Annotated in this window: 57 protein-coding genes, 1 pseudogene and 1 riboswitch (2 of these 59 running past the window's edge); of the genes and pseudogenes, 22 read left to right on the top strand and 36 right to left on the bottom strand. The window is 52.8% G+C overall.

The window, feature by feature from the left end; all coding sequences use genetic code 11:
- The 4 genes in view from NR195_RS02815 to NR195_RS02800 are tightly spaced (at most 3 nt apart) and all read right to left on the bottom strand, a layout consistent with a single transcriptional unit that may run on beyond the window.
- On the bottom strand, positions 1-2,106 hold the 5' portion of the coding sequence (locus tag NR195_RS02815; RefSeq protein WP_033773839.1) for a molybdopterin-dependent oxidoreductase. The gene continues 210 nt to the left of window position 1, outside the view; the window shows 2,106 of its 2,316 coding nt (coding positions 1-2,106); the start codon lies at positions 2,104-2,106; the stop codon falls past the left edge of the window.
- 3 nt (positions 2,107-2,109) lie between these two features.
- A complete protein-coding gene (locus tag NR195_RS02810) occupies positions 2,110-2,778 on the bottom strand; it encodes a methionine ABC transporter permease (RefSeq protein ID WP_010670743.1) in 669 nt (222 codons plus the stop codon).
- The gene (locus NR195_RS02805; RefSeq protein ID WP_010670742.1) at positions 2,762-3,796 is read right to left on the bottom strand and encodes a methionine ABC transporter ATP-binding protein; all 1,035 of its coding nucleotides are present in this window, start codon (positions 3,794-3,796) and stop codon (positions 2,762-2,764) included. The genes NR195_RS02810 and NR195_RS02805 overlap by 17 nt, the downstream gene beginning before the upstream one ends.
- Entirely contained in the window at positions 3,793-4,605 is an 813-nt protein-coding gene (locus NR195_RS02800) for a MetQ/NlpA family ABC transporter substrate-binding protein (protein WP_163763378.1), read from the bottom strand. The genes NR195_RS02805 and NR195_RS02800 overlap by 4 nt, the downstream gene beginning before the upstream one ends.
- Before the next feature lie 219 nt (positions 4,606-4,824).
- Between NR195_RS02800 and NR195_RS02795 the strand changes: the two genes are divergently transcribed.
- Entirely contained in the window at positions 4,825-6,003 is a 1,179-nt protein-coding gene (locus tag NR195_RS02795) for an aminotransferase class I/II-fold pyridoxal phosphate-dependent enzyme (protein ID WP_256844068.1), read from the top strand.
- Between the two features lie 309 nt (positions 6,004-6,312).
- A complete protein-coding gene (gene proP, locus NR195_RS02790; protein ID WP_010670739.1) occupies positions 6,313-7,779 on the top strand; it encodes a glycine betaine/L-proline transporter ProP in 1,467 nt (488 codons plus the stop codon).
- A 53-nt stretch (positions 7,780-7,832) separates the two neighbouring features.
- Here proP and NR195_RS02785 read toward each other — a convergent pair whose 3' ends face one another.
- Entirely contained in the window at positions 7,833-8,420 is a 588-nt protein-coding gene (locus NR195_RS02785; RefSeq protein WP_010247406.1) for an ABATE domain-containing protein, read from the bottom strand.
- A 176-nt stretch (positions 8,421-8,596) separates the two neighbouring features.
- Here NR195_RS02785 and NR195_RS02780 point away from each other — a divergent pair, with 176 nt between their 5' ends.
- Positions 8,597-9,463: an alpha/beta fold hydrolase gene (locus NR195_RS02780; protein ID WP_010247407.1), complete on the top strand. Its 867-nt coding sequence runs from the start codon at positions 8,597-8,599 to the stop codon at positions 9,461-9,463.
- Positions 9,464-9,515: 52 nt separating this feature from the next.
- Here NR195_RS02780 and NR195_RS02775 read toward each other — a convergent pair whose 3' ends face one another.
- A complete protein-coding gene (locus tag NR195_RS02775; protein WP_062759169.1) occupies positions 9,516-10,064 on the bottom strand; it encodes a YbhB/YbcL family Raf kinase inhibitor-like protein in 549 nt (182 codons plus the stop codon).
- A 257-nt stretch (positions 10,065-10,321) separates the two neighbouring features.
- Between NR195_RS02775 and NR195_RS02770 the strand changes: the two genes are divergently transcribed.
- Complete coding sequence (locus tag NR195_RS02770) at positions 10,322-11,200, top strand: LysR family transcriptional regulator (protein WP_256844067.1); 879 nt, start codon at positions 10,322-10,324, stop codon at positions 11,198-11,200.
- Between the two features lie 5 nt (positions 11,201-11,205).
- Here the strand turns inward: NR195_RS02770 and NR195_RS02765 are convergent, their stop codons facing one another.
- Positions 11,206-12,843, bottom strand: a complete 1,638-nt coding sequence (locus tag NR195_RS02765; RefSeq protein WP_207254485.1) for a dihydroxyacetone kinase subunit DhaK — start codon at positions 12,841-12,843, stop codon at positions 11,206-11,208.
- 258 nt (positions 12,844-13,101) lie between these two features.
- Between NR195_RS02765 and fucO the strand changes: the two genes are divergently transcribed.
- The 5 genes from fucO (at position 13,102) to glsB (ending at position 17,402) form a co-directional block, all read left to right on the top strand.
- Positions 13,102-14,250 carry a lactaldehyde reductase gene (gene fucO, locus NR195_RS02760; RefSeq protein ID WP_256844066.1) on the top strand — a complete coding sequence of 383 codons (1,149 nt, stop codon included), beginning with the start codon at positions 13,102-13,104 and terminating at the stop codon, positions 14,248-14,250.
- A gap of 319 nt (positions 14,251-14,569) precedes the next feature.
- Positions 14,570-14,743, top strand: coding sequence for a GhoT/OrtT family toxin (locus tag NR195_RS02755; RefSeq protein ID WP_010247416.1), 174 nt, complete (start codon positions 14,570-14,572; stop codon positions 14,741-14,743).
- Between the two features lie 104 nt (positions 14,744-14,847).
- On the top strand, positions 14,848-15,018 hold the full coding sequence (locus tag NR195_RS02750; protein WP_010247418.1) for a hypothetical protein: 171 nt from the start codon (positions 14,848-14,850) through the stop codon (positions 15,016-15,018).
- Between the two features lie 175 nt (positions 15,019-15,193).
- A complete protein-coding gene (locus tag NR195_RS02745; protein WP_256844065.1) occupies positions 15,194-16,393 on the top strand; it encodes an MFS transporter in 1,200 nt (399 codons plus the stop codon).
- Positions 16,394-16,475: 82 nt separating this feature from the next.
- Entirely contained in the window at positions 16,476-17,402 is a 927-nt protein-coding gene (glsB, locus tag NR195_RS02740; protein WP_306278131.1) for a glutaminase B, read from the top strand.
- Between the two features lie 138 nt (positions 17,403-17,540).
- On the opposite strand, the gene NR195_RS02735 is transcribed toward glsB, so the two are convergent.
- Both NR195_RS02735 and NR195_RS02730 read right to left on the bottom strand, forming a co-directional pair.
- A complete protein-coding gene (locus NR195_RS02735; protein WP_256844063.1) occupies positions 17,541-18,470 on the bottom strand; it encodes an Rpn family recombination-promoting nuclease/putative transposase in 930 nt (309 codons plus the stop codon).
- Between the two features lie 214 nt (positions 18,471-18,684).
- A complete protein-coding gene (locus NR195_RS02730) occupies positions 18,685-19,623 on the bottom strand; it encodes a D-2-hydroxyacid dehydrogenase (RefSeq protein ID WP_256844062.1) in 939 nt (312 codons plus the stop codon).
- A gap of 221 nt (positions 19,624-19,844) precedes the next feature.
- Between NR195_RS02730 and NR195_RS02725 the strand changes: the two genes are divergently transcribed.
- The 3 genes from NR195_RS02725 to NR195_RS02715 all read left to right on the top strand — a co-directional run bounded on the left by NR195_RS02725 (position 19,845) and on the right by NR195_RS02715 (position 22,844).
- Positions 19,845-20,264 carry a DUF2946 domain-containing protein gene (locus NR195_RS02725; RefSeq protein WP_022624714.1) on the top strand — a complete coding sequence of 140 codons (420 nt, stop codon included), beginning with the start codon at positions 19,845-19,847 and terminating at the stop codon, positions 20,262-20,264.
- A 45-nt stretch (positions 20,265-20,309) separates the two neighbouring features.
- Entirely contained in the window at positions 20,310-22,040 is a 1,731-nt protein-coding gene (locus NR195_RS02720) for a DUF2534 family protein (protein WP_256844061.1), read from the top strand.
- Between the two features lie 126 nt (positions 22,041-22,166).
- Positions 22,167-22,844 (top strand): pirin family protein, encoded by a 678-nt coding sequence (locus tag NR195_RS02715; RefSeq protein ID WP_033773813.1) that lies wholly within the window; start codon positions 22,167-22,169, stop codon positions 22,842-22,844.
- A 44-nt stretch (positions 22,845-22,888) separates the two neighbouring features.
- Here NR195_RS02715 and NR195_RS02710 read toward each other — a convergent pair whose 3' ends face one another.
- A complete protein-coding gene (locus NR195_RS02710; protein ID WP_010247439.1) occupies positions 22,889-23,116 on the bottom strand; it encodes a hypothetical protein in 228 nt (75 codons plus the stop codon).
- A 172-nt stretch (positions 23,117-23,288) separates the two neighbouring features.
- Between NR195_RS02710 and NR195_RS02705 the strand changes: the two genes are divergently transcribed.
- The 6 genes from NR195_RS02705 (at position 23,289) to crtB (ending at position 29,799) form a co-directional block, all read left to right on the top strand.
- Positions 23,289-23,819: a YtfJ family protein gene (locus tag NR195_RS02705; protein ID WP_010247442.1), complete on the top strand. Its 531-nt coding sequence runs from the start codon at positions 23,289-23,291 to the stop codon at positions 23,817-23,819.
- Between the two features lie 218 nt (positions 23,820-24,037).
- On the top strand, positions 24,038-24,946 hold the full coding sequence (locus NR195_RS02700) for a polyprenyl synthetase family protein (RefSeq protein ID WP_010670731.1): 909 nt from the start codon (positions 24,038-24,040) through the stop codon (positions 24,944-24,946).
- 9 nt (positions 24,947-24,955) lie between these two features.
- A complete protein-coding gene (locus NR195_RS02695; protein ID WP_245115186.1) occupies positions 24,956-26,251 on the top strand; it encodes a glycosyltransferase in 1,296 nt (431 codons plus the stop codon).
- Positions 26,238-27,398, top strand: a complete 1,161-nt coding sequence (gene crtY, locus NR195_RS02690) for a lycopene beta-cyclase CrtY (protein ID WP_256844060.1) — start codon at positions 26,238-26,240, stop codon at positions 27,396-27,398. Before NR195_RS02695 ends, crtY begins: the two co-directional genes overlap by 14 nt.
- Positions 27,395-28,873: a phytoene desaturase gene (locus NR195_RS02685; protein WP_256844059.1), complete on the top strand. Its 1,479-nt coding sequence runs from the start codon at positions 27,395-27,397 to the stop codon at positions 28,871-28,873. The genes crtY and NR195_RS02685 overlap by 4 nt, the downstream gene beginning before the upstream one ends.
- On the top strand, positions 28,870-29,799 hold the full coding sequence (crtB, locus tag NR195_RS02680; RefSeq protein ID WP_256844058.1) for a 15-cis-phytoene synthase CrtB: 930 nt from the start codon (positions 28,870-28,872) through the stop codon (positions 29,797-29,799). Before NR195_RS02685 ends, crtB begins: the two co-directional genes overlap by 4 nt.
- On the opposite strand, the gene NR195_RS02675 is transcribed toward crtB, so the two are convergent.
- From NR195_RS02675 to NR195_RS02650, 6 genes are all read right to left on the bottom strand, one after another.
- Positions 29,738-30,265: a sterol desaturase family protein gene (locus tag NR195_RS02675; protein WP_010247467.1), complete on the bottom strand. Its 528-nt coding sequence runs from the start codon at positions 30,263-30,265 to the stop codon at positions 29,738-29,740. The genes crtB and NR195_RS02675 overlap by 62 nt on opposite strands.
- Before the next feature lie 209 nt (positions 30,266-30,474).
- Entirely contained in the window at positions 30,475-31,584 is a 1,110-nt protein-coding gene (locus NR195_RS02670; RefSeq protein WP_256844057.1) for a fimbrial protein, read from the bottom strand.
- 16 nt (positions 31,585-31,600) lie between these two features.
- A complete protein-coding gene (locus NR195_RS02665; protein WP_256844056.1) occupies positions 31,601-34,051 on the bottom strand; it encodes a fimbria/pilus outer membrane usher protein in 2,451 nt (816 codons plus the stop codon).
- A gap of 117 nt (positions 34,052-34,168) precedes the next feature.
- The gene (locus tag NR195_RS02660; protein WP_372340248.1) at positions 34,169-34,837 is read right to left on the bottom strand and encodes a molecular chaperone; all 669 of its coding nucleotides are present in this window, start codon (positions 34,835-34,837) and stop codon (positions 34,169-34,171) included.
- A 55-nt stretch (positions 34,838-34,892) separates the two neighbouring features.
- Complete coding sequence (locus tag NR195_RS02655; protein ID WP_256844055.1) at positions 34,893-35,483, bottom strand: fimbrial protein; 591 nt, start codon at positions 35,481-35,483, stop codon at positions 34,893-34,895.
- 446 nt (positions 35,484-35,929) lie between these two features.
- Positions 35,930-36,199: a hypothetical protein gene (locus NR195_RS02650; RefSeq protein ID WP_031593389.1), complete on the bottom strand. Its 270-nt coding sequence runs from the start codon at positions 36,197-36,199 to the stop codon at positions 35,930-35,932.
- Positions 36,200-36,516: 317 nt separating this feature from the next.
- Here NR195_RS02650 and NR195_RS02645 point away from each other — a divergent pair, with 317 nt between their 5' ends.
- Entirely contained in the window at positions 36,517-37,059 is a 543-nt protein-coding gene (locus tag NR195_RS02645; protein ID WP_167423214.1) for a thioredoxin domain-containing protein, read from the top strand.
- A 252-nt stretch (positions 37,060-37,311) separates the two neighbouring features.
- The gene (locus NR195_RS02640; protein WP_010670725.1) at positions 37,312-37,725 is read left to right on the top strand and encodes an ASCH domain-containing protein; all 414 of its coding nucleotides are present in this window, start codon (positions 37,312-37,314) and stop codon (positions 37,723-37,725) included.
- Between the two features lie 9 nt (positions 37,726-37,734).
- Here the strand turns inward: NR195_RS02640 and NR195_RS02635 are convergent, their stop codons facing one another.
- The 8 genes from NR195_RS02635 to NR195_RS02600 all read right to left on the bottom strand — a co-directional run bounded on the left by NR195_RS02635 (position 37,735) and on the right by NR195_RS02600 (position 44,313).
- A complete protein-coding gene (locus NR195_RS02635; protein WP_033780146.1) occupies positions 37,735-38,703 on the bottom strand; it encodes a HesA/MoeB/ThiF family protein in 969 nt (322 codons plus the stop codon).
- A 9-nt stretch (positions 38,704-38,712) separates the two neighbouring features.
- Complete coding sequence (locus NR195_RS02630) at positions 38,713-39,471, bottom strand: thiazole synthase (RefSeq protein ID WP_010247482.1); 759 nt, start codon at positions 39,469-39,471, stop codon at positions 38,713-38,715.
- A gap of 2 nt (positions 39,472-39,473) precedes the next feature.
- Positions 39,474-39,671 (bottom strand): sulfur carrier protein ThiS, encoded by a 198-nt coding sequence (thiS, locus tag NR195_RS02625; protein WP_010247485.1) that lies wholly within the window; start codon positions 39,669-39,671, stop codon positions 39,474-39,476.
- Positions 39,661-40,599: an FAD-dependent oxidoreductase gene (locus tag NR195_RS02620; RefSeq protein WP_256844054.1), complete on the bottom strand. Its 939-nt coding sequence runs from the start codon at positions 40,597-40,599 to the stop codon at positions 39,661-39,663. The genes thiS and NR195_RS02620 overlap by 11 nt, the downstream gene beginning before the upstream one ends.
- Before the next feature lie 131 nt (positions 40,600-40,730).
- A riboswitch (TPP riboswitch) is annotated at positions 40,731-40,850 on the bottom strand.
- Between the two features lie 63 nt (positions 40,851-40,913).
- Entirely contained in the window at positions 40,914-41,459 is a 546-nt protein-coding gene (locus tag NR195_RS02615) for a cysteine hydrolase family protein (RefSeq protein WP_256844053.1), read from the bottom strand.
- 248 nt (positions 41,460-41,707) lie between these two features.
- The gene (locus tag NR195_RS02610; RefSeq protein ID WP_010247494.1) at positions 41,708-42,022 is read right to left on the bottom strand and encodes a helix-turn-helix transcriptional regulator; all 315 of its coding nucleotides are present in this window, start codon (positions 42,020-42,022) and stop codon (positions 41,708-41,710) included.
- A 16-nt stretch (positions 42,023-42,038) separates the two neighbouring features.
- On the bottom strand, positions 42,039-43,157 hold the full coding sequence (locus NR195_RS02605; RefSeq protein WP_256844052.1) for an alkene reductase: 1,119 nt from the start codon (positions 43,155-43,157) through the stop codon (positions 42,039-42,041).
- A gap of 268 nt (positions 43,158-43,425) precedes the next feature.
- Positions 43,426-44,313 carry a hypothetical protein gene (locus NR195_RS02600; protein WP_256844051.1) on the bottom strand — a complete coding sequence of 296 codons (888 nt, stop codon included), beginning with the start codon at positions 44,311-44,313 and terminating at the stop codon, positions 43,426-43,428.
- 274 nt (positions 44,314-44,587) lie between these two features.
- Here NR195_RS02600 and NR195_RS02595 point away from each other — a divergent pair, with 274 nt between their 5' ends.
- Positions 44,588-45,142, top strand: coding sequence for an AAA family ATPase (locus NR195_RS02595; protein ID WP_256844050.1), 555 nt, complete (start codon positions 44,588-44,590; stop codon positions 45,140-45,142).
- A 91-nt stretch (positions 45,143-45,233) separates the two neighbouring features.
- On the opposite strand, the gene NR195_RS02590 is transcribed toward NR195_RS02595, so the two are convergent.
- From NR195_RS02590 to NR195_RS02580, 3 genes are all read right to left on the bottom strand, one after another.
- Entirely contained in the window at positions 45,234-45,662 is a 429-nt protein-coding gene (locus tag NR195_RS02590; protein WP_245115174.1) for a GFA family protein, read from the bottom strand.
- 185 nt (positions 45,663-45,847) lie between these two features.
- Entirely contained in the window at positions 45,848-46,477 is a 630-nt protein-coding gene (locus NR195_RS02585; protein WP_010247507.1) for a LysE family translocator, read from the bottom strand.
- Between the two features lie 196 nt (positions 46,478-46,673).
- Entirely contained in the window at positions 46,674-47,183 is a 510-nt protein-coding gene (locus tag NR195_RS02580) for a GNAT family N-acetyltransferase (RefSeq protein WP_052271221.1), read from the bottom strand.
- 63 nt (positions 47,184-47,246) lie between these two features.
- Here NR195_RS02580 and NR195_RS02575 point away from each other — a divergent pair, with 63 nt between their 5' ends.
- Positions 47,247-47,825 carry an XRE family transcriptional regulator gene (locus NR195_RS02575; protein ID WP_052271222.1) on the top strand — a complete coding sequence of 193 codons (579 nt, stop codon included), beginning with the start codon at positions 47,247-47,249 and terminating at the stop codon, positions 47,823-47,825.
- A gap of 399 nt (positions 47,826-48,224) precedes the next feature.
- Here NR195_RS02575 and NR195_RS02570 read toward each other — a convergent pair whose 3' ends face one another.
- From NR195_RS02570 to NR195_RS02530, 9 genes and pseudogenes are all read right to left on the bottom strand, one after another.
- Positions 48,225-49,268 carry a DAPG hydrolase family protein gene (locus NR195_RS02570; RefSeq protein ID WP_256844049.1) on the bottom strand — a complete coding sequence of 348 codons (1,044 nt, stop codon included), beginning with the start codon at positions 49,266-49,268 and terminating at the stop codon, positions 48,225-48,227.
- 71 nt (positions 49,269-49,339) lie between these two features.
- Positions 49,340-50,188: an alpha/beta hydrolase gene (locus NR195_RS02565; RefSeq protein ID WP_010670712.1), complete on the bottom strand. Its 849-nt coding sequence runs from the start codon at positions 50,186-50,188 to the stop codon at positions 49,340-49,342.
- 34 nt (positions 50,189-50,222) lie between these two features.
- Positions 50,223-50,957: a fimbria/pilus periplasmic chaperone gene (locus NR195_RS02560; protein WP_256844048.1), complete on the bottom strand. Its 735-nt coding sequence runs from the start codon at positions 50,955-50,957 to the stop codon at positions 50,223-50,225.
- Positions 50,923-52,236, bottom strand: a complete 1,314-nt coding sequence (stbD, locus tag NR195_RS02555) for a fimbrial usher protein StbD (protein WP_228312792.1) — start codon at positions 52,234-52,236, stop codon at positions 50,923-50,925. The genes NR195_RS02560 and stbD overlap by 35 nt, the downstream gene beginning before the upstream one ends.
- Before the next feature lie 18 nt (positions 52,237-52,254).
- A complete protein-coding gene (locus NR195_RS02550; protein ID WP_372340744.1) occupies positions 52,255-54,822 on the bottom strand; it encodes a fimbrial outer membrane usher protein in 2,568 nt (855 codons plus the stop codon).
- Positions 54,794-55,552, bottom strand: a complete 759-nt coding sequence (locus NR195_RS02545) for a fimbria/pilus periplasmic chaperone (protein WP_256844047.1) — start codon at positions 55,550-55,552, stop codon at positions 54,794-54,796. Before NR195_RS02545 ends, NR195_RS02550 begins: the two co-directional genes overlap by 29 nt.
- A gap of 54 nt (positions 55,553-55,606) precedes the next feature.
- Entirely contained in the window at positions 55,607-56,152 is a 546-nt protein-coding gene (locus tag NR195_RS02540) for a fimbrial protein (RefSeq protein WP_073970676.1), read from the bottom strand.
- A gap of 24 nt (positions 56,153-56,176) precedes the next feature.
- Positions 56,177-56,791, bottom strand: a complete 615-nt coding sequence (locus tag NR195_RS02535) for a hypothetical protein (RefSeq protein WP_163799999.1) — start codon at positions 56,789-56,791, stop codon at positions 56,177-56,179.
- Positions 56,792-57,272: 481 nt separating this feature from the next.
- Positions 57,273-57,401 (bottom strand): annotated as a pseudogene (locus NR195_RS02530) (autotransporter outer membrane beta-barrel domain-containing protein); its annotated part runs 2,484 nt beyond the window's last position; the annotation flags it as partial.

The following is a 57,401-nucleotide window of genomic DNA, read 5'->3' as shown; positions in this document are numbered from 1 at the left end:
GCCGGTCGACATCTGTACGACACCCGGCAGGATATCCTGCGTCAGATGCACACCCGCCAGCAGCGCGCCGCGTCCGTTAAAGACTTTTACGATGCTGTTCTCCTCAATGCCGCGCGCAGCAGCATCTTCAGGATGCATCCAGAGTGGCTCACGCCCGGCAATTTTGGTGGCCCGGCTGACCCGTCCATGATCGTACTGACTATGCAACCGGGTCCGTGGCTGGCTGGAGAGCAGATGCAACGGCCACTGCTGCTTTTCCTGCTGTTGCGCCTGGTATTCCGGCGCATACCAGCAGGCAAATCCGGGCGCTTCGTCATACCCGAAATCGGCCACCTGCTGAGAAAAAAGCTCGATTTTCCCCGACGGCGTGCTGAGCGGGGCTGACTCCGGGTTATCGCGAAACGCTTTTAGCAGGATCTGCGGCGTCTCTGGCGCGGGATACTCCACCACTCCCTGTGACCAGAACGCCTCAAAGGGCGGCAGTTCGATGCCCTGCGCTGCCGCGCGTGGCCGGGAATCTTCATAGAGTGACTGAAGCCACTGGCGCTCATCACGCCCCTGCGTAAAGGCGTCAGCAAAACCGAGCCGCTGCGACAGAGCGGCAAAAATTGCGTAATCCGATTTTGCAGCTGCAAACGGCGGCAGATGCTGCGGCATGGCGATGATAAAACCGTCGTTGCTGGCGCTGCCAATATCTTCACGCTCCAGCGACGTGGTCGCAGGCAGCACGATGTCGGCAAATTTTGCCTGCGCCGTCCAGAACTGCTCATGCACAATTACAGTGTCCGGCCGCTGCCAGGCGCGTATCAGCTTGTTGATATCCTGATGATGATGAAAGACATTGCCGCCCGCCCAGTAGACCAGCCGGATGTCGGGATAGACCCGCTGTTGCCCATCAAACTCATAGTGCCCTCCGGGATTGAGCAACATGTCGGCGATGCGTGCCACCGGAATCGTCTCCTGAACCGGATTATGACCGGCGGGCAGACGAGGCCCGGAAAACTGTCGCCGGGCGGCACCGGCCAGATTGGTTGAGGCGTAACCAAAGCCCAGCCCGCCGCCGGGCGTGCCGATCTGACCCAGCAGAGCGCTAGTCGCAACGGTGGCCCAGAAAGCCTGCTCGCCCTGCCGCGCCCGCTGCACTGACCACGCAATATTCACCATCGTTTTATGCGCCGCCATCTGCCGTGCCAACGCACGGATTTCCGCGGCCGCCAGCCCGGTCAGCGGAGCGGCCCATTCTGGCGTTTTAGCTATACCGTCGCGTTCACCCAGCAGGTAGGCGGCATAGTGGTCAAAGCCCACCGTGTAACGTTCTGTGAATGGCGCGTCATAGAGAGATTCAGTAATTAACACCTGCCCGATTGCCAGTAACAGCGCCGTATCGGAGCCGGGCTGTATCGCCAGCCACTCCGCATCCGCCACCCCAGCGAGATCGTTTCTGACCGGACTGATGTTGATAAACCGGGTGCCATTCTGCCGTAGCGTGGTTAACCAATGAGAAAGCGCATGGTCATTAGCCCCGCCGCCATTGACCTGCGCATTGCGCAGCGGCAAACCCCCGATAGCCACAAACAGTTCGCAATGCTCCGCCAGAACCGGCCAATGGGTATGGTGACGTTGTAACTCATCCAGGTTACCAATGATGTGCGGCAGCGTGCGTTCACCGGCCGCAATGCTGTAGGTGTTGGTGCTGGCGGTGTAGCCGCCATAGTGGTTAAAGAAACGATGAAGCTGGCTCTGGGCATGATGGAAACGTCCGGCACTCGACCAGCCGTAAGAGCCGGCGTAGATCGCCTGATTGCCGTGCTCTGTTTTGACACGCTCCAGCTCCTCCGCCACCAGCTGCAACGCAACATCCCAACTCACTTCCACAAACGGCTCTTTGCCGCGCCCGTTGCGGGATGCGCTTCTGCTCTGGAGATAACCGAGCCTGACGGCCGGATTTTTGACCCGGGTTTCGCTTTGCACCGCGCCCGGTAACGACTGCCCGATCGCAGAAGGATTACGGTCCCACGCCACCGGCCTGACCGACGTCAGCGTGTCCCCATCGGTGGTGACGTGATACGTGCCCCAGTGCATAACAGCTAAATCATTCTTTTTCATGGCTCACTCGCGTCGGATACGGCGCGAGAGACGCGTACCCAGGGTTTGCAGTAGCTGGACAATGACAATCAGCACCAGCGCAGTCGAAATCGTGGCAAAGGCATCAAAGCGCTGATAGCCGTAAGTAATGGCGAGGTCGCCAATACCGCCGCCGCCCACCGTGCCCGCCATTGCCGTCGCACCCAGCAGGCCGATAGTGGCGGTGGTCAGAGCTAACACCAGCGACGAGGCGGCTTCCGGTATCATGAAATACCAGATGGTCTGCAGCGTGGTGGCACCCATCGCATTGGCTGACTCCAGAATGCCCTCATCCACCTCCAGCAGCGCATTCTCCACCAGCCGTGAAATATAGGGCGCGATAAATATCACCAGCGGCACAATGGCCCCCGCCGTACCGATGGTGGTGTTCACCAGCAGGCGCGTCAGCGGCAGAATAGTGATCAGCAGAATAATAAACGGCAGTGAACGGATGATATTCACGATCGGGTTCAGCAACTGATGTACCAGTCGATTCGGCTGTATCCCACCCGGACGACAGATCACCAGCACAATGCCAAGCGGCAGGCCCAGCAGCGAACCAAAGCCCAGCGACAACGCCACCATGATCAGCGTGTCCTGCATCGCCGTCAGGAACTGATCGCCGGTAACGGCGGTTTCAAAGAGTTCTGACATCACTGATTTTCACTCCGGTCGCGATGAGAAACTGGATGGCCGCCTCGCGTCTTGCGGGCTCGCCTTTGATCTGCACAATCATGAAACCCAGAATGGTACGCTGTACTTCCGTCATGCTGGCGAACAGGATATTCACTTCAACCTCATGTTCACGGATCAGGCGATTGATGATCGGCTGTTGTGCCGTGCTGCCGACAAACTCCAGCCGCAACACGTCGACAGCCGGATGCTGGCTTAACAGCGCAAGGGTCTGCTGTGGCAGGCGATCGTGAATAACGGACTGCACAAAGCTGGCGCTCACCGACTGTTGCGGTTCAGCAAACAGCGACAGGACATCGCCCTGTTCAACGATACGGCCCTGCTCCATCACCGCCATCCGGTTGCAGATCTTCTGGACCACCGACATCTCATGGGTGATCAGGACAATGGTGATGCCGTAACGCTGATTAATCTCCTGTAACAGCAGCAGAATCTGTACCGTGGTCTGGGGATCCAGCGCGGAGGTCGCCTCATCACACAACAGAATCGCGGGATTGGTTGCCAGCGCGCGGGCAATTCCGACGCGCTGTTTTTGTCCGCCGGAGAGTTCATCCGGGTAGCTGTGGGCTTTGTCGCTGAGGTTAACAAACGCCAGCAGCTCCGCCACGCGGGTGGCGATAAAATCTTTATCCCGGCCCTGTAAAATCAGTGGGATGGCGACGTTGTGAAACACCGTTCTGGCATTGAGCAGATTGAAGTGCTGGAAGATCATGCCAATCTGCTTTTTGACCTGAATTAAGCGCTTTTTGCTGATCCCTTGTAACGCTTCACCCTGCACCTCAACCGAGCCGGTTGTGGGGGTCTCCAGGTGATTAATCAGGCGCAGCAGCGTACTTTTTCCGGCTCCACTGGTGCCGATGACGCCAAAGATGTCACCCTGGTTGATACGCAGATTAATCTCCTTCAGCGCCTGCACTTCTGCACCGTTACGCGCAAACGTTTTGCTGACATGGCGAAACGCAATGGCTACCTGACTCATTTGAAATAATCTGGCAGCAGATAGCCCGCATACTGCGCATTACCGGTGATATAGGTTTTAAATTCTGCTGAGTGGTAGCCGGCAATAATGTCACGGGCAAACTGAGCCTGCTTATTTTTACCGGCTACCGTAACCACGTTAATAAACTGGCTGGTTGCCGCTTCCAGTTTCAGTGCCGAATTGAGTTTCATGCCACTGGATACCGCGAAGTTGCCCTGAATGACTCCATAGTCAACATCGGGGAGTGCACGCACCTGCTGAGCGTTATCCATCTCTTTAAGCACGATTTTGTAGGGATTTTCCGTGATATTTTTCTGCGAAAAAGTGGCAGCATCGCTATCGGGGCTGATTTTGAGCCAGCCGATGCTCTGGAGTAACAGCGCCGCCCGGTACTCATTTGAGGGCTGATTGGGCACAGAGACCGTGCTGCCCGGCGCGGGTTGAGTCAGCGTTTTCACGCGCCCAGAGTAGAGCCCCATTGGCGGGGTCGGCACCTGCACAATCCCAACGTTATCAATGCCAAGCCGCTCATTAACCGACTTAAGATAGACGGGATGCTGCATGATATTGGCGTCAATCGTCCCGCGATGAACAGCATCATTAACCTGAATTCCATCACTGAAATCTTTATACTCCAGAGTATACCCCTGCCTGATTAATAAGGGCGCGACGCCTTTTTCAAATTGCTCTTTATAAGGCCCTGGATTAAATCCAATCCGTATTTTCTTCTGGTCGGCTGCCTGAGCGGCAGAAATAAAAAGGCTGGCGGTGGTCAGCGCCAGAATAATTCCCCGGGATGTGATCTGCATTGTTTGCCCTGATTCATTATTGTGAGAGCGATCGATTTAATCACAGCCATCGCGGAGAGGAACAGGCAAAACCCAGCCCCGACTTTGGCTTATTTATGCTAACGATAGTCACACGCTGGATATTCGAATCCCTGCAAAGAACAGCGTTATTTCTGCTAAAGATTTTAATGTCAGCTGTGTCATTCTTCCCCGCTTAACACTGTTTATTGCGGGAGAGATATGGCGGAGTTTGCAGCTTCAGAGATGGTCGCAGGGCTGGAAGAGAACCTCTTCAGCATGCTTGAAAAGCAGGCAGCACAACTGGATGATGCGCTGTTACCGCTGATCGATCTCTCCTCCGGCAGTCCACGTCAGCCAACGCCGCCCGCGGTAATCGCTTCATTACAGGCTGCGGCAGCGAAACCGGAGAACCATGAGTATCCCTCGTTCTGGGGCAAACCCGCGCTGCGCCGTGCTATCGCAGCCTTTTACCAGCGTCACTACGGCGTCACGCTCGATCCTGAAACTGAAGTGGCGCTGTTCCAGGGCGCGCACATTGGCGTCAACGGTTTTCCCCGCGCCCTGCTCAATCCGGGGCAGGTGTTGATCTCTACCGATCCCTGCTATCCGCTCTACCGCTCAGCGGCCCGTCAGGCAGGTGCCGATTTTTATGGCATTCCGCTGGAGGCGCGCAATGATTTCCTGCCCGATTTCACCCAGGTGCCGGACGAGATCGCGGCGCGTACCGGTCTGCTGCTGCTCAATTATCCCCATAATCCCACTGGCGCACTGGCGACAGCCGCGCTGTTCGCCGACGCGCTGGCCTTCGCCCGCCAGCATCATGTTCCGCTGATTCATGACTTCGCCTATGCCACGCTGGGCAGTGAGTCGGGCGAACAGCCGCTGAGTCTGCTGGCACAGCCCGATGGCAAAGCCTGGGGCGTGGAAATCTACACGCTGTCAAAAAGCGCACTCATGGCAGGCTGGCGGGTGGGATTTGCGGTGGGAAACGCCTCGATGATTGCAGCATTTAAAAAACTTCATACTCATAGCTACAGCACGGTGTATGGCGCGGTGCAGGATGCCGCCATCACCGCGTTGTCGCTGCCCGCTGAACAACTCAGCTTGCTGGCAGAGCATTACCATCAGCGGCGCAGAGTGATTTTAGCCAGGCTGGCAGCAATGCACTGGCCGGTTCGCGCCCGTCAGGGCACCTTTTTCCTCTGGCTGGCAGCGCCAGCTGGTTTCACCGGGGAGCAGTTCGCCGCCCTGCTACTGGCCCAGTGTCATCTGTTGGTGGCACCGGGTAACGGGTTTGGCGCAGCAGGTCGTGATTATATTCGCATCAGCCTGACAACCGGGACGGAGCAATTACTGCAGGCGCTGGATCGCATCGACGAACTGAAACTGTTTAAGTAGCGCATCAGCACCGGGAAAATCAGTTCCAGATATAACCAGAGCACCAGCCGCAAGTTATTACCAAATGTTCAGACCCGTAAGCAGGCGTGAATAAGTTCACTATGCTGGGTTTGTCAGTAAATGCAGTTATTTCGGCTGAAAACTTGCAAAAACTTACAATCGTAGTCTAGAGTTTACCGGCTGCGGTTTCTGCCGCTTCACTTAAAACTTATTCGGCTTCTTATAGCTTTCATTTCCACGGTTTCTTCTGAACATTGTTTGCGGCTGCGAAAGCTATAAGACTCCTTCATTGATGCACCTGAGGAGAATATGGACACCAGAAACTCATCGTCTGAACACCCAAAGAAACATTTCTGGAACAGGAAGCCAAAAGAGCTGACTGTTGACGACATTACCGTAATCGACAACGACATGCTGAAGCGTGCAGTTGGCGCAGCTGCGTTAGGTAATGCGATGGAATGGTTCGACTTTGGCGTATACAGCTATCTCGCCGTGATCATCGGCAAAGTCTTCTTCCCGGATGCCAACAACGCGGTGCAGCTAATCGCCACCTTTGGTACGTTTGCCGCGGCCTTCCTGGTCCGTCCGATTGGCGGCCTGGTATTTGGCCCGCTGGGTGACCGCATCGGACGGCAGAAAGTGCTGGCGATGACGATGATCATGATGTCGATTGGTACATTCTGTATCGGTCTGATCCCGGCTTACTCTTCAATAGGCATCATGGCACCGATTCTGCTGCTGGTGGCACGTCTGATCCAGGGCTTCTCAACCGGTGGTGAATATGGCGGCGCAGCGACCTTTATCGCGGAGTACTCTACCGATAAACGCCGGGGCTTTATGGGCAGCTTCCTGGAATTCGGCACCATCGGTGGTTACCTGCTGGGTGCCAGCCTGGTCACGGTGATGACCACCGTGATGTCGAATGAGGCGATGATGTCCTGGGGCTGGCGCGTGCCGTTCTTTATCGCCGCGCCGCTGGGCCTGTTTGGTCTCTATGTGCGACTGAAGCTGGAAGAGACTCCGGCTTTCCAGCAGCACATGGAAAAACAGGAAGCGCTGGAGCAAAGTAAGCCGCGTCTGACGCTGATGCAGATGCTGAGCAAATACCGCGCACCGATGATGAAATGTATCGGTCTGGTACTGCTGTTTAACGTCTCTAACTACATGCTGACCTCGTACATGCCGAGCTATCTGACCGGCGTGCTGGGTCTGCCAGAGTTAAGTGGCCTGCTGCTGGTGATGGTGGCGATGTTCGTGATGATGCCGCTGACGCTGCTGTGGGGTCGCTGGACCGACCGCATTGGTCGTCGTCCGGTGATTGCCTTTGGTGCGGTGGGTCTGATCCTGCTCGCCATCCCGAGCTTTATGCTGATCGGGTCCGGTAATATGTGGGCGGTATTTGGCGGCCTGATGATTCTGGGTGTACTGCACACCTGCTTCAGCGGCACTATGCCTTCGACGCTGCCTGCGCTGTTTACTACCGATATCCGTTACAGTGCGCTGGCCATCGGCTTCAACCTGTCGGTATCGCTGTTTGGGGGTACGACACCGCTGATTACCGCGTGGCTGGTGGATACCACTAAAAACAATATGATGCCAGCTTACTACATGATGGGTGCGGGCGTGATTGGCCTGCTCACCATTCTGACGGTACGTGAAACAGCCCGTCAACCGCTGACCGGTTCATCCCCTGCGGTAGCGACCAAAGCGGAAGCGCATCGCCTGATCGACAAGCTGCGCAAGCGGCACAAGCCATCAGCGACCACTGCGAAATAACTGTTCTGACACCCTGCTCTGCAGGGTGTTTTTTTATCTGCCATCCGATCTGTTTACCCAGCTGATTTAACTGCCCTGAAACGCGCCACTTTCGCCCGATTGCCACACAGCGCCATGCTGCACCAGCGGCGGCGATGCGCTTTGGTGCGATCGTAAAACCACAGTGTACAGGCGGGATGTTCACAGCCACGGACTCTGCTGAAATCCTCCTGCGCCAGCAACATCGCAGCCTGTTCCGCAACCTGTCCCAGCCGCTGCATCACACTCTGGCCCGCATAGACCCGCCTGATTTTTAAGGCACCCGGCTCCCCGGTCATTTGCAGATGGCTGGTCGCTTCACCCAGCCAGGCGTTCAGCGCCTGAATATCAACGCCCTCTCCCGCTTTGTGCTGCTGCACGTTATCACGAATGATCTGACGTAAGTGACGCGCTGCTTCCAACAGTGCACCCGGTTCATGCTGCGGAGCCGGGGCGTCTGGTGCCAGTCCGGCCTGGTGTAGCCAGGCTTCAACATCCTGATCGGTTTGCCAGAAGTCGTGCGGCTGGCCTTCCACGATGGCCAGGGTATTGATGAAATCCAGCGCCGGATGATCAGCCAGAAACCACGGTCCCTGGGCGGTGTGTGATTGCGTTTCCGCCATGATATTGCCTCCCTTGTTAACTCTGCTGATGCCACTGTAACCGACAAAGTACTATTTGAATAGTTACACCGCACCTTTTGTAACCATTATAAATTGATTTGACAGGTTACATTCTGGCTGCATAATGACTCTTAGTAACCCCATAAACATCATTTAACCAGTTACAGGAGTTCAGCATGCGTGATCAATCCATTTCGTATCGTTACCAGCAGGCCGATGGCGTCAATATTTTCTATCGCGAAGCGGGCGATCCTTCCCTGCCGGTACTGCTGCTGTTGCATGGCTTTCCCACCTCTTCACATCAGTTCCGCAATCTGATCCCGCTTCTGGCCGATAAATTTCATCTCATCGCACCCGATATGCCGGGCTTTGGCTTCACTGAAGTGCCTGCTGAGCGCAACTATTCCTGGACCTTCGACGCGCTTGGCCAGACGCTGACCGCCTTTGTCGATGCACTGGGGCTGGAACGTTATGCGATGTATGTTTTCGACTATGGCGCACCTGCCGGTCTGCGACTGGCACTGGCTTACCCCGATCGCGTCAGCGGACTGATATCACAAAACGGTAACGCCTATCTGGAGGGATTAGGAGAGGCCTGGGCGCCGGTCCGCGCCTACTGGGACGATCCCAGCGAAGCAAATGGTCAGGTGATCCGTGACGCCATCCTGACGCTGGAAGGGGTGAAGTGGCAGTATCTGCATGGGGTGAGCGATCCGCAGCAGATCGCCCCGGAAACCTATACCCTGGATACTCTGCTGATGGAGCGCCCCGGTAACAAAGATATTCAGCAGGCCCTGTTTCTCAATTACGCCAGTAATCTGAAACGTTATCCGGAATTTCAGGCGTTCTTTCGCCAGCAGCAGGTGCCAACGCTGGTGATCTGGGGCAAGCACGATCCGTTCTTTATTCCACCGGGCGCAGTGGCCTGGCAGCGGGATAATCCACAGGCGGTGGTCGAGATGCTGGATAGCGGCCACTTCGCGCTGGAGACGCACACCCATCACATTGCGTCGCGCATCCGCGAGATGTTCAGTGGCGACTGACCCGCTGCGCGCAGAGGCAGGCTATTCAGCGCTGCCTCTGCATACGTGCAGGTCATTCATTGCTAAAGCGGCCAACGGTGCTGGCCGCGCCCAGCGCATGGCCTTTTAGCTGTGCAACCAGCTCTGCCTGGGTTAACCCCGCTTTCAACTGACCCACCGGCAAATCGGTGGCGATCAGCACAAAGTTATAGTGATGCAGCCCACTGCCTGCAGGCGGACAAGGACCATAATAGTGCAGCGTCCCTGGGGTATTTTTTCCGCCGGTGTAGTCCTTGCCCTTTGTCAGAGCCCCCTGCGCAAATGACGAGCGGCTGGCGGGAATGTTATAGGCCACCATGTGGGTAACGCCGAGCCCTTTGGCCCCGACCGGGTCGGTCATCAGAAGAGCCAGACTGCGGGTGCCCGCCGGAATCGCAGACCAGTTCAATTCGGGAGAGATATTCTCACCGGTACAGGAAGGATTACTTTTATTGGCACCGGCAAACTTTTTATCCAGTAGCGCATTATCGCTGAAGTCTTGTGATTGCAGCGTAAATACCGACGCCGCCAGCGTGGTCATTGGCAAAATGGCCAGCACCGTCGCGCAGAGTAATTTTTTCACCAGCCACTCCTTATCAGATTACTCAAGAGATTATGTTCCGTATGGATTGCGTCACAGCCTGATTACTATAACGGCTTTAACGCGATTGACCCGACTGACCGCCTGTTCAGGGGTAAGGAAACGGCAAATCTATGATCTCCGTCGCGCTGGCTGAGAGAGCTGGCGCGTTGCCCTGTGACGCATTACCCGATATAAGTTAACGCGTCTGGCTGAAGTTTCGCCTGAATCATCGTCACTGTCACCGATAAGTGGACACTATGCAGATTGAAGATCTTCGGATTTACGTTGCCGTAATGCATGCTGGCAACTTTACTGCAGCAGCTGAGCATCTGATGCTATCGAAACAGTATGTCAGCCGCCGCATGGCTGCGCTGGAGGCATCATTAGGGGTACGACTGCTGATCCGTAACACCCGTAAGCTGTCTGTAACGGATGCAGGTTTACTGTTCGCGCAACATGCTCAGCGCATTCTGGATGAGATTCAGGAAGCGCAACTGGCGGTGTCAGAGCAGCAGCAGGCGCTGCGCGGCACCTTCCGAATCAATCTGCCGATGTCCTTTGGCATGAGCCACCTCTCCCCCCTGATTGCCGAGTTTCTGAGCCACCATCCGTCATTGCAGTTTCATATTGAGCTGGCTGACCGCTATGCCGATGTGATTGGCGAAGGCGTTGATATGGCGATTCGCATCGGTACGCTGGCTGATTCCACGCTGATTGCCCGTCCGCTCGGCGAGCTGAAGCGGGTTATCTGCTGCAGCCCCCGCTATCTGGAACGGGTAGGCGTGCCGCAGCAGCCAGAAGCCTTGCAGCAACATGCCTGTCTGCGCTACGGACGTGAAGGTCAGAATGGCTGGGAACTGCAGGTCAATGGTAAACCCAAGTGGCTGGCGGTTCAGGGCCCGATGGTGAGTAACAATGGCGAGGTCCTGCGTGATGCCGCACTGGCAGGCTTAGGACTGGTATTGTTACCCGCCTTTATCGTTGAGACAGCCCTGCAACGCGGTGAGCTGGTGACCGTGCTGGACGACTATCTGCCGCCCGCACTCTCTCTGAATGCGGTTTACCCGCAGCACCGTCAGCGCAGCGAAGTAAACCGCCAGTTACTGGCCTTTCTCCAGGCGCGTTTAGCGTCGTGACAGGATTAAAGTTTTTTTAATGCCGCAAAGACTCTGGCGACAGCGACGGCACCCGGATCAGACACGCCGTTGAGGTTAGCACTGTTAAGATAGGATGATCGGCCCGCTTTTGCTTTCCCCATGCTGGCGGTTGCATCACTGCCCTGCTGTGCCGCATCAGCCGCCTCTGCCAGCGATTTACCCGCCACCAGCACCTCGATTGCCGGTTGCAGCGCATCAATCAGCGTGCGATCTCCTGGTTGTGCCCCGCCATACTGCTTCATCTTCTCCAGACCCTGTTGCAGGGCCGCGGGCAGCGCATCGCCTTCGGCCAGCTGCTGCGCAGCAGCAGTGAAAAAGATCGCCATCAGTACGCCGCTGGAGCCGCCCATCACCGTAGCCAGTCGCTCACCCGTCACCGCGAGCAGATCGGGCAAGGCATTTAACGGCAGCTGATTATCTGTACATTCGCGCTGGATCTGGCGTGCGCCAGCAGCAAAGGTCGAACCGGTATCGCCATCACCGACCTGCGCATCCAGTTTGTTCAGCTCGCTTTCGCTGGCGATCAGGGTTTCACAGATGCTGTTAACAAACGCAGCGACGGTCGGGTTATCTGAGGGTTGCGCCGGATGCGCTGTTGCCTCTTTTGTCGCGTTAACCGGCTGCAGCGGTGCGACTTTAACCGCCTGAACCCAGCCGGTGACCTCAACCGGCGCACAGATCGCCTCCTCGAACAACGGCGTCAGCGTCATGGAGGTGACGGAAAAGCCCTTCATGTCCAGCGCGGTCATCAGCGGAGCCGGGCCAATCAGATAATCACTGCCCCGGCTGAGCGGCGACTCAATCAGGTCGCGTGTGACCAGACTCATTTCCAGCGCGGACATGCCGCCAAGATTATTGATTAACAGCGCGCGTGGCTGATCGTTGTCCGGCATCACTTTCTCCAGCAGATGCTGCACAATCTGCTGACTGTTTTGCGTCTGCATGACGTCAACGCCCGGTTCGCCGTGAATCCCCAGCCCCATTTCAACGCTGCCGTCTGGCACTCGCTGGCCGGTCTGTTCATCCGGCAGATGGCAGCTTGAGAGCGCAACGCCCATGGTGGCGATAGCACGACTGGCTGCCTCTGCTGCCTCGGTCACCGCGGCCAGGTCATCACCCCGCTCTGCGACGAAGCCCGCCACTTTATGCACCAGCAACGTGCCCGCGACGCCGCGTGGCTGAGGGTTATCGGGCAACGCAACATCATCACCGACAATCACCATATTGACGCTGAATCCCGCTTTGCGCGCTTTTTCTGCCGCCAGACCGAAGTTGAGGCGATCTCCGGTGTAGTTTTTCACAATCAGCAGACATCCCGCCTCACCGGTAATATTGATGATGGCGTTGTAAACCGCGTCAACGCTGGGGGAAGCAAAAACATCGCCACAGACGGCAGCCGTCAGCATCCCTTTGCCGATAAAGCCGACATGGGCCGGTTCATGGCCTGAACCACCACCGGAAATCAGCGCGACCTGCTGTTTTTGCCAGTCATTACGCATCACGATGCGAATGCGCGGATCGACCTGCAACCGGACCAGATTGCGCCACGGGCTGGCGTAAATCATGCCATCTAACGCGCTGTCGACGAGATCATCCTTTTTATTCATTACGAATCGGGTCATGTCTTCTTTCCTCATAGGCATGCGGGTTTGCTGATGACCCAGTGTTACATACCACTGACGACAGTGAGAAATCCATCAACAGGTCTGTAGCCTGATTTCAGACATACCGCACGAAAACCAGCGGGCACAGGCGCAGTGATTTTTACTAATTGATTGATTTTTATCAAATGTCTTTACCTGAAAGTGAGAGGTTCTGCGCAGAACATGAACCGGGGATCACGGATGGTAAAAATTCATTTGTTAACAGAGGATGTTTTAATGACTCAACGTATGATTCTCAATGAAACCGCCTGGTTTGGTGCTGGTGCTTTGCGCCATTTGCCGGAAGAGGTACAACGTCGCGGGATGCGAAAAGCATTGATCGTCACTGACAAAGCGCTGGTCGCGGCGGGTGCGCTGAAGCGGGTGACCGATCTGCTGGCGCAACATCAGCTTGACTGGGCGGTGTATGATGAGGTGGTGCCGAATCCTACCATTCGGGTTGTGCAGCAGGGTGTTGCGGTGTTCAGAGAGTCAGGTGCCGACTACCTGATCGCCATTGGCGGGGGCTCACCACAGGATACCAGCAAGGCGATCGGCATTATTATCAATAACCCTGAGTTTGAAGATGTGCGCAGCCTGGAAGGCGTCAGCCCCACCCGTCATCCGTGCGTGCCGATCATCGCCATCCCGACCACGGCAGGCACCGCCGCAGAAGTGACGATTAATTACGTCATTACCGATGAAGAGAATCGCCGTAAGTTTGTCTGTGTCGATCCCCATGACATTCCGAAAGTGGCGATCATTGATGCGGAGATGATGGCGAGCATGCCCGCGTCGCTGAAGGCTGCGACCGGTATTGATGCCCTAACCCATGCCATTGAAGGCTACATCACACGCGGTGCCTGGACCCTGACCGATATGCTACACCTCAAAGCCATTGAGATTATCAGCCAGTCACTGCGCGAATCGGTGGCAGGAAATATTGAGGCAGTTGAGCAGATGGCGCTGGGACAATATGTGGCCGGTATGGGTTTCTCTAATGTTGGCCTTGGTCTGGTGCATGGCATGGCACACCCGCTGGGCGCCTTTTACAATGTCCCGCACGGCGTAGCCAATGCCATTTTGCTGCCGCAGGTGATGGCGTGGAATGCCTCAGGCACTGGCGAAAAATATCGCGACATTGCCCGCGCAATGGGTGTGAAACAGGTTGAGTCATTGTCGCTTGATCAGGCGCGGGAAGCGGCGGTCGCCGCGGTGTGTCAGCTCTGTCGCGATGTGGGTATTCCCCGCTCGCTGCGTGAAGTGGGCTTAAAAGAGGCGGATATCCCTGCACTGGCACAGGCCGCGCTGGATGATGTCTGCACCGGCGGCAACCCACGTACGCCGGACCTGGAGGACGTGATGGCGTTATACCGCCAGAGTTAAAGCGCTTATCCTGTAGTGATGTACTGCCGATAACAGGCCCGTCCTCGCTGGCGGGCTTTTTTACGTCATGGCAATGCTTAATCCGGGAGCCTTCGCCAGAGGTTGTTCAGTCTGACTTACGGCATCAGCCAAGGTTTTAGCCGCGTTTATCCTGCCTGGTTTCAGCCTGAAATCGCCCGCTGTTACGATGAAGTTCAGCGAGCGAACCAACTGCCTTACCCATGATTTCTTTAGATGCTAAACCCTGATTCACTTGATCTGGATCACAAAAATCCGCATCATGCGCAGCGAAAACCTTAATGACGCTGCGGAGATATCAATGACACTGTACCAGGGTATGCTAATTTTCTATGCCGTTGTTGCATTGATCGCTACGCTGATCACGTTCTTCATCGCCAAAGATAAGCTGAGCATCAAACTGCTGAGCGCCTTTCTGGTGGGGGCCACCTGGCCGATGAGTTTTCCTGTCGCGCTGATGTTTGCTCTGTTTTAATTGACATTATCCCCTTAGATACCACACTCAGGTAAGACGTCCCTGACCTGCAAACCGCCGATCACCGACGTGGCCTTGTTCATGACGGTTAATAAGGAGCGGATATGCGCGTTATCAGTGTGATGATTCTGGTTTCTCTTCTCAGTGCCTGTAGTGCCCCGTGGCACGCTGAAAAACCGGTTCCGGCGGCCGAAACCCGCCAGCAGACCTGCCAGCCAGGCTCCAATCCCAGCCAGAACGACTGCGGTCATTTCCCTGAACCTGAATTCCATTGATCCTGTCACAAGGCGATCGCTGCTGTGAGATCTCAATTACGCTATTTCATCGCATAACAAGGCTTTACACGCTGCTAACCGGTCAGTAAAGTAGCGCCCAGACATCAATTCTGATGCGTAAGCGTTAACGTCAACCAACGCCCCCGCAGCACTGCTGCATGTGATGATCCCTGCCATGATGCCTGTACAACACCCAGCTAAACCTCTCGCTGCGTATTCCAGCGCCACATTTTTTTTGTTCGTCCTGCTGCTGACCGCGGCTAATCTTCGTGCGCCCATTACTGTCATCGGCCCGGTACTACAGGATATCCGCCAGACCTTTGGCCTGAGTGTCGGTGAAGCGGGTCTGTTTAACTTTATTCCACTGATGCTGTTTGCCCTGCTCGCCCCACTGGCCGCCTGGCTGGGAAATCGCGTCGGGCTTGAGCGCAGTTTATGGGGCGCGCTATGCCTGATCACTGCCGGTTCGCTGTTGCGCTGGCAGCCTGCTGAAGCGGCGTTGTGGAGCGGAACGCTGTTGCTCAGCGCAGGTATTGCCGCCGCCAACGTGCTGCTGCCGCCACTGATTAAACGCGATTTCACCGCCCACACCGCTAAATATATTGGCCTTTATGCCGCCACCATGTCGATTACTGCCAGCCTGGCATCTGGCATTGCCGTTCCGCTGAGCCAGCTTTCAGCGGCAGGCTGGCGACTCTCGCTGGTTGTCTGGGCGCTACCGGGGCTGATTGCGCTACTCGTCTGGCTGCCGCTGTTACGTCAACGGCGGTCAACCGCAGCGTCCGCCGACGTGCCCGTTGCATATCGCCATCCGTGGCGAACGCCCGGCGGCTGGCAAATCGCACTGTTTATGGCGCTGCAATCGCTGGCGTTTTATACCCTGATTGACTGGTTTACGCTGTTTGCCCAGGATAACGGCTTCAGTCAGGCCCACGCAGGCTGGCTGCTGTTCTGGTATCAGGCAATTGCGATCGTCGCCAACCTGGGCTGCATGGTGGCGCTGAAGCGGGTAAAAGATGCCCGGCTTACCGCGTTCATTGCTTCATCAGGCATTTTCCTCGGCATGCTGGGCCTATTGCTCAATCCGCAGTGGGCCGTCATCTGGCTGACACTGGCCGGACTGGGCGCAGGCGCATCACTGGTGCTCTGCCTCTCACTGTTTAATCTGCGAGCCACTCATCACCGTCAGGCGTCACAGCTATCGGGCATGGCACAGTGTGTCGGATATGCGCTGGCGGCACTCGGCCCTTTGTTCTTTGGCGTGCTCCATGAGCAGAGCGGTAACTGGACGCTGCCCTTCAGCGTGCTGGCAATGCTGAGCCTGTTACAGATGCTGCTGGCTCCGCTGGCAGCGCAGTCAAAACCCATTAGCTGAAAATGCGGCGGAGCCGTTAACAATAAATGACTCGCGGATCGCGGATGCCTGGCATCACCGGTCGGCGGGAATCGACGGGAGAATGTGCGTGTCTGAACTGAATAATGCTCTGCTGCAGGAGATCCTGGATCAGGTGCGTCCGCTGATCCATCAGGGAAAGGTGGCTGACTATATCCCTGCGCTGGCGGATGTGGCTGCCGATCATCTGGCAATAGCGGTTTGCCTGCGTGATGGCACCCTCTTTCAGGCGGGCGATGCTGAGACGCGCTTTTCGATTCAGTCGATCTCCAAGGCGCTTTCTCTGACCGTAGCACTGACCCGCTATGAGGACAGCGAAATCTGGCAGCGGGTCGGCAAAGAGCCTTCTGGCCAGCCATTTAATTCATTGGTTCAGCTGGAGCTGGAACAGGGCAAGCCGCGTAATCCGTTTATTAATGCCGGTGCGCTGGTGATTTGCGATCTGCTGGAAACCCGACTGACCGCCCCGCGTCAGCGAATGCTGGAAATTGTGCGCCAGCTGAGTCAGCAGTCCGATATCAATTATGATCGCCACGTTGCCCGCTCTGAGTTCGAACACTCGGCCCGCAATGCAGCGATCGCCTGGCTGATGAAGTCGTTTGGAAATTTCGATAACGTTGTCACCAGCGTGATGCAGACCTATTTCCACTACTGTTCGCTGTCGATGAACTGCGTTGAGCTGGCCCGCACGTTTATCTATCTGGCGAATCAGGGCAAAACGCTGGATGGCAGCCAGATGATTACTCCACGTCAGGCGCGGCAGATTAACGCACTGATGATCACCAGCGGGATGTACGACGGCGCTGGCGAATTCGCGTGGCGGGTCGGGATGCCCGCAAAATCGGGCGTGGGTGGCGGGATTATTGCCATCATCCCAGGTGAGATGAGTATTGCCGTCTGGTCGCCTGGGCTGGATAGCGCGGGCAATTCTCTGGCCGGTACCGCTGTGCTGGAATTGCTGACCGAGAAGCTGGGGCGATCGATATTCTGAGTCTGAGCGCGCAAGTCACAGGCTCGCTGTGGTGAAATGCGGCGGGATTCCCATGATTTCGGGAAGCTGATTTTGCATTTTCCGTGTAGTCCGCTGGCGATTTGAGTCGTCAGCGATAATCAGAACTCAAAAAACTAATTAGTGCGAAATCTGCGCCAGATCGTCTTCATTCAGACCAGTCATCCGCATAACGGTATTGCGATCCATGCCACTCTCTAGCATGGTTCGGGCAATTCTGAGGCTTGCTCCACGACTACCTTCTGTCCGTCCCTGTTCAATACCCTGCTCAATACCTTTTTCAAGCCCTATCTGCTCAAGCTGTTGTGCGATAGTCATAAGTGCGTTCTCGTGTTGGGGCACACGCTGTGCCAGCTCCCGTACAAAGGCTTTGGCGTCCGATGTTTCACCCGCCTGTACAATGTAGTGTACCAGCGTTATCACCTGTGATGAAGAGTGATAACCAGCCTGCAAAATGGTTACCAGCCTGTCCATCATTTCAGCCAGATCACGCTGCCGGATATGCTTCTGCAACAGGGTCAGAGCCGCCATGCTGCGATGTTGCATGATCTCATCGTCAGGAATCACCGTGACATCGACCAGCGGAAAACTGCGGCTGTAAAGCCTGTCCGCCAGCGCCGGGTCGTCGAACTCATCCAGCCACCGGGTCGAATAGGGATATGGAGTGCGTCTGCCATTGTAAAACAGTACGGGAATTACCAGCGGCAACCGCTTATGCCCTGCTTCAAGATGGCGCTGCATGGCAGCCACTGCATAGCGCATCAGCCGAAATGCCATATGTTTGTCTGGCACAGACTGATGCTCAATGAGTACATGGATATATCCATCGCCAGCGGTTGTTTTAAGACTGTAAAGCACGTCGCTAAAGTACTGACGAAGGTCATCCTCGACAAACGACCCCGACTCCAGTTTCAGCGTGCTGAGATCACAGCATATGCGCAGCTCTGGCGGCAAATGCAGCTCCATGAAATCCCGGGCAATATCCGGCTGAGTCAGAAATTGCCGGAATGTGGCATCATGAGGCACAGGCGTGCTGTTCTTCTTTTTCACTGGCCAGAATCCTTTCTGTTCCTGAAGCGCTTACAACGGCTGATTCAGCCAGTAAAAGACGCTAATCCCTGTAGCGCACGAACGTTTAAAGTCCTGATGGAAATAACGAAATTAATACCCTGATGACTAAACCGCGTAAAACGCTTTACCTGAAATCTACGAGGTTGCTCTGAATATCAACCCCTGTCGGGCATTAAAAACTATTCCATCTGACTCAGCTCACCACATTCATTGGCTCGCCCTGAATAAAGGCCGCGATATTGGTCATCACGCCAGCCACCAGATTCTCCACGCCGCTGCGACTTGCCCAGGCGATGTGCGGTGTCAGCAGCAGAGTTGGCAGATCCGCCAGCAGCGGATTATCCGGAGCGGGCGGCTCGCTGCTCAGCACATCCAGCGCCGCACCACCAATCAGCCCCTGCTTTAACGCGGCAGCAAGATCGGCTTCGTTAATCAGTCCGCCACGTGCCGTGTTTATCAGCAGCGCCTGTGGCTTCATTTTATCCAGCGCCTCGCGATCAATCATCTGGCGGGTGCTGTCACTCAGCGGGCAGTGCAGCGAAATGATGTCGCTGGTCGCCAGCATCTGCTCAAAGCTGATATAACCGTCACGCACCCTTTCACTGCCTTTTCGCTCGGCGTACTGCACCTGCATTCCCAGCGCCTGGGCCAGCCTGCCGACCGCCTGGCCGATGTCGCCTTTACCCGCGATGCCCAGCGTGGCACCGCCAATATCCCCTATCGGCTGATGATGCACACAAAAGTGCTTAGCCTGGGGCCAGTCGATGCGGGTATTGCTGGCATAAGCCATCAGCTGACGGCGCAGGGCAAAAATCGCGGCTATCACCGCCTCTGAAACGCTCTGAGTTGAATAGCCTGGAACATTACTGACCACGATGCCGCGTGCGCGGCAGGCATCAAGATCGATACAGTCATAGCCCGTCGCTGCAACACAGATAAAACGCAGTTCAGGCAGTTGTTGCAGTGTGTCAGCCCGCAACGGCACCTTATTGGTTATAGCGACCGTTGCGCCCGCCAGCGAAGACACAATGTCTTCAGCCGGAGTCTGCGCGCGCATCTCCCAGTCAGCCTGCTGTTGACCGGTCGGCAGGGGTACCGGCAGCGTGTCACCATCCAGCATTACAATTTTCATTTTTTATTCCTTCATCAGGTTTGGTTAAACCGCAGGCGAATGATTAATGTTATTTGTATGTGCACCGCGAGTAACAACTAAGTTAAATGATGCTGAAATTAAAGTGAAAATGTTCAAAGAGTGCGAATTTTTTCGGAACAGATGCCACTTTATTTAACCCTTTTATTCCCTTCGCGTTACACTGCCGCCCTGAATTATGACCTCATACGACCGTTGAAATTATGCCGGGATCTTCACTCAGACAACGACTCACCGCCGGTATTGCGATACTGGCCGTGCTGCTGTTGTTTGTCGCACCGATGATCTCAAAGAATCTCGCTGAACATCATGCCACGATGCAAGGCGCTTCGATCATGAGCGCAGAGATGCCGATGATGGATCATCACAGCGAGATGTCGATGGCGGACCACGGGATGATGATGGGCCCGGGCTTTGCCTGTGGCTACTGCGATCTGCTGGTGCATGTTCCGCTGATGCTCTGGGTTTTTATCCCGTTTATCTGGTGGATGTGCCTGATCAGCCGCGCCCCGCCGCCAGCGGCTATTAATCCACCCCAATGGCGACGGCTGTTGCGTCTTCATCGACCGCGCGCGCCACCCTTTATCGCGTCACACTCACTGCTTACTAATCCGATTGCGTGACAACGTCACCTGATCGTCTTTGTCTTTTGAAAAGTGTGGAATGCTATGTCCTCTTCTCAGGAAATGTCCCCTGCACCGCGCGGCACGATGTTTAATCTCTTACGCCGCCTGCATTTTTATATCGGCCTGTTTATTGCGCCGTTTATTTTTGTCGCGGCACTCACCGGCACGCTCTACGTTCTGACACCGCAACTGGAACAGGCTATCTACCATGATGCCCTGACCACCGACGCGCAGGGTGTGGCACAACCGTTGTCCGCCCAGATTGCCGCTGCGCGAGCCCGTGCCGGTGAATCAGCACGCATTTACGCTGTGCGTCCGGCACCCGGCCCGCAGGATACAACCCGCGTGCAGTTTGCCGAGCCGCAGCTTGGCCCATCGGAATCACGATCGCTGTTTATTGATCCCTACACCCTGCAGGTGAAAGGCGATATGACGGTGTATGGCACCAGCGGTGTGCTGCCGCTGCGCATGTGGCTGGATCAGCTGCATCGCGGCCTGTTGCTGGGTGATTTTGGCCGAAACTACAGTGAACTGGCAGCCTCCTGGCTGTGGGTCGCCGCGCTGGGTGGGATTGTATTATGGTCCGGCACCCGGCCACCGCGCACCCGCAGTAAAGCACGGAGCGGCTTCGCGGCAACCCGTCACTGGCATGTCACGCTGGGGCTGTTGCTGGCAATCGGACTGGTGTTCTTTTCAGTAACCGGGCTGACCTGGTCACAGTGGGCGGGCAATAATATTGAAAAGATGCGCAGCGACTTTGGCTGGAAAACGCCGCAGGTTAATACCGCGCTAAACGGTAACGCGCCCGCTGAAGCCGCCGATCCCCATGCTGACCATCGCGGCACAATGGAAGGGATGACGATGTCCGGAATGACCATGCCAGCGAAAACCGCTGCGCCGGTGATTCTCAATCAGCCGAATGTCAGCTGGGATCAGGCGCTGGCAGCGGCGCGTCAGGCCGGACTGAACGCAGCGAAACTGGAACTACGCCAGCCTAAGAACGCTGAACAGGCGTGGACGGTTTCGGAAATTGACCGCAGCTGGCCAAGCCAGGTGGATGCGGTTTCAATTAATCCGACTGATTTTAGCGTGGTTGACCGCGTTGAGTTTGCCAGCTTCCCGCTGGTGGCGAAACTGACCCGCTGGGGCGTGGATGCGCATATGGGCGTGCTGTTTGGCCTGCCTAATCAGCTGATTCTGGCGCTGTCTGGCTTTGGACTGTGCACAATGATTGTGCTGGGCTACCGCATGTGGTGGATTCGTCGCCCGGCTGTTCCGCAGCTCAACCCCTCGCAGACGCTGTTATCCGCCTGGCTGGCGCTGCCGCGCTATGCGCAGGGCACCAGCCTGATAGTGATGCTGGCGCTGGGATATGCCCTGCCCGTTATGGGTATCAGCCTGCTGGTGCTGGTGCTGCTGGATATTCAGCGCTGGCGCAGCGCACAGCGCGCCGCGGTCGTCCGCGTGGATGTCGCTCCGGACAAACAGTCGCCGCTGGCCATCGTCCAGTCGCGTTTTGCCGGGAAGCGCAAAGAGATGCGCTATTTTCTGCGCAGCGTGACGGTGCTGGCGCTGATTGTCATTACGGTGATGGCGAATGCGATGATTGGCGGAGTGATTGATCAGTATCAGATCCCCTTCAGTCACTGGTCGCTGACCATGTATATCACCCAGGCGATGATGATCCTGCTCTACTCCACGGTCTTTACCGGGCTATTGTCGATTCCACTCTGGTATTTCTTCCTCGGTGAGAGCGACGAACAGGGCAAGTAAGCTGGCAAGACACCCTAAACTCTGTTATTCAAAATAACTGACGAAGCCGGGCAAAACTCCCGGCTTCTCATTCTCCGCCTGAGGTCTATGATCGTTGTTATGAGTCACTTTATTTGAGAGCAAATCATGAACATTGTGCGAGCTAATCCTGAACAACTGTTTGAGTACGGTCCTTTTACCGTCCGTCGCCAGCGTCCTGGCGAGGCGTTAAGCCCGCTGGTCAGTGTTGATCTGATGTCGCTAAAACTCGATGCCCGTATTCCGATGCAGCAGCATCAGGATGAAGAAGTTTTCACCTACCTGTGGCGTGGTTCGATGCAGCATCAGGACAGTAATGGCGAACGTACCCAGCTATCTGCAAAACGCGTGATGGTGGTGAACGCGGGTGATGGCGTTCAATATGAAGAGTCGGTGCCGTTATATGAAGCGGAGCTGTTACAGGCGGTTATCCGACCGGCACTTCGGGGCGGTGAAGCAATGACCCAGGTGCTGGAGCGCGATCAGGGCATTATGACCAATGGCTGGACCGAACTGGCCGGGCCGGAAGAGTCTGATGCGCCGCTGGAACTTCGCCAGGAAGTCTACATCTTCGACACACTGCTTGAGCGCAACCATACGCTGGACGTGCCGTCGATGCCGGGCTTTGTCGCTTATCTTACCGTGCTTGAAGGGATTATTCGCGTCGGCGATCTGCGACTGAGTCGCGGTGATGCCGTCAGCGGGCTGGATTCCAGCATTGAGATCGTGGGCGATCGGGATGCCAATCTGGTCTGCTTCCTGGTAAAGCCCGATAATTTTGCATAAAAAAGCGCGGGAAATTCCCGCGCTCATCTCTTGCTTTAAGCAGATTAAAGCGTGCTCCGTTGCTGCATCGCCTGAACCCGTTTATAGGCATGATCGAACTGACGTACATCATCGCGCAGCCAGTGGCGTTGCGTCAGCGGTGCATCATCCAGCGCCTGCGGCAGCGGCACACCCGCCAGCGATCCCCGGCAGCAAAAGGCGCGCGCCAGCGTTGGGGTGGCAATGCCGATATAACGGGCAAATTCAGGTAATGTCATCAATGCTGTACTCATTTCCCACCTCCTGTAAACACAATCTCCCCTGCATTTTCAGGCCAAATCCTGAATGCTTTTATTGATCTGAAACATAGATGTGGTACTAATCTTCTGCCTGCTAATGAGAGCGTTCACCGCGTCTGACGCAAACCGAGAAAGAAGTGAGGAACCCGTGCGCCATTATGGATTGATGATTGCCCTGCTGTTTTCCGGCTTTGCCACCGCCCACACCCTGACCCCTGGTCAGCCTGTACCACCTGTCTTCGTTGCCGATAAAGGCGAAATGGTGCTGAATCAGGGCGACATAAATTATCAGCGCTGGAACAGTCAGACTCTGACCGGAAAAGTGCGTCTGGTGATTCATGTGGCGGGTCGTCTCTCAGCGAAGGATCAGAGTGCACGATTAATCGAAGCCATTCAGCAGGCCAGCCTGCCGCGTGACCGTTTTCAGACCACCACCATCGTGAATACTGACGATGCGCTGCCTGGCAGTGCCATTTTTGTGGTGCGCAGCATCGCTTCCAGTAAAAAAGCGGCACCGTGGCAGCAATTCATTATCGACAGCAGTGGCGTAACCGCGCACAGCTGGCATCTTAAGCCGGAAAGCGCGTCCGTGGTGGTGATTGATCCGGCAGGCATTGTGCGCTTTGCTAAAGATGGCGCATTATCTGCGGAGGATGTCGCCAGCGTGATGAAACAGCTGCGCGCATTACTGGGTTAATTCACGCATAATGCTCGTCCGGCTATCGCCGCAAAACGCGGAAGGCTGCTGAATTCTCCGACATTTTTATTATCGTGAACTACTCTTAGTTGTAATGGATTAACCCGCCGTTCTTTGAAAACCTGCCAACTATGCTATGGCAGTCGGGGACGATTATTGAAGATGGCATCGAATCATTCGACCTGCTGTGACTTCCTCTGTAGATAAGGACAGCCATGATGACGGTCTGTGCAGAACAACACGTCAATTTCATACACAGCGATGCAGCCAGCCTGTTGAACGACATTGAGCAACGGCTTGATCAGCTTTTACCGGTTGAAAGCGAACGTGACTTAGTGGGCGCTGCCATGCGCGACGGTGCGCTGGCACCAGGAAAGCGTATCCGTCCACTGCTGTTGTTGCTGGCAGCGCGCGATCTGGGCTGCAACGCCACGCCTGCCGGCCTGCTCGATCTCGCCTGCGCGGTAGAGATGGTGCATGCCGCATCACTGATTCTGGATGACATGCCCTGCATGGATGATGCGCAACTGCGTCGCGGACGTCCGACCATTCATTGCCAGTATGGTGAACATGTCGCGATTCTGGCCGCGGTGGCCCTGCTGAGTAAGGCATTCGGCGTGGTTGCTGCGGCAGAAGGCTTAACGGCAACCGCCAGAGCCGACGCTGTGGCAGAATTATCCCACGCAGTCGGCATGCAGGGGCTGGTACAGGGGCAGTTTAAGGATCTCTCCGAAGGTGACAAGCCACGCAGTGCTGACGCCATTCTGATGACCAATCACTATAAAACCAGCACCCTGTTCTGCGCCTCCATGCAGATGGCCTCTATCGTGGCTGAAGCCTCAGGTGAAGCCCGCGAACAGCTGCATCGTTTTTCGCTTAATCTTGGTCAGGCTTTCCAGTTATTAGACGATCTCACTGACGGCATGGCCGACACCGGTAAAGATGCCCATCAGGATGAGGGGAAATCAACGCTGGTGAATCTGCTGGGACCACAGGCGGTTGAAACGCGACTGCGCGATCATCTGCGCTGCGCCAGCGAGCATCTGTTATCGGCCTGCCAGGACGGTTATGCCACACACCATTTTGTTCAGGCCTGGTTTGAGAAAAAACTCGCTGCCGTCAGTTAAGGATGCTGCATGAGCCACTTTGCGGTCATTGCACCGCCTTTCTATAGCCATGTGCAGGCGCTTCAGCACCTTAGCCAGGCCTTAATCGCACGCGGACACCAGATCACTTTCATCCAGCAGACGGACGTTGGCGCGCTACTCACCGATAGCCGTATCGGCTTTTTCCCGCTGGGTTTAGCCTCGCATCCGGCGGGCAGTCTGGCACACACCCTGCAACTGGCGGCGCATCCTCTCGGCCCCTCAATGCTGAAACTGATCAATGAGATGGCCCGCAGCACCGATATGCTCTGTCGTGAACTGCCCGTGGTGCTGAGCACGCTGGCGATTGATGGCGTGATCGTCGATCAGATGGAGCCTGCCGGTGCACTGGCGGCTGAAGCGCTGAACCTGCCTTATGTTTCGGTTGCCTGTGCGCTGCCACTTAACCGTGAAGCGGATTTCCCGCTGGCCGTGATGCCGTTTGACTATGCCAGAACCGATCAGGCACGGGAACGCTATCGCACCAGTGAAAAAATCTATGACTGGCTGATGCGACGTCACGATCGGGTGATCGCCCGCAACGCTCATGCGATGGGATTAGCCCCACGGGAAAAACTGCATCACTGTTTTTCACCGCTGGCGCAGATCAGCCAGCTGATCCCGGAACTGGATTTTCCCCGCCAGGCGCTACCCGATCATTTCCATTCGGTTGGCCCGCTGCGTACCACTGAACCGGCACCTGCCGCGTCGCAGCCTCGCTACTTCCCGCATGGTGACAGACCGCGCATTTTTGCTTCCCTCGGCACGCTGCAGGGACATCGCTACGGCCTGTTTAAAACCATCGTCCGCGCCTGCCAGGAGATCGATGCTCAGTTATTGCTGGCGCATTGCGGTCGGTTGTCACCTTTCCAGGCGGAGAAACTGGCGCAGGCCAGCCATGTTCAGGTGGTCGATTTTGCCGACCAGGCGGCTGCACTGGCGCAGGCCGATCTTGCCATTACGCACGGCGGCATGAATACGGTGCTGGATGGGATTAACCACCTGACGCCGCTGCTGACGATCCCGCTGGCCTTTGATCAGCCGGGTGTGGCTGCCAGAGTGGTCTGGCACGGTATCGGACGTCGCGCCTCACGCTTTACCACCAGCCACTCCATGGCGCGTCAGCTCCAGACCTTACTGGCTGATGAAAGCTACGTTCAGCAGATGAAAACGCTGCGTAGCGCACTTCGTCAGGCGGGCGGAACCACCCTGGCGGCGGACATTGTCGAACAGGCGATGCTGACCCGCCAGCCGGTGCTCACCAGGAGAGACTATGCCGCGGTATGATCTGATTCTGGTGGGCGCGGGGCTGGCCAACGGGCTGATCGCCCTGCGCCTGAGACAGCAGCGGCCCTCCCTGCGTATTCTGCTGATTGACGCCGAACGTGAACCGGGTGCCAATCACACCTGGTCGTTTCATGCGGAAGATCTCACCGAAACGCAGCATCACTGGATCGCCCCGCTAGTAGTACATCACTGGCCTGGCTATGAGGTCCGCTTTCCCCAACGCAGTCGCAGCCTGAACAGTGGTTATTTTTGCGTGACTGCGGAGCGCTTCGCGCAGGTCATCCGCGACAGGTTTGCGCCGGATCTGCTGCTGAATACCCGGGTTGCGAGCATCGCTTCACGCGCAGTCACGCTGGACGATGGCCGGGTGCTGGAGAGTGACGCAGTGATTGATGGCCGTGGCTACCAGCCCGATGCCGCACTGCGCATGGGCTTCCAGTCGTTTGTCGGACAGGAGTGGCAGCTCAGCGAGCCACATGGCCTGACCGCGCCGATCATCATGGATGCCACGGTAGATCAGCAGGCAGGCTATCGCTTTGTCTACAGCCTGCCCTTTTCTGCAGACACCCTGCTGATTGAAGATACCCACTACATTGATAACGCCACGCTGGAAGACGATCGCGCCCGTCAGAATATCCGCGACTATGCCGCGCAGCAGGGGTGGCAATTAGACCGGCTGCTACGCGAAGAGCAAGGCGCATTACCCATTACGCTGACCGGCGACGTGGCCGCCTTCTGGCAGAACCGCGATTTGCCCTGCAGCGGTTTGCGTGCCGGGTTATTCCATCCGACTACCGGCTATTCTCTGCCGCTGGCGGTCGCGCTGGCTGACCGGCTGGCGCAGATGCAGACGTTTACCTCTGAGACCCTGCACGCCACCATTCAGCAATTCGCCAGTCAGGCCTGGCAGCAACAGCGCTTCTTCCGCATGCTGAACCGTATGCTGTTTCTGGCGGGTCCGGCTGACCAGCGCTGGCAGGTTATGCAACGTTTTTACGGCCTTCCCGAAGGTCTGATCGCCCGTTTTTATGCGGGAAAACTCACTTTGCCTGATCGGCTGCGCATCTTAAGCGGCAAGCCCCCGGTCCCCGTTCTGGCGGCGTTACAGGCTATTATGACTCCTCACCGTCAACAGGCGATGCAATGAATAGAACTACAGTAATTGGCGCAGGCTTTGGTGGTCTGGCTCTGGCAATTCGCCTTCAGGCGTCAGGCGTTTCCACCCGACTGCTGGAGCAGCGTGACAAGCCTGGCGGCCGGGCTTATGTCTATCAGGATCAGGGCTTCACGTTTGATGCCGGCCCCACGGTAATCACCGATCCCAGCGCCATTGAAGAGCTGTTCACCCTCGCGGGTAAAAAGCTCTCTGACTATGTCGAGCTGATGCCGGTGAAGCCGTTTTATCGCCTCTGCTGGGAGTCCGGCAAGGTGTTCAGTTATGACAACGATCAGCCCGCGCTGGAAGCGCAGATTGCCGCGTTTAATCCGCGTGACGTTGAAGGATATCGTCGCTTTCTGGCCTATTCCCGAGCGGTGTTTGCTGAAGGCTATCTGAAGCTTGGCACCGTGCCGTTTCTGTCATTCCGCGACATGCTGCGGGCCGCGCCTCAGCTGGCAAAACTTCAGGCATGGCGCAGCGTTTACAGCAAAGTGGCGAGCTACATTGAAGATGAGCATCTGCGTCAGGCCTTCTCTTTCCACTCACTGCTGGTGGGCGGAAATCCGTTTGCCACTTCCTCAATCTATACTCTGATTCATGCGCTGGAACGTGAATGGGGCGTCTGGTTCCCGCGCGGTGGCACGGGCGCGCTGGTGCAGGGCATGGTGCAACTGTTTGAAGATCTGGGCGGCGAAGTGGAGCTCAATGCCAGCGTTGCCCGGCTGGAGACCCAGGAAAACAGGATTACCGCGGTGCACCTGAAAGATGGCCGGGTCTTCCCGACCCGCGCGGTTGCCTCCAACGCAGATGTGGTTCACACCTACCGCGAACTGCTGAGCCAGCACCCCGCTTCGCAGGCGCAGGGACGGTCACTGCAGAACAAACGCATGAGCAACTCGCTGTTTGTGATCTATTTTGGCCTGAATCATCATCACGATCAGCTGGCGCACCACACGGTCTGCTTTGGTCCGCGCTATCGTGAGTTGATTGATGAAATCTTTAACAAAGATGGCCTGGCAGAGGACTTCTCGCTCTATCTGCATGCGCCCTGCGTGACCGATCCCTCACTGGCACCGGAAGGCTGCGGCAGCTACTACGTGCTGGCGCCAGTTCCGCACCTCGGCACCGCCGATATCGACTGGGCCGTTGAAGGTCCGCGCCTGTGCGATCGCATTTTCGACTATCTGGAACAGCATTACATGCCGGGCCTGCGTAGCCAGTTGGTCACGCATCGCATCTTCACGCCGTTTGATTTCCGCGATGAGCTGAATGCGTATCAGGGTTCGGCCTTCTCGGTGGAGCCGATCCTGACGCAAAGCGCCTGGTTCCGGCCTCACAACCGCGATAAAAATATTAATAATCTCTATCTGGTCGGTGCAGGCACGCATCCTGGCGCGGGTATTCCAGGCGTAATTGGCTCGGCCAAGGCTACCGCAGGATTGATGCTGGAGGATCTGGCTTGAATAGTCCGTCACTGCTCGATCATGCCGTAGACACCATGGAGGTGGGATCGAAAAGCTTTGCCACCGCGTCAAAACTGTTTGATGCCAAAACCCGACGCAGCGTGCTGATGCTCTACGCCTGGTGCCGTCACTGTGATGATGTGATTGACGATCAGGTACTGGGATTCAGCAACGATACGCCATCGCTGCAATCTGCCGAACAGCGCCTGGCGCAGCTGGAGATGAAAACGCGTCAGGCCTATGCCGGATCCCAGATGCATGAGCCCGCCTTTGCGGCCTTTCAGGAGGTGGCAATGGCACACGATATTCTGCCTGCTTACGCTTTTGATCATCTGGCGGGCTTTGCGATGGACGTGCATGAGACACGCTATCAGACGCTGGATGATACGCTGCGTTACTGTTACCACGTTGCGGGCGTGGTTGGCCTGATGATGGCGCAGATTATGGGCGTACGCGACAACGCCACGCTGGATCGCGCCTGCGATCTCGGTCTGGCGTTTCAGCTGACCAATATTGCGCGCGATATCGTTGAAGATGCTGAAGCGGGACGCTGCTATCTGCCCGCAACGTGGCTGGCTGAAGAGGGGCTGACCCGAGAGAATCTGGCCGAACCGCAAAATCGCCAGGCATTAAGCCGCGTCGCCCGTCGGCTGGTGGAAACGGCGGAGCCCTATTATCGATCGGCGTCGGCTGGCCTGCCGGGTTTACCGCTGCGTTCAGCGTGGGCGATTGCTACCGCGCAGCAGGTCTATCGTAAAATAGGTATGAAGGTGGTTCAGGCGGGTTCACAGGCGTGGGAGCAACGCCAGTCCACCAGCACGCCAGAGAAACTGGCACTGCTGGTGGCGGCATCGGGTCAGGCGGTTACTTCCCGGGTGGGGCGTCACGCTCCACGCTCCGCTGATCTCTGGCAGCGCCCCGTTTAACGCCATGGCGTTCTCGCAGCGTCGCCTGCAGTTTTGACAGCGGCGGCGCGTAAAGAAAGCCAAACGAGACACAGCCCTCTTTGCCTCGTACCGCATGATGCATGCGGTGCGCCATATAAAGCCTGCGTAAATAACCCCGGCGCGGAACATAGCGGAATGGCCAGCGCTGATGCACCAGGCCGTCATGCACAATAAAATAGAGCAGGCCGTAGAGCGTCATACCCGCGCCGATCCACTGCAAGGGCCAGACACCCGTGCTGCCCAGATAAATGAGCAAAATCGACAGAGCGGCGAACACTACGGCATAGAGGTCATTAACCTCAAACCAGCCTTTATGCGGTTCATGATGTGACAGATGCCAGCCCCAACCCCAGCCATGCATAATGTATCTGTGCGCCAGTGCAGCCGTTATCTCCATTCCGATAACAGTGACCAGAACAATCAGGGCATTCCAAATCCACAACATAGTTTCTCCCGAACATGCATCCTGCAAAGTGGCGCAGAGGTACAATTTTAACAGAGATTGGGGAAAACAGCGGGTCGGGTTGTGCCGGTTTTAACAATTGCTGCAGGAGATGGCCCGGATAATGATTGTGTCAGCGCTCAGGTTAGAAAAGTGTGGCGCATTCAGCATGCATCACACCCTTCCCACCCGTAATGCACAGGCTGAACAACCTAGTTATAAACCAGGTTAAAGGTTACTGTGCTGTCCGCTTTGCCCGCCATAACCTGCCCGTCGGTCTGAATATATTGCGCGTTAAACGCCATCGACTTCGTCTGATTGGGTGAGGAGATCGTCGTCAGCACCGGCAGTTGATCGGTGGGCACATTCAGAGGGACACGCTGGCCTTCAGGAACCTGCAGGCCCGACCCATAGGTCAGGACAATGCCCACACCTGAAGCAGAGTTGCTCTGTGGCGTCAGGCTAAGGGCATCCTTATCACCCACAGTAGTCATACCGAAAAAGCCCACTTTAACCGCTGCACTGTGTTCACACATCACCTGAATCTGAAAACCTTTTTCACTTCCCGCCCGGCTACCGATACCGCTAAACTCTGCCTTACTCACTTTTCCCATCTCCACATTAATCACGGACTGGGAGGTGACAACGGCACAGCTGCCATATTGCACGGTAAAGCTGGAGAGGAAGATCTGCGGCTTATCATTAATCGGCTGACTACTGGCTGCGCTATCCCCCACCTTTAAGCTGGCATTGCCAATATTCACCTCACCGACATTGGCCGGTTGATTGCCTGGATTAAGCGGCGATTGCTGGCCAGGGATTTTATAGAAGACCACATAGGACTGAAGTGTAATGTCATGTGCAGAATTCAACTGTGGGCCGGTCTGGGAATTACAGATCGAGCTAATTTTGCCCTTGCCGCTGGTATCAGAGAAGGTACCGGCGCACCAGGAGGGCTCCCTGAAACCGATAGCGAATCCGATGCTGTCTACTCCCGGCACACGATATATTGGCGTATTATGACCGCCCGCAATATTCGTCTGTAAACCGGACTCTTCGGCGTTAATCTCAAACCCCAGATCCTTGTAGTTATAGCCCTGCTCACCGCTGTTTCTATTACAGATAAAGGCATTACTGCTTTGCAAAGGCATCTGCGCCGAGATGGCCGTGCCATCGGCTGCGCCCGGCACATAGTTGACGTTTTGCACCTGTACCACAACCTGACTGATACCCTGACAGGACTCCTGCCCCAGCGCCTGCAAACAAACCAGCGCCGGGATCATCAGTATGATTCCTGTCATTAATCGCTGAACTGATTTCATCTTAACTTCCTGTGGATTACTGACAAACCGCAGAGACCAGCCTGACCGGGTTAGAGCCAGTGGCGGCTGGCAGGCAGAACGGTGCGCGACAGCTTTTCTGCCCTCCCTCATCCTGCCAGTTCACTTCGATGAGGCCCTGAGCCGGTACACCGCTCAGATAAAGTTCCCCTTTTTCCGCCACGATGCCGCTGGTACTGCTCTCTTTACCCGCGGCAGCAAGTGCGACCTGGCCTGCCGCACCGAAGGGCGGAAAAGTATCCTGCCAGGTAAGGGTGAACAACACCCTGTTACCTACGTGGGTGGCATAATCGGCCATCACAATCGCTCCACGCGTAGGGATAGCCTTTTGCCCATCCAGTTCGACGTCAACGTTGTCGGGCAGCGTATCCGTTTCCAGTTCGATAGCGTTTTCCTGGTAGGGCGAGAGTGAAGGCACAATCGCATAGCCGCGGCCATCAGTGACCACTTTGCTGCCGCTCTGGATGCCCACATCTGCCGTATCCGGTACCCGAACAATCGCGAAGGTATCGCCCAGCGGCTGGCTTAACGTAATGCCGTGTTCATGCGCGACGATCCCACCCGACAGGCCATAGTTAAACTGGCTGCTGTGCCGATCGTGACTGACCCCGACACTGACGCTGCCGCGACTGCCGCGATAGTCCAGCGAACCGTTGCTGTTCACGTTCTGTCCCTGACTGTCATGACCCTGTTGCAGGTTGTAGTGCAGGTTATCGTCCTGCAACGCGCTGCCCGACAGGCTGACCTGCTGAGACACATCGCCATCATTAGTGGCATTCATGCTGTAGCTGACGGAGCTTTCTGGCAGCAGTGCGCTGAAGGGGATGGAGACATTGAAAGAGACCGCACGGTCAGCTTTACGGGCACTGGTCGAGTCGGTGTAAAACCAGGCAATGCCCCACGAAATGGCGTTGTAATTGCTGTAGAAGCCCAGATGTAATGTGCGATCTTCATTGTCTGATCGCCAGTAGCGCTGCACATACGCGGAGGCACTGAGGCTGCCATAATCACCGATACCCTGAGAGACTGAAATTTCTGAGCGACTGCGTTTATTTGCCCCATAGCTTGCCGGACTGGTCATCGCATTGGCCTCGCTGAAGGCGTAAAAACCGCTGGAAGAGTAGCGATAGCTTGCCATGCTGAAGGTCGTATTGGTGGAGGCGAAATTTTTCTGATATTGCACACGCACCGACTGACCACTCCGGCTTTGTCCTTCCGGCATACGGGTTTTTGCCAGAGTCATATCGGTTCCCAGCGAGCCAAAATCGCCCAGGCTTTTACCCAGGCCCGCCGCCACAGCGTGATAGTTTTGCGCGAGTTGCACGCCACCAAAGGCGGTAAAGTCATGCGGCAGTCCGTAGAACAGCGTGGATTGCACAAACTCAGGCGAACGCAGGTTGCTGCTGCCTGAGTAGTGATAACGACCGCCACTGACACTGTATTTCAGATGGCCCTGACGCAACATATAAGGCACGGCAGAGTAAGGCTGAGTGAAGGTGCGCACCGAGCCATCACTTTCATGAATGATAATCTCAAGGTCACCGCTCTGGGACGTGGGATAGAGATCTTTGATTTCGAACGCACCGGGTGCGACCACGGTTTCATAAATCACATAGCCGTGCTGGCTCACCGTTACCCGCGCATTGCTATGGGCGATGCCTTGGATCATCGGGGCGAAGCCGCGCTGGCTTTCCGGAAGCATGGTGTCATCAGACATGATCTGCATACCGCGAAACTGCACGCTGTCAAAAACATCGCCGGACGTATAGGTATCTCCTACCCGAAACTGGCTTTTCAGCGCCTTAAGATCCCGCTCCAGAAATGAGGTCTGAGACTGCCATTGACTGACCAGATCGTAGCGCCATGTGGACGTGTTACGCAGCCGCCATGCACCAAGATTGGCCCCGCTGCGCAGGCTGAGTAACGTCGAGTTCCAGCGGTCACTGTGATTGCGGCTACTGCTGCCAGACAAGGTATAGTTCACAAAAGCAGCCGACACCCCCTCATCCCAGCGTGCTGGATCGACATAATCGCGATCTTTCACCATCAGCGCGATCTGTGGAATTGAAAGGTTTAACTGCTGATGCGCGAAATCAAAGTGGGTCGATGCATCGGGAATGAAATCGCCTAACTCTTCGATGGCCTCATCTTTCTTCAGATTAGTGAGCGCGGAAAAACCGTTGACGTTCACCCCCATCGCGGCCAGCTCTGCCACCGTCAGTTGCGGAACCAGCCCGGCTTTGCCCTGTACGAAGCTGACATCGCGGCTATCAATAACTCTGTTGTTGAGCAACAGCGTGACATGATAAGTGCCGGGTTGCTGTCCGCCCTCACGAGCAAAATAGTGGAGATCGGTGGCGTGATGTTGATCGGATGAGAACTCCAGTGCCGCCGGGTCAAAATAGTCATCCGCACGAGCACCACGCAGCGGGCAGAACAAAATCAGCATTAACCAGGGAGAGGCGTAAAGCGGCTTTGCGTACCTTATCTTTCCTCTCTGAGCGTGCTGATTAACTTTCACTGATGATGGCCCCGGGTTTAAAACAAAATAAATTACAAATAACAACTAGCGCGTACGTTGTTCGGTAATGCCGCCATAGTCGTTGATTGCAGACCAGCTCACTGCGCCGGAAGCAGCGACGCGCCAGTGCCGATCTTCTCCAGGGCCAATCATGCCAGGATCCTGTATCTCGTGATGATTAACGCTGAGCGAATAAAATGAGACAAAGTAAGGCGTTGGGTTATGCGCAATCAGCTGATTGCCTTCATGGCGGAATGAGAGTTGCTGCCAGGCATCAGCCGGATTACCCGGCAAATCTTTTGGCCGATAAAAAAGCTTAAATTTCGATTTAATATTGACCTGAAGCTGGTTACTTTTATCGCGCGGCGTCGGTGAAATAGATTTCACATTCAGCCAGAATACCGATTCACGATCTTTCGGCAGGGGCATCCCCAGATAATTAATCCTTAACAGATTCTCTTTTTCCGCATCAAGCCGGAATAGCGGTGGCGTAACAATAAATGGTACCCGGGAATGATTATTTTTATCAAAGTTCTCTATCCAGGATTCAACCAGATACGGCGTATTTTTATCCTGATTGGTAACCGAAAGTGTTGCCTCCTTTTTGCCTTCCACAAAAATAATACGCGTCCCTCCCATTACCACACCCGCATGGGCAGCCATGCCCAGCATGCACGCAGAAAAGAGTGAAATAAGTCTTATTACCTTAAACATAGATATTTGTGCCATCGATATTTCGGAGGGGAAGCAGGGTTGCCCCTGCTATTAATCAGTTATAAATCATCACAAAGTTAGAGACTGAGTTGGCAGCACCGACAGCGATCGGCGCACCATCACTTTTATAATCGGCAAAGAAATTTAAGTCCGCAGAACCGCCCTCGTCAGCCGTTACCAGGCTGACCGCTTTGGAGACGGATCCGATAGCAATCGGCGTGCTTCGGTCAGCTTCATAAAGTTTAATTCCTACGCCGGTAGCGCCACCGCTGGTGACTTTCAGCAGGGAGTTGTCACCGCTATCTTTATCACCATCAAACAGCACAGCCACGGTTTTAACTGATGAAGGACAATCCTTAACAGAGATAGTGAATGGCGTTTCTGTAGTTTCGTTACGGCTTTCGAAATACGATTTCGCCCATTTACCTAAATCAACGCTCTGGTTTTTACTGGCGGTAGAAACGTCACAGGAAACATCGGTAATTTCGCCGGTAAATTTCACTTCACCACCGGCACCCTGTGTACCGGCTGCTGCTCCCGGATTAGGAGTAATCGGTGATGGGCCATCAGCAGGCGTTGCTAATGCTGATCCGGACACCATAAGGCCAGCCAGTGCCACGGGCAGAATATGTTTTCTGATATTCATCAAACCTGTCTCTTTTAATACATGCAAAGTGGCTGCAATGAGTCACCTGATGGATAAATATGCATTTACAGAAATGCGCCAACATAACAACCTGAGGTTTATTATGTTGCTGCTATATTAGCCTCTCTCGGCTATATAAAAATTAAACGAGACGTTCAGGTTCTTACACAGAAGAGATACATTGGTAGCCTTCCTTGATCTACATCACTTTAAGAAGGTAAAAGGATTATTTATTGAAAAACTATTTTTACTAAGACGGCACTTAACATAAACCTTAAATATATATTCATTCCAGAATGCGAATATATAAGTTGGCCGCCGTGAAAATTATGCAGTGCCGGAAATTCTCAGCGGTGATTAGCAGCGGCTCACCTCGGGTTTTACATCATCAGCCACACCAGGTTTTCGACTTGCGTGATTTTTACTGATGCCGCGAGCCAGTCAGCTCAAAGCAAATCGTGACCTATGGGAGTGCGAAAAGCGTGGCGTGCCGCGGTCATTAACTGACTGGCGGTGACGGTCGTGGGTAATCGCATCAGAATTTTGCTGGCCTGCCAGTAACAGAGCAGCATGACCTCATCCTCCTCTTTTTCAGCCAGTTCATGCAGGCGGGCGCGCAGTGATAACACATCAATGGTCTGCTGCTCGTCAAGCATGTCAGAGATCGTCTGATTGATGACGTGATGGAGAGTTTTCCAGGTGAGATCGGTATGCAAAATTAACCTCTTCTAACGCTTATCAGCTCCGGGCAAACAAACAGCAGTGAAGCAGCTTAAATGGCTGCATCCTGCAAAAGATTGCACACTGCTGACAACTATAGCTGTTCGTGGGCGGCTACGCCGTGCCAGCAGTTGAAAATGCCAAAGTTGGCAATTCTAACGACTAATGGACCTGCCTGTCGCGTATTACACGCGACTCATCAGCTGATTGCTGTTTTTTGTAACAATTACAGCTGATTCTTAACTGGCTGATGTCAGAGGGATTTGCCAGGGTAAACAGGTTTCCCGTGTGGTTAATGTTCAAGGAGTTGTCGATGAGTCAGCACGCTGATGTACTGGTATGGGGCCACGGCCCTGAAATCTTTGAAGTCTTTCTGGAACCCACGTGTCCTTTTTCGGTGCGCGCCTTCAATAAATTCGACGCGTTACTGGCGCACGTAGGTGAAGAGAACATCACCCTGAAGATCCGTCTGCAATCACAGCCGTGGCACCTCTATTCCGGGCTGATAGTGCGCTATATCCTTGCCGCCGCCTGCGAAAGCAAAGAGGCCGCGAAAAAGGTGATGCAGGCGGTAGCCGATCATCGTGAAGAGTTTGAGTTCACCGACCACTGTACCGGTCCGAACCGCGATGCCACGCCGAATCAGATCCTCGCCCGCCTGAAAGATTACAGCGGCGTGAATGCCAGCGCCGCGTTTGATCAGCCCGACCTGCAGAACGCCATTAAATGGCACTGCAAGTATGCCCGTCAGAACGGCATTCACGTTTCACCGACCTTTATGGTAAACGGTCTGGTACAGCCCGAAATCAGCAGCGGTGACGATATAGCGCACTGGGCAAGCTTTCTGATTCGTTAATATTAGTGCGCGGCTGTGCCCGGCCGCGCCAGACTGAGTCTCTCCTTTGCGACCCCACTCACGCTCAAACTCAATATCCTGATAATTAAGCCTGTTTTCCCATGTGGAGGCCGGGTAAGCTGTACCGCTATCAGCAGCAGACGGTGGGATTAAAGCCGCTGCTGTTGTTCATCTTAACGGCACCGCTGGCCTGCATGGCGATAACCTGACGTTACGCCGGGCCCGCACGCCTAATTCATTGAGGATTTGCTGATGACGATGACGCTGCAACAACTGCAGGACAAATATCCGGGTGCCTTCACAGATGCATTTGGTGACTCCCCGGAATTAGCCAGCGAGCTCGCAACGCTGATTATTGCCGGTAAGAAAGTAGCTACCTGCGGGTCGTTGCGGAGCTGGCAGGATCAGGAAGCATTGCCTCAACCGGGCGGTTACAGCATTGTTCTCAACGGCGAACAGCAGCCCGTCTGCGTGATCCGCACCACCGGCTTGTTCCTGACGCGCTTTGATCGCGTCACGCCAGAGATGGCGATGCTGGAGGGTGAAGGCGATCTGAGCCTCGACCACTGGCGTCAGGAACATCAGCGCTACTTCGAGCGCGCTGGCTATTTTCACAGCGAAATGGAGCTGATCTTCGAGACGTTCCAGCTGGTCGAGGTAGTCTAAACCGGCACGCTACAGGGTGTTTGCCGCCACCAGCGCAAGCCGCGCAATCCCCCGCGCGGCAAGGTTCTCAGCCGCCTGGGCTGCGCGCATGCCACTGGCACACACCAGAACCACACGCTGATTGACCGGCGGTTGCCAGGCCGCTATCTGCTGCGGCAGAATTCGCACCACCCGCTCGGCCACACTGACCGGTGCCTCTTCCAGGCTGCGCAACTCCACTATGCAATCATCCTCCATCAGCATGGCCCGATCGATAAAGGGCGTGCCGGGCGCGTCAGGTTCAGGTGCGTCATCAAAACGAAACTGCCTGATATGCCAGTCAACAAAGTCACAGTGGATCATGCAGCCGAGCGGCGATGGCGTCAGTTTTAACAATACGCTCAGCGCCATCTGCGCCTGCATTGCGCCCAGCGTCGCTACCGCCGGTCCCATTACGCCTGCCGTATTGCAGTTACCCGAGGCCGTGGGCAGCTGCGGGAACAGCGCGCGATAGCCAGGCGCACCGCCACAGAATCCGCCAACATAGCCCTTGCGTCCCAGCACCGAGGCGCAGATCAGCGGCAGGCCTGCCGGATAACAGGCGTCGGAGAGCTGATAAGTAATAGCGAAGTTATCCGCCGCGTCCACCACCAGATCGATCCCCTCCAGCGCCTGCGGCAGTTGACTGGCGCTTAGCGCGTGTGGATGCGCCTCAACGCGACAGTCAGGATTGCGCTGCGCCAGCGCACGCTGAGCGCAAAATACTTTCTGCTGACCCACATCGTCGACGCCAAACAGCGTCTGCCGGTGGAGGTTGTGCAGTTCAACCCGATCGCCATCGTAAAGACGGATAAATCCCACACCCGCGCCTGCCAGTAACGGCAGCAGCGTTGCACTAAGCCCGCCCGCCCCCACCACCAGCACCCTTGCCCTGCTCAGCCGCTGCTGCCCCGCTTCACCAATCTCAGGCAACATCGTCTGTCGCTGATAACGCTCCATCGCTGCTCCTTAACTGAATTGTGCCAGACCAAAAATAGGCGTAGAGGCAGACGCCATGTCGCGCTGCTCCATCAATCCCGCCTGAAACGCCTCGTGTCCGCCGTGGATCGCAGCAGCAAAGGCACCGGCCATGCGCACCGGATCGCGCGCTTTTGCCACCGCCGTGTTGAGCAGCACGCCATCGAAACCCATCTCCATCGCCTGAGCCGCCTGGCCAGGTGCGCCAATGCCCGCATCAATAATCAACGGCACATCTTTAAACCACGCACGCATAGCGCGCAGCCCCTCGATATTACGCAGCCCCTGGCCGGAGCCGATCGGCGCGCCCCAGGGCATCAGCACTTCACAGCCCGCTTCCAGCAATTTTTCGCCGACAATCAGATCTTCCGTAGTGTAGGGAAACACCTGGAACCCGTCAGCGCAGAGAATCCGTGCGGCCTCAACCAGGGCAAAAGGATCGGGCTGCAGCGTGTCGGCATGGCCAATCACCTCCAGCTTGATCCAAGGTGTGTCGAACAGTTCACGCGCCATCTGCGCCGTCGTCACCGCCTCTTTCACCGTGTGGCAGCCTGCCGTATTCGGCAGAATACGTTTGTTGAGCTGTTGCAGCAGCGTGCGGAAAGCGCCGCCTTCACTGCCTTCCCGCCGCAGGCTGACGGTAATAATCTCCGCGCCTGACGCGTTGATCGCCTGATGCAGAATGTCCGGTGACGGATAACCGGCCGTGCCGAGCAGAAATCGGGATTGCGGAGTAAATTGATAGAACATGGTTAACCTCCCTGCATCGGTGACAGGATTTCGAGCTGGTTGCCCGCCTCAAGTTGCTGGCTGGCATAGCGGCTACGCGGTACAAACTCCCCGTTCAGCGCGGTGGCGACGGTCCGCGGATCGATCTGCTGCTCCGCCATAAGCTCCGCCAGCGTCGTTGCGCCGGTTTCAATCGTGCGGCCATTCAGTTCAACGCGCATGAGTCATCTCCTGAGTCAGTTGCAACATAAGTTTTTCAGCCATGATCGGGGCCAGCAAAAAGCCGTGGCGGTAGAGGCCGTTAAGTGAGAAACGGCCATTTTCGTAGCGGACTTCCGGCAGGTTCTGCCGATAAGCAGGACGCAGACCGGTGCCACTCTCCACAATCCGCGCTTCAGCCAGCGCCGGATGCAGGCTGTAAGCGGCGCTGAGCAGTTCCATCATCGCCCGGGCGCTGATCGGGCTGCTGTCGTGGCTTTCGACCATGGTGGCACCCAGCATGAAGTGGCCCCCGTCACGCGGTACCAGATAGCAGGGAAAGCGTGGGTGCAGCAGCCGGACAGGACGGGAGAGTTGTACGTCGGATGTGTGCAGGATCACCATTTCGCCTCGCACGGCGCGCAGGGCTGGCTGCCGATCGGTGGCGTGGATGCCACGGCAGTCGATGATTTTGCCGCCGGGTTTAACGCTGTGAAAGGGGACGCCAGCCTGTTGCAGTTTGTCGCGCAGTTGCTGCAAGGCGCGGCGCGGATCGAGATGCGCCTCTGCGGCGAAAAACAGGCCGCGGGCAAAGCGGTTTTCCAGCGCGGGTTCGATGTCACCGGGAGAGACCCACTGATGCTGCTGCGTCATGCTGGCGAAGCGCGTCAGTTCACGGCTGTCACGCGGCGGAGCAACCACCAGCGTGCCCTGCTGTTCCACGCCATCAACGCGTTTCGCCCACCAGCTGGCCGCGTGCTGGCCCCATTCGATCACCTGTGGCGGTGCGCTTTCTGCTTCACACCAGGGCGCGAGCATGCCGCCCGCCCAGTGCGAGGCCGCAAGACAGTCAGGCTGAGTAATAACTTCGACCGTTTCTCCCCGCTCCAGCAGCAGCGTGGCGACACAAAGCCCGGCAACGCCGCTGCCGAGCACCGACCAGCGGCTCATGGTGTCCACCGGACAGGAAAAGAAAGATTCAGGATGAGATTTTTCAATTTGGCCTCGTTATCCGTTAACGAAGACCCGTGATACAGAGGGAAAAGGCAGGAACGTTGCGAATGCGCCCCTGCGGCAAGTATCTGATGAGATACCCGTCTTCCTACGCCAGTATCAACTGGGTCAGGTTCTAAGGGTCGCTAAGCCGCGCGGTGCGCTATTAGCCTCTCAGTCTCTCTGGCGAGACTCCCCTGACGGGTTTAGTTGTAAGTTAAGCAGACAGCTTCGTCAAGCAGACTGCATGGAACCGGGTCAGAACATCGGACTTAACCGGCAGAACCGAAATGCCAGTCAGTTGCGGTTGCCAGCGTCACAAAGGGGCCCGCCAGCGTCTGGTTGTGATGCGCAATAATCTTCTCCGCAGAGAGGTGGGGATTATCGACGGTGGTGTGCGCATCGGAAATCAGTACGACGTTAAAACCCAGCTCCGGGGCTGCCCGACAGGTAGTATCAACGCAGAACTCTGTTTTCATCCCCGCAATCACCAGTTGCTTAATGCCCTTTTGTCTCAGCTGAAGCTGCAGGCCAGTATCCCTGAAACAGCTGGGATATCTTTTGGTGAAGATGACATCACTCTGCGGGTTGACCTGCAATTCCGGGATCAGGCGCGTCAGCGGGCTTTGCTCGTTAAAAGGGGAATCATCCGGGCCGATATGGCGTGCGAAAAAGAGGGAGACGGCAGAAGCCCGGGCTTTAGTAATGAGAATTGAGGTATTCGACAAGATCGAATTTGCGGCAAAGGGAGCCTCGGGACCATTAAAAAGCCCCTGCTGCATGTCGATAATTAAAAGTGCACTTTCAGATGTAACCATGACCTGTCTCCATTCAGTTTTTAAGAACGGAGAACAGCTCCCCGTCCGGTTCGGCGGGGAGTGAGAATCAGTTGTGTCAGGTGCCTGTCACAGAGTCGCTCACGCCGCCGCCAGGGGCGGTGGTGGTGGTGACGGTGGTGAAAGACTGAACTGACATAAACATTTTCTGACCCTGAGTTAATGCGTTCGGTGAAGTCACCATCAGAAGGATGGCGCTGACATCTACATTACCCTGTAAGCCGTCGCTTTTAAAGCGCCTGCAGCGATTGGGTTACCGCATCGGTTATTTCACGAATGCGCGGTTCGGCGCGGCGATAGTAAGTCCATTTCCCGACTTTGCTGGCTTCAACCAGCCCCGCATTGTGAAGTGCTTTCAGGCATAACGAGGTGGCGGGCTGTGATAAGCCCGCCTTGTCCTGTATGAGGCTGGCACAGACGCCATACTGATCGAAGGGGTAGAGCTGGGTATAGCCCGCAAACGCTTCGTCAGGATTTTTAAGCCACTTCAGCACTGCCACTCTGGTCGGGTTGGACAGTAACTTCAGGGCATTTTCGGGGGACATGCCGCCTCACAGAATATCAGGATGGGTAAAATGGGTAGTCAGTATAGCCTTTCTCAGTGCCGCCATACAGGGAGGCGTGATCGACCTCATTCAGCGGATATCCTGATTTAATCCGCGCGGGCAGATCGGGATTAGCGATAAATGAGCGGCCAAAACCAAACAGATCGCCCCAGCCTTTTTCCAGCACATGCTGCGCTTTTTCAGCCGTGTAGCGACCCGAATAGATGATCGGAGAGCGGAATGTTTCCCGCAGCGCGACACGGAAGCTCTCTGGCATCTCCGGGCTGTTGTCCCAGTCGGCTTCAGCAATGGAGAGATAGCCAACTTCCAGCTCGTTCAGCAGTGCTGCTGCGCGGATGTAGGTCGCGTGTGGATCACTTTCAACCAGACCGAGATAGACACGCTCTTCGTCGGTACTGGTAAACAGAGGCGCAAATCTGACGCCAACTCGGTGGCTGCCAAATACCGAGCTGACCGCCTCAACGACTTCTCGCAGGAAGCGCAGACGATTCTCAGCAGATCCGCCATATTCATCCGTACGGAAGTTGGTGTGCTCAGAAATAAACTGGTTAATCAGATACCCGTTGGCGGAATGCAGTTCCACACCGTCGAAACCAGCCGCTTTGGCATTCTCCGCCGCGCGTCGGTAAAGCTCTACGATCTCTTTAACTTCCGATGTAGTCAGTGCGCGTGGCTCGCTGGGTGCGGTCAATATGCCGGCGCCAGGCCCGGTTTCAATAAATACCCGGACGTTATCGGCTGCGATGGCTGAAGGGGCAACGGGTGCCTGCTTGCCCGGCTGCAGTTCATTATGGGACACGCGGCCAACATGCCAGAGCTGGCAGAAAATCGTGGCCCCTTGCTGATGTACTGCCTCTGTAACCTTTTTCCAGCCGGCGATCTGCGCTTCGCTGTGGATCCCCGGCGTCCATGCATAGCCCTGCCCGCGAGGCTCAATCTGGGTGCCTTCGGTGATCATCAGCCCCGCGCTGGAACGCTGGCGGTAATACTCCACCATCATCTCGCCGGGAATGTTGCCCGGTTGTTCACTGCGGCAGCGCGTCAGCGGCGGCAGTACCATGCGGTTACGAAGCTGAAGGTCGCCCAGATTCAAGGGGGTAAAAAGTGACGGCATGACAAAAAGTCCTCTGATGTGTGAAGAGGCGACATTATATTTACACATTTAAATTTGTAAATGTGTAATCTGTGCTTTTTGTCCAGGGCGGTATCTGTGGTTTCTGGCAGAGGGTCACTTTCTGGGTGGAGTGGTGACAGCGCGTGGGATTAACAGTCCCTCATCGCAGCGCCTGACTGCGTAACGTCAGGAGGAGATCCTGCAGACGCCGCTTTCAGGAAAATTGCTTCGCCGGGACGGAGGTGCTGCCTGCAGGATCATAAGAACATTAAGAAGCGTATTTTTCAGTGAACGCCTGCCACTGCTGGCGATAAACCTCCAGTTGACTGAGTGCGCCATCAATGGAGGGCTGTGCTTTGTTGTCAGGATTCGGCGTGGCACGAATCAAATCGGCAAAGGTGCTGAAGACAGAGTCCATATCACGGCCCGACTTCATGGCTTCCATCATCCCGGCCAGCTCCACCTGTGGCCGTGCGGTTGCGCTCTTAACCTGGCTGAGATAGTCACGTGCGCTCTCCTGCATGTCGCGTGTTCCATGACGTATGGCTAACGCCAGCGTATCCTGTGCTCCCAGCAACGTCTGACGTTCACGAATGGCGACTTTGACGCTTATCATCTCATCAGCAATGTCATTCGCCTGCTTCTGGTTATCGCCGGAGACATATTTTTCTATCAGTTTATGGAGCTTAGACTGCGTCAGGGTCAGCGCCATGGCTTCCGAGGTATCCGAATTATCGTACTGATTACGGCCCACCTGGCCTTCAGCCAGCATCTCATGGAGTGCAGCGGCAAACTCATCCATAGCGGTCTGCGTATTAGCAGCCGTCATACTCAGAAGCGGAGTAAATGTTCTGGCGTCCCAGCTGGTGTAGGGATCGTTGAATAACGCATATCCGAGGTTAACGGACGGTCCCTGACCGGATGACTTTGTCTTTGCCAGTTCCTCTGAATTTTTGGCCTGCTGCTCTGCCGTGATGGGCTCAGCGACAGCCTGCACCAGGCGCGCTCTTGCCTCGGGTGAGATCACCACCACACTGGCAGGTAATTCTTTTCCGGTAATAGTTTCTTTAGTCGTGTTCTCAGCTCTGTTTGTTACGGTGAGCGTGGCTAAATATCCTCTTGCCACCTCTGTTGTCACGCCATTGATTAACCCCATAATGCCCTCTACGGTTTGATTGGTTGAACAATTTATCGGCAAAATGTAACCAATCTTTACCGAAATCTTATTGCTGCCTGGGTTAAGACGGCTCAGGGCAAGTCTGGCTATCATCGCCGCTGCGGCCTGACTTTGATCCAGAAAAGGTTCAGAATCCCCAGGCTGACCAGCCAACGGGTCCCGGCAGCGTTTCAGACTTTACGGAATGCACAGGAAAGTTTCAGAGCAGTACGCATTTATCCATTTCAGACAGGGTTAATTCAGAGGAGACGTTGTGAATAGTGCACTTCCATTAGACGCGCTTGGGCCACGCATTTGTATTATGGGTCCATCTAACAGCGGAAAATCGACCTTAGCTGAAGCCATTGCTCACAAAACAGATCTACCAGCAGTTCATCTGGACCAGCTTCACCATATTCCGGACAGCCAATGGATGTCCAGAGCACCGGCAGAATTTCTCCGTTTGCATGCTGAAGCGGTGAGCCAGGAAAGATGGGTGATGGAGGGTAATTACACCAAATGCATTGAAGAACGATTCTCTCGTGCCACAGGCTTAATTCTGCTGGATGTAAAAGTGACAGTGGCACTGCTGCGGTACATTCGCAGATGTTACTCATCCACGCCGCGTATTGGCGGTCTGGGGAGGGGCAGAGAGCAGATGAACCTGGAGATGCTGAAATATATTCTCCGTACTGCCCCGCAAAATCGAAAGCACCATAAAAAGCTTTACGACCAGGTCAGACTGCCAAAACTTCTGCTTCCTTCTCCCCGCGATGTTAAAGCCTGTTCTGACTACTGGGGATTAAAGCTAACGAATAATGATCGATGAACACAGGCTGTCGGAATAATGTGTGTTTTCCGTTAATGGGGTCGTTCTGACTCAGTAACCCTTTTTGAATAACAAAGAAGCACCACTGCCATCAATCAATAAGCTTTAAGCTCGTCAGAAGAGAGTCCAGCGATTCTACCGGTCCGGAATGATTTGTCTCGGAACGGATTGTGTCCCAGGGCATGGCGTCATCAGTACAATAATCACCTGTGCACTGCATATCGGCAGGCTCACTGAGTAAACCAACCGGAAGCCAGATATAAGGCCTGCCACGCAACCGGTTAGGCACTGTGGAGCCACAGCTGGCGCAAAAATCGTTGCGATAACCGGTGGGTTTGCGCCATGACGCGATCTGGCTCTCACCGGAAATCCAGCTAAAGTCACTCTCTTTTACGATCGTTGCCAGGTTATAGCCGGTTCCACTCTGTTTTCTGCACAAAGAACAGTGACAACGGTAATAGCGCGTGGGGGTTACTGATATTTCGAAAGCAACGGTTTCACACAGACATGCGCCTTTCATTTCATCATCCTGTTCACTCAGATTCCTGGTTTGTCTGACTACTTGCCTGATCATAGTGGTGTTAAAGTAAGGGGCTGCAGAAGCGCTACCGCAACCCTGTCATTTTAATGCCGCTCCGGCTCATTGCATGATCTTTTGCGGATTTGAGCCAGAAGCGGATAACCCCTCGTACACCTTCATCAGTATTAACTGCGGCTGAAGACCAGTTTCAGCCCTGCCAGCGCAAAGCAGCAGGCTAATAGCGCATCGAGTCCGCGACGAATGCGACGGTAGAATGCGCCCATCATGGCGGTTGAGAACAGCAGAGCATAACCGCCGAACACAACCACGCAAATCACCGCACAGCCGCAGATGATTATCGGCAGCGTGGCGGCGACCACATCCGGCTTCAGTGCAAACGACATAATGGCCACCCAGGTAAGAATCGCTTTGGGATTGCCGATATGCATTAGGATACCCTGACGAAACAGTCTGCCATATGCGACCCGCTCATCGCTGGCTTTAAAATCGCTGGCCTCAGTGCGGCGTAACGCAGATTTGCCGGCTTTAAACGCCAGCCATAACAGATATAACCCTCCGCCAATTTTTAGCACGATCAGCAACTGTGCGAAGGTGGCCAGCACGGTCAGCACACCGCAGGCGGCCAGCAGCGCCCAGAGCATCGAACCACTCACGACACCCGCAGCCAGCGCCAGTGCGGCACCTCTGCCCTTTTTCATTGCCGTTCCCATTATCGCCATATTACTTGGCCCGGGACTGGCTGTAGCGACAAAGTAGGTGGTGAAGATCAGGATTAATTCGTGCGAAAGCGCCATGATGTCCTCAGCGATGGGTTGTTATTTATCTGTTATATCGGCTGACGTGCAAATTTGCTATCTCCTGGTTCGTTGCGGCTTCGTTTCTCGCTTTAAACGATCTGCAGCAATCAAACATTTACCAGACATAGCTTTCTTCTGCGGGGATCGGCATCCTGCCGGAAGTATCATCAAAGGATTCGCTTTAAGGGACAACTCAGGGTCGTTTACGTTCATCCAGACGCAGCTGCAAAAATGTCAAATCCAGCCAGCGTCCAAACTTAGTTCCAACCTCCGTCATTCTGCCAGACTCAATAAATCCCAGTTTTTTATGCAGGGCTATGGATGCTGCATTTTCCGATTCAATCGCCGCCACCATAACGTGCTTCCCGGCTTCGCGAGCAAGCTGGATAAGCCCCTGCATCAGGGCGGCACCCGCGCCTTTACCTCGTACATCTTTATGAACGTAAACCGAATGCTCAACCGTATGACGATATCCGTCCCAGGGACGCCAGTCACCATAAGAGGCATATCCCAGCACGGTATCATCTTTGTCTGTCGCCACAATCACAGGAAAACCGGCCTGCTGGCGGCTGTTTATCCACGCGATGCGGTTAGCCACATCAATACGATTTTCATTCCAGATCGCGGTGGTGTTAAGCACCGCGTCGTTATAAATCTCTGCGATGATTTCAGCATCGCTCTCTACAGCCGCACGGATAATCATGGTGGACACCCCTTTGCTCACTCACTAAAGTAGATGAATTGTTCACTATGATAGTTATCCATTATGTTAGATAAAAAGTCCAGCAAAGAAGACAACCTGAACTTCCGCATCGGTCAGAAGGTAAAAGAGGAAAGGGAAAAACGCGGCTGGTCACTTACCGAGCTGGCTGATAACTCAGGCGTTTCACGGGCGATGATCCATAAGATTGAGCGTGGGGAGAGCAGCCCGACGGCGGTTCTGTTAGCGCGCCTCTCAGGCTCGTTTGATATGACTATCTCACAGCTGCTTGCTCAGACTGAAGTGCAAACCGGGACGCTGGTCAGGCATGAAAATCAGCCGGTGTGGCAGGATCCGGAAACCGGCTATCTGCGTCGCCACGTTTCACCGGGCGAGATGCCGGTCGATCTGGTCAGTGTCGAATTGCCGGCAAATACCGCTGTGCCGATGCCGGCAATCTCCTATGTTTCAAGACGCCAGCTGATATGGGTAATTGAAGGGACACTGACTTTTGAAGCAGGTACCAGCACCTATGAGATGGCTGCTGGCGACTGTCTGGAACTGGGCGATCCGGCTGACTGCGTGTTCAGAAATAAAACGACTCAGGGCTGTCGATATGCCGTTATCGTACTCCGGCCTGCCTGATTAACCAGTGACGTACACAAACAAGTGATACGTAAAAAATGACTCGATTGGAGGAAGAACATAATGGCTGATAACTTTTTAAAAGCAGCGATTACCGGTATCAGCAGGGCTATATTTAAAAATAAGAGTTGCTGATTAAAAATGAAATAGTTTTGACTCCATAAATATCGTCCGGGGGATAATTAATGAAGCTTTTGACCCATGGAATTACGCAGGTCTTTGCAGTCGATGGTGGGTAAAATACACTGAAGTTCTTAAGTTCGTTATGGCACATATTCAATATAATCGGTTAAACAGAGAAGGTAAAAAAACCGGGACAGAGGCCCCGGCAAAACACAAAAATACTCATGGAATCTTTCATATTCGCTGTCGTCTGATATTTTCCTGTCTTATCTGTTATCAGGCAAATTCCTTATAAATATGAGGCAGGAAGCGTCCCAGCGACGTAAATTCTGTCATATCATGCACTGCCATTTCATATGCAAATAACTCTAACGATTCCGCGTTCATACCTGCCCTGGTAATGTATTCTTCAGAAAGCTTTGCTCCGTTTGGAAAATTTGAAAAGCGATTCCACGACGGATGTGTCCCTATCCAGTAACGGTTTATCATTTGCATACCAGCTGGAGTATCACGCCCAAGATGAATCATCATGACCAGTGGTGTTAAGCGATGATCATAAGGGGTAATTATGCCACTAGCGTTAAAGGTGAAATTGTTTCGTCTCAGTAGTTCACTATCTAAACCCAGGCTTTCCGGAGCGTCAAAATTAATAATTCCATCGAGATAGTTCTCACCGATATATTCAATTATGTGATTAGGGTTTCCGTATATGCGCTTATCATAACTCAGACTGCTATCAGCTAATCGCTTAGGATCTGCAACAGAATTATGAACATGTGCATGAGGGAACCACAGATAATAACGCTCACTTTCAACTGGATGCCAGGTAAACCACCACCTGAACATATCCGTCGTTACTCCAGGAAAGAGATGCTGGCTTTGCGCATAAGCACATGGCCCATCTTCAACTACACCGTATCCGGATGGTGGATACTTATCGAAATCTTCTAATAAAACCTTTAGCCCCTCAATTGTCGGAGGCAGGATGTGATTTTTTGCTAATGGACCCTTTTCCAGAGAAGTAACCATTTCGAGTGGAGCATCAAGTCTGCTGTTAAAGAAGTGCGAATAGGGTTTTCCCTGTATCTCTTTTTCATTGACCCTCAAACGTTTTTGCATAGGCACCTGAAAATAGGTTATAAGAGTTTTGTTTAATGAAGCCCCTGCATTAAATAAATTTTCAGTTACTGATGAGTTGTTATAAACAGACGAACCGCTCGTAGCATAAACATTATTAAGTAACGAATGTGATAAAAAAGCGCTACCCGTCAGTAAAGGAATACTTCTTAGTAATTTACGGCGTGAGAGTTTTAACTTCATGTTGTAGCCTTTTAAAAATGCGAATAGATAAAATTGCATAAAAACCGAAATTATTACTACAGCCTAATAAGTTAGTATATTTTAGGAGTGCCCGGTTTTTTCAGAGTCATGAATTGCTTCATAAGAAACCCATCAGGATTAGCTAAATCATCTAATATGGTGAAATGGGTTGCCATGGGAAGAGTAAACATTTTCACTGATTTATCAATCCTGACTAATTCGTCTGCATAACAGCTTGACTGCCTTATAAGTTCAGGTAACTCATCGCCACCAACCGAAACCAGCGTTGGAGCACCTTTTTCCAGATGAAAAAGTGGGCTATATAATTTTATTTCTACAGGCGTTAACTTTAATTTATCTTGCAACCAACACATACTTATCGGATTAAGATCCACGAGTGCACTGATCATATGTACCCTGGATATAGCATGATGTGAGCGGTAAAGTGCGGCAAGATGTCCACCTGCGGAATGACCAGCCAGGTATAGCGGACTATCGCGTACCCCTAGGAAATCCTGATCGTCTTTGATTTTCTTAATCAGGTGCCCGATTTCATTAACGATTTCTGTCATTGTTGCATCAGGTGCAAGAGTATATTCAGCCAAAATGACATTCATGCCGTTTGCGTGAGGTCCCTGCGCAATAAAGGCAAAATCTTCTTTATTACAATTTGTCCAATACCCACCATGTATAAAAATATAAGTAGGCGAGTTTTTTATACCAGATGACAGGAAGTCGTAGCGTTGCCGGGGCTTACGGCCATAAGACCGATCACGGATCCAGTGATACTTTTTGTAGAGCGCACGACTTCTCGCTTGTAGTTTTTTTAATAATCCATCGAAATCTTTGACAATTGCAGTATTGTTGTAAGCTTCATCCAGTTCTGTTTCAGTCATACCATGATAAAGATTATTTTGCATTACAACCTCCGAGTGTTGCCTTATTAATTGCATTTTATTTAAGAGAATCATAAAGTGAAGTGATTTTTGTAGTATGCATAACAGAGAACCCACTATCACCTATAACTTCATAATTTATTTTATCTTCTGTTATTTCTCTTTCTGTCTGGATTGACGCTTCAGCAAGCGGACCGATCATGATTTTACTTATTTTTTTGAACCCAGGAATACTGACATTCAAGGATGCATACCATGCGGTAGGGTTGACAACCCTTAACTCAGCTCCTCTTTTTATAAACTTCAACTTTTGCATATCATCAAATGAAGGTGATCCTAAATGAGCAGGACGGACAAAAACTTTCAACCTCAAACGCAACGGGAAAAAGATCTTATTCATATTTCTGTCTTTTGACTTAATAATTGATGGTATTTGATAAATATTTAGCCAATAAAGAGATTCACGATCTGACGTCAACTCTTTCCTGGTCGTCAGTATGACACGCAAAGAACGTTTTTCATTAGGTAGTATCTTCAATACTGGCGGCAACACGATCACCGGTGTTTTGCTTTCATCAGGAGAAACATTGATATCCTGATCATCAGTCCATAGTTGAACAACAGCAGGACTTGAACTATTGTTATATAGATTAATAGTTTGAGTCATATCTGAAGAATTAAAAATCAGACGTGTTTTATCAACATTAACCGCTGCAAAAGATTCTAAACTTAAAATAAAAGTAGCGGCTATAAAAACATTACTGAAAACTGATAACAACTTGTAATTGCGCATTGACTGTACCTGACGAAACATTCTGCCCGCTGATAGCTTCAAGTGATGCAGTAAAGTCACCACTATAAATTTCTGCATAATCAGAAGATACTAATGAGGTAAGATCTTTATAGGCATACCAGCCTCGGATATTACCGGAACCTTTACTACCTTGCTCAGGCAGAAGATTGATAGGTGTACCAGTTTTATCATAAATTTTTATTCCAACCCCTGACGCGACACCTCCACTACCATAATTAGTGTCAAGAAGCCAGGTCAGACCCCCACCGCTATTTACCAGTCCAAGATTATTAGCCTGACGAACTGCACTTGCCTGATTAACTAAAAAACCCATTGCTACGTTTGCTGAACTACTTGTTGAGTTGTTCGTATCAGAAACCGCTCCGGCATCACATTGCAGACTAATGTTGAATGGGGTCTGACTACTTCCGCCACCACGTAATGCACCAACACTAATCGGGGGTAATATAACCAGTGAAGGATAATCTAAAACCTCACAAAGCGCCCCACGGATGTAAGTAACATCTTTATAAGTACTCCACGCAGCTGGCCATATATCATAGAATCCTGGGAAGTTACTGGCGCTATCCTGACCAGGAGAAAGGTTGTTAGTCGCGAGACCTGGTCCCTTAAAAGCTATGTAGCCACGCGGCTGTGTCATAAGATCGACATATCTGCTGGCACCATTCATATAATAATTAGTCGCATCGATTTTAAACATTTCGTATAAGACATCACTGAAAGCACTTGCAGGTACATAGATATATTTTTCATCAGAATACCAGCTATCAGCATTGAGTCTTCTGGCTTTCCAGAACCGGCTGTAATACTCACCCGTCGCCACATTTGTCATGCGCACAGCGACATTTTTAGCCACATCGAAATACGCGCCGTCTAATTCTGATACAGCATTTCTGCCAGCATATGTGCTATCACCATTTGTAGCATACATTTCATAGAGACTATCACTGTCATTAAGTTCACATCTGAAAAGAATCTGGTTTGGGCTGTAACTTTTATTGCTTGCTGAGTTAATAAAGCTAGCAACAGAACTCGCCAGAAGAGTACCTGATGGCTGGAAAGAACCACTGCTAAGGCTGACTACTGAAGGTAAACCTAAATTCCCAGAGCAAGTATCGCACGCCCCAGTCCATGGCGATGCGGTATATCCTGCTGATATCGCCTGAGCAGAAAGAGATGATGTACTTGTTACTTTTATGCAATTAGACAAAGCAGGAAAACTAAAACCAAAAAAAGAACATAATAATGAAATAATCATTTTTTCTTTTTTCATAATCTACGCCTTTTTACACGTGCGATTGAGATGAATAATTGACTCATTCATGGATCTATCAAGCTGATAACTGACCAGACAACGTTTCTTTTCATTATCTTCCCAGTCAACTCTTAATGTTCCTGAATTATTCGGTACCCTTGCATAAAGCTGCCCACCTTGCCCTATGACACCTATTAAATTACTTTCTGCATCATGAACTTCAGCACCCATAGGAGGCGTATCGCCTGCTTCAGTAACAAGGCTAATAAGGAGTGCTTTTCCCCTTATAGTGGAGAAGTTAACTTTGGCAATAGCACCCGCATAGGGAACGACTCGCTTGCTTCCGCCGCTTAATTCTGCATCAGGGTTCATTTTCAAAGTATTCAAACTTACATCGTTTGTGCGATATGGCGTTAGTGAAGGTAAAATTGCGTATCCGTAACTATCTACCACAGCACCTTGACCATTTTGAACCTCTGCGCCTTCCGCACCTTCTGCATGAATCAGAGCGAAAGTATCATTAGTGTAAGGCCCTGCCGTGATGCCACCTTTATGAATCAACACTGTTCCACTCATTCCTAAGCCAGCCTGTCGGTAGTGATCACCTTGACCATAATTCGCACGTAAGCTACCTATGCGGTTATTCTGTTGCATATTGGCACCAAATGTTGTTGTATCTCCATCTGATGAACTACGCGCATGATCTGTGCCTGCATATACTGAGTATGATAGTTCCCTGTTTTCACCAAGCGATCCTGTAGTAGAAACAATGGATGAGCGGGTTTCCTTTGATTGATTATAATTATATGAAACAGAGGAAAGGCTTCTACCCCAGTCCAGCGGTACAGAAACATTAAAAGAAAACGTATTTTCGGTGTATTTTTCACGTCGACTGTCATCCTGATTTTTATCAAAATCGAGACGACTTCTGCTATAATTCCAGGATGTTCTTTGTCGTCCGAAATTTAAGCCATAACTGATTTTTTTCCAGTTATTGTTGTAGCCTAATTGTAACTGAGTGATGCGTGATTGATTATTATAGTAGTCAGAAGTACTCGCACTCAGGCTAAGTAAACCAAGATTATCCATGGACTGACTAACTGTGGCAGACAGACGATTCCGCTGATGCAACGTATCGGAATAGTAATCAATATTCGAGTGACTCTGACGTCTAACACCAAGTACATCCTGTAGATCCCTGAATCCGCTGGTAGAGTAACGATAGGCAGCAAGAACTAAATTGGTCTTAGTCTGGAATGTTTTGCTGTAGCTAACTTCTCCTCGCCACCCTCTCAGAGTCTCATCATTTTCGACTTTTGCATTTGAAAAAGTACTATTAACGCCAATTGCTCCCGCGCTGGTTGACCAGACTCCCCCAACCAGCCATGCCTGATAGTCCTTAGCCAGTCTGGAGCCAGCCGTTCCGGTAATGCTGTTGCTTAAGCCTCTCTGCAAAATCCCCTCAAAAAATTCATTTTCAACTGAATAAAATTGTCTTACGCGGCCTAATGAAGCCGAATAATGCCAGGTGCCTGGACGAACAGAATCAGGGACTGAAGAATACGGGACAATGAATGTAGAACTTTTACCATTTGCCTCGATAACTTCAACTTTAAGGTCACCCTGGCTGCGCGTGTTATATAAATCATCAATAATGAATGGGCCGGGTGGAACATTTACTTCGTAAACTACCTTGTCAAGCTGCTTAACAACCACACGGGCGTTTGATAATGCAACACCATGCACTTCAGGGGCATAACCGCGCTTACCCTGCGGCCACATTCTTTCGTCGGTGGCCAGTTTAATCCCATTAAAAGATAAACTGCCAAACAGAGAATTATCAGTGTAATTGTCACCAATGGAAATCTGACTATTGAAATTTTCAAGTGGACGCTGTATCCATGTTCTAACAGAGTTATAATCATATGCACTGCTGCCCGTGCTGGCATCAATATAACGAAAATTTCCTTGATGACGCAGTTGCCATTTGCCTAAGTTAGTGCCTGCTGTAATGCCACTCCAAAGGTACTTATATTCAAAATCAGAATCAGTATTATTGGTCCATGTAAAGTTAGTATTATGTCTAAAAAATAACGCTGTAATTCCTTTATCCCACTCTGATGGAGGTATGTAACCTCGGGGTTTTCTATTTAACTCCGTCATGGGGATCGTGAGTTGTAAACGAAGTGAGGCTTGATCAAACTCCCAGCCTCCCTTTTCAGACCATTTTACCAGGCTCCTGCACGCATGAGTGGCTATGTCTTTATCAGTGATTTTTAACTGAAGTTTCTGCATTTGTTGTGGTGTCAGGCAAGGCTGTGCACCTTTACTATCGTGACTTTCTGTAAAATTAACTTTTTCCTGGGATGAAACAAGATTCCCGTTCAGATAGATATCAACAATATAATTACCTGAAGGCGTTGCATCATGGTTAAATTGGTCAATATTTTTCCCATAGGCAGTACCTTTGAACATAGATGAATCAAAAAAATAATCATCGCAATGACCTACTTTGGAAGTGCAGAAAGTAAAAATAAATGAGAATATAGCAAGTTTTTTATTATTTGTGATTAATGTTATATCTTTCACTTAATCTTGCTCCTTGATCATTAATCGCTGCTACGATTACTTCGCCATTGTCGTTAGGACGCAATTTTGAAGAGTTGAACCAAAACGTTTTTTTTGAAAACGGTGGAATCATCTCAGCATCACTTTTATAGGTTCCACTATTAATATTTGCTTTAATATCAACGATTGATGCATGCCATGGCTGAGGATTTTCAATTTCGACGCCACCTCCTTTTTTTAAATCGTACACATAAGTTAACTTCAGGTTGTTGAGAATATTCCCGGGGTTACCGATAGCAGCAGGCCTGTAAAATGTTTTTATTCGATTTCGGACTATAACTAACATAGCGTTTTTATTTTTTGAATCATCCAGATTTGAAGGTGGTATCTGTAGCATATTGAACCACCCAAGCGTCTCCCTGTCGGTTGCTAATTTTCTACTGGATGAAAAGATCACTCTGATGATTTGACCTGAGCGTGGCTGAATACGAAATACAGGAGGTGATGAAATAAAAATCGCATTATTTTGTTTTTGCGGTTGAGAATCAGTATCTCCATCATCAAACCAGGTCTGAATGACATAAGGTATATCGTCATTGTTTTTTAACAGTACATCCACCGAACCAGATTTTTCTGGATAAATTATCCTACTTCCTAAAATAGTAACACTGCCGTATGCATGACTAGTTAATAACGATAAAATTAAAAATATCGCACGAGCACAATAATTAGTAGGATTGAGTTTTTTCATTCTTTTTTCTCAGTGCAAAAACGATGCGCATTATATAATGCGCATCATAATTAATTACTGGTAAGTCACTGCATATTGAAGCGAAGCCGCAACAGTACCTGCGGTAGTACCACCTGTAGAATAATATTGTGCACTATAATCTGCTGAAGTTTCAGTAGCACCAGGTTCAAGAGTCAAATCGCCGCTACCATTAAAACCACTTGTAAGATCGATGACGGCATCCTTAGTGTCCAGCAGCTGAACTTCAACATTTTGCGCTGTACCACTATTAATCAGATTGCCAGAGGAACTTACATTATTACCAATGAAGACTGTAGAAATTTTGGTAGATGCGGTGCTATCACCCGTGCAACCGCTAAGTCCTACCGTAAATGCTGTCAGTCCCGCAGTAGCGCCACTTGTTGTAAGATCAGATTTACTCACTGTCGGCATTAAAACTACAGGCGATGCTGCATTGCCGTTAACTGTAACGGAGCAGGTTTCATCAGATACTTCTCCCTGGAAATTGATTGTGTTATCTGAAGCAGAATAAGCTGATCCGGCGGACAGCGCTCCACAAATAAACAGGGAAAGGCATGCTTTATTTAATTTAATTTTCATTTCTTTATCACCTTTAAAAGTCTATTAGATGCAAATGAGCTGATGAAGATCAGCGCCCATTTTGCGGTGGATAGATTGTTTTATGTTGTAAACTTTCTTTTTGCCAAGGGACATTACCTTGGGCATGGCTGAAAGCGCACAACCTTGAAATGTCAGATCGAGAAATTTCATTTCATTTTCATTTAGCGAAATAATTCTTTTACTTTCACCTCCCTCCGTGTGGATACGATTACTGCAGATGACCTCATTGATATTATCGATGTTACTCCCCCGGTGAAGCATTTTATTTACAGACATATCATTCTCGGACCAGAAATTAGCAAGTGATATCATTTTATCATCACAAACAAGGATGATTACCAATCCGGTTTTCTTCAGGTTCTCCAGCCAATAACTGTTAGTGAAATATCGCAAGTTATAGATAGAGAAATCCACAAAAACGATATTTCGCAGTAGAGTACTTTCTTTTTTCTGTGGGAATGAAGATTTCAACCCCTCAATTAAATAATTATTATTACCCGGCCATACAGTGAACTTCTGAATTTCACATCTACCTATGAGTACATCTGTGTACGGTGTAATAAGGCATTTGCGCGAACAGCGTATGCAACACAGATTTGGTTTTATTAAATGTTTCATTAACTGCTCCATTCAGAGGTTTTGCAGATGAATCTATGTCTCTCAGAAGGTGCAATCATCCTAACGCAAATCACTTATTTTAGTGATTTATATTATTAATAAAGATAAATAAAGAACATTACTCTGATATGACAGGTTGATTCCGAACTGAAAAGTACTTTATATGCTGGGAAGGCGTAACACAGGTTTTCGCATTGTCTCTGTATTGCATTTGGTTAAAGGGAAGATAAGGAAGTGCCTTAGAACGGTTCCGGGAAAGGTTGGTTTTGTTATGCCTGCTGTAGATTCTCCTTGATTTAACACTCATGAGTTTATTCAACCCTGAGTATTATTGTGCTATAAATTGCAGAAGCATTTTAGTCGGCATAGGGAGTGTTAAAGATAGTGCAGGAAAATAACTAATACGAACAGGAAACCAGTAATCAGATTGTATAGTTCCTATGAATCAATAATCTGATTACTGTAATAGAGCTTTTCTGATTTAAAAACTAAATTTCAGGCCTAACATAGCCTGCGACTCAGAATACCCCTTACCTCCCATTTTCTGTGATACATAGCCGGTCAGGTTAAGTTCCGGAGCAATTCGTCCCTCAACACCAAGTTTTAGCTC

This window comes from Pantoea sp. Ft-CA_14, from assembly GCF_024520875.1.
In the GTDB taxonomy this organism is placed as follows: Bacteria; Pseudomonadota; Gammaproteobacteria; order Enterobacterales; family Enterobacteriaceae; genus Pantoea; species Pantoea agglomerans.
This window is presented reverse-complemented; position numbering and strand designations above follow the sequence as displayed.

Bases quoted from the DNA above. Each gene is read 5' to 3' on its own strand.
- NR195_RS02700 (WP_010670731.1), top strand. From the start codon at position 24,038: ATGACGGTCTGTGCAGAACAACACGTCAATTTCATACACAGCGATGCA.
- NR195_RS02755 (WP_010247416.1), top strand. From the start codon at position 14,570: ATGACACTGTACCAGGGTATGCTAATTTTCTATGCCGTTGTTGCATTG.
- NR195_RS02630 (WP_010247482.1), bottom strand. From the start codon at position 39,471: ATGTTCTATCAATTTACTCCGCAATCCCGATTTCTGCTCGGCACGGCC.
- NR195_RS02665 (WP_256844056.1), bottom strand. From the start codon at position 34,051: ATGCTGATTTTGTTCTGCCCGCTGCGTGGTGCTCGTGCGGATGACTAT.
- NR195_RS02675 (WP_010247467.1), bottom strand. From the start codon at position 30,265: ATGTTGTGGATTTGGAATGCCCTGATTGTTCTGGTCACTGTTATCGGA.
- NR195_RS02720 (WP_256844061.1), top strand. From the start codon at position 20,310: ATGTCCTCTTCTCAGGAAATGTCCCCTGCACCGCGCGGCACGATGTTT.
- NR195_RS02590 (WP_245115174.1), bottom strand. From the start codon at position 45,662: ATGAAAGGCGCATGTCTGTGTGAAACCGTTGCTTTCGAAATATCAGTA.
- NR195_RS02745 (WP_256844065.1), top strand. From the start codon at position 15,194: ATGATGCCTGTACAACACCCAGCTAAACCTCTCGCTGCGTATTCCAGC.
- NR195_RS02810 (WP_010670743.1), bottom strand. From the start codon at position 2,778: ATGTCAGAACTCTTTGAAACCGCCGTTACCGGCGATCAGTTCCTGACG.
- NR195_RS02610 (WP_010247494.1), bottom strand. From the start codon at position 42,022: ATGTCCCCCGAAAATGCCCTGAAGTTACTGTCCAACCCGACCAGAGTG.
- NR195_RS02685 (WP_256844059.1), top strand. From the start codon at position 27,395: ATGAATAGAACTACAGTAATTGGCGCAGGCTTTGGTGGTCTGGCTCTG.
- NR195_RS02750 (WP_010247418.1), top strand. From the start codon at position 14,848: ATGCGCGTTATCAGTGTGATGATTCTGGTTTCTCTTCTCAGTGCCTGT.
- NR195_RS02655 (WP_256844055.1), bottom strand. From the start codon at position 35,483: ATGAATATCAGAAAACATATTCTGCCCGTGGCACTGGCTGGCCTTATG.
- NR195_RS02580 (WP_052271221.1), bottom strand. From the start codon at position 47,183: ATGATTATCCGTGCGGCTGTAGAGAGCGATGCTGAAATCATCGCAGAG.
- crtY (WP_256844060.1), top strand. From the start codon at position 26,238: ATGCCGCGGTATGATCTGATTCTGGTGGGCGCGGGGCTGGCCAACGGG.
- glsB (WP_306278131.1), top strand. From the start codon at position 16,476: ATGTGCGTGTCTGAACTGAATAATGCTCTGCTGCAGGAGATCCTGGAT.
- NR195_RS02715 (WP_033773813.1), top strand. From the start codon at position 22,167: ATGAACATTGTGCGAGCTAATCCTGAACAACTGTTTGAGTACGGTCCT.
- NR195_RS02780 (WP_010247407.1), top strand. From the start codon at position 8,597: ATGCGTGATCAATCCATTTCGTATCGTTACCAGCAGGCCGATGGCGTC.
- NR195_RS02575 (WP_052271222.1), top strand. From the start codon at position 47,247: ATGTTAGATAAAAAGTCCAGCAAAGAAGACAACCTGAACTTCCGCATC.
- NR195_RS02695 (WP_245115186.1), top strand. From the start codon at position 24,956: ATGAGCCACTTTGCGGTCATTGCACCGCCTTTCTATAGCCATGTGCAG.
- NR195_RS02785 (WP_010247406.1), bottom strand. From the start codon at position 8,420: ATGGCGGAAACGCAATCACACACCGCCCAGGGACCGTGGTTTCTGGCT.
- NR195_RS02545 (WP_256844047.1), bottom strand. From the start codon at position 55,552: ATGAAAAAACTCAATCCTACTAATTATTGTGCTCGTGCGATATTTTTA.
- NR195_RS02620 (WP_256844054.1), bottom strand. From the start codon at position 40,599: ATGAGCCGCTGGTCGGTGCTCGGCAGCGGCGTTGCCGGGCTTTGTGTC.
- proP (WP_010670739.1), top strand. From the start codon at position 6,313: ATGGACACCAGAAACTCATCGTCTGAACACCCAAAGAAACATTTCTGG.
- NR195_RS02640 (WP_010670725.1), top strand. From the start codon at position 37,312: ATGACGATGACGCTGCAACAACTGCAGGACAAATATCCGGGTGCCTTC.
- NR195_RS02670 (WP_256844057.1), bottom strand. From the start codon at position 31,584: ATGAAATCAGTTCAGCGATTAATGACAGGAATCATACTGATGATCCCG.
- NR195_RS02570 (WP_256844049.1), bottom strand. From the start codon at position 49,268: ATGAAGTTAAAACTCTCACGCCGTAAATTACTAAGAAGTATTCCTTTA.
- NR195_RS02800 (WP_163763378.1), bottom strand. From the start codon at position 4,605: ATGCAGATCACATCCCGGGGAATTATTCTGGCGCTGACCACCGCCAGC.
- NR195_RS02705 (WP_010247442.1), top strand. From the start codon at position 23,289: ATGATTGCCCTGCTGTTTTCCGGCTTTGCCACCGCCCACACCCTGACC.
- NR195_RS02730 (WP_256844062.1), bottom strand. From the start codon at position 19,623: ATGAAAATTGTAATGCTGGATGGTGACACGCTGCCGGTACCCCTGCCG.
- NR195_RS02565 (WP_010670712.1), bottom strand. From the start codon at position 50,188: ATGCAAAATAATCTTTATCATGGTATGACTGAAACAGAACTGGATGAA.
- NR195_RS02645 (WP_167423214.1), top strand. From the start codon at position 36,517: ATGAGTCAGCACGCTGATGTACTGGTATGGGGCCACGGCCCTGAAATC.
- NR195_RS02770 (WP_256844067.1), top strand. From the start codon at position 10,322: ATGCAGATTGAAGATCTTCGGATTTACGTTGCCGTAATGCATGCTGGC.
- fucO (WP_256844066.1), top strand. From the start codon at position 13,102: ATGACTCAACGTATGATTCTCAATGAAACCGCCTGGTTTGGTGCTGGT.
- NR195_RS02535 (WP_163799999.1), bottom strand. From the start codon at position 56,791: ATGAAACATTTAATAAAACCAAATCTGTGTTGCATACGCTGTTCGCGC.
- NR195_RS02605 (WP_256844052.1), bottom strand. From the start codon at position 43,157: ATGCCGTCACTTTTTACCCCCTTGAATCTGGGCGACCTTCAGCTTCGT.
- NR195_RS02725 (WP_022624714.1), top strand. From the start codon at position 19,845: ATGCCGGGATCTTCACTCAGACAACGACTCACCGCCGGTATTGCGATA.
- NR195_RS02585 (WP_010247507.1), bottom strand. From the start codon at position 46,477: ATGGCGCTTTCGCACGAATTAATCCTGATCTTCACCACCTACTTTGTC.
- NR195_RS02660 (WP_372340248.1), bottom strand. From the start codon at position 34,837: ATGTTTAAGGTAATAAGACTTATTTCACTCTTTTCTGCGTGCATGCTG.
- stbD (WP_228312792.1), bottom strand. From the start codon at position 52,236: ATGATTATTTCATTATTATGTTCTTTTTTTGGTTTTAGTTTTCCTGCT.
- NR195_RS02560 (WP_256844048.1), bottom strand. From the start codon at position 50,957: ATGCGCAATTACAAGTTGTTATCAGTTTTCAGTAATGTTTTTATAGCC.
- NR195_RS02540 (WP_073970676.1), bottom strand. From the start codon at position 56,152: ATGAAAATTAAATTAAATAAAGCATGCCTTTCCCTGTTTATTTGTGGA.
- thiS (WP_010247485.1), bottom strand. From the start codon at position 39,671: ATGCGCGTTGAACTGAATGGCCGCACGATTGAAACCGGCGCAACGACG.
- NR195_RS02600 (WP_256844051.1), bottom strand. From the start codon at position 44,313: ATGGGGTTAATCAATGGCGTGACAACAGAGGTGGCAAGAGGATATTTA.
- NR195_RS02635 (WP_033780146.1), bottom strand. From the start codon at position 38,703: ATGGAGCGTTATCAGCGACAGACGATGTTGCCTGAGATTGGTGAAGCG.
- NR195_RS02615 (WP_256844053.1), bottom strand. From the start codon at position 41,459: ATGGTTACATCTGAAAGTGCACTTTTAATTATCGACATGCAGCAGGGG.
- NR195_RS02710 (WP_010247439.1), bottom strand. From the start codon at position 23,116: ATGAGTACAGCATTGATGACATTACCTGAATTTGCCCGTTATATCGGC.
- NR195_RS02765 (WP_207254485.1), bottom strand. From the start codon at position 12,843: ATGACCCGATTCGTAATGAATAAAAAGGATGATCTCGTCGACAGCGCG.
- NR195_RS02805 (WP_010670742.1), bottom strand. From the start codon at position 3,796: ATGAGTCAGGTAGCCATTGCGTTTCGCCATGTCAGCAAAACGTTTGCG.
- NR195_RS02795 (WP_256844068.1), top strand. From the start codon at position 4,825: ATGGCGGAGTTTGCAGCTTCAGAGATGGTCGCAGGGCTGGAAGAGAAC.